Source organism: Pseudomonas sp. MF08817, from assembly GCF_059862705.1.
On the sequence record NZ_JCBCUY010000020.1, the window covers coordinates 57,672 to 112,373 of the forward strand.

General features: G+C 63.4%; 43 protein-coding genes and 1 riboswitch (1 of these 44 cut by a window edge). Of the genes, 15 read left to right on the top strand and 28 right to left on the bottom strand.

The features are described 5' to 3' along the window. The 6 genes from AC19YR_RS14135 to AC19YR_RS14160 form a co-directional block, all read right to left on the bottom strand. A protein-coding gene (locus AC19YR_RS14135; protein WP_500598914.1) for an esterase-like activity of phytase family protein crosses the window boundary here: on the bottom strand, positions 1–144 show its start. Its footprint begins 840 nt before the window's first position; only the first 144 of its 984 coding nucleotides appear in the window; it begins with the start codon at positions 142–144; its stop codon lies off the left edge, out of view. Then, positions 144–2,048, bottom strand: a complete 1,905-nt coding sequence (parE, locus tag AC19YR_RS14140) for a DNA topoisomerase IV subunit B (protein ID WP_095109333.1) — start codon at positions 2,046–2,048, stop codon at positions 144–146. The genes AC19YR_RS14135 and parE overlap by 1 nt, the downstream gene beginning before the upstream one ends. A gap of 42 nt (positions 2,049–2,090) precedes the next feature. Next, entirely contained in the window at positions 2,091–2,699 is a 609-nt protein-coding gene (locus AC19YR_RS14145; RefSeq protein WP_500598917.1) for a YqiA/YcfP family alpha/beta fold hydrolase, read from the bottom strand. Positions 2,700–2,788: 89 nt separating this feature from the next. Further along, entirely contained in the window at positions 2,789–3,595 is an 807-nt protein-coding gene (gene cpdA, locus AC19YR_RS14150; protein WP_095109331.1) for a 3',5'-cyclic-AMP phosphodiesterase, read from the bottom strand. Positions 3,596–3,685: 90 nt separating this feature from the next. Then, positions 3,686–4,138: a DUF1249 domain-containing protein gene (locus tag AC19YR_RS14155; protein ID WP_095109330.1), complete on the bottom strand. Its 453-nt coding sequence runs from the start codon at positions 4,136–4,138 to the stop codon at positions 3,686–3,688. Beyond that, the gene (locus AC19YR_RS14160; RefSeq protein WP_095109329.1) at positions 4,129–4,746 is read right to left on the bottom strand and encodes an NUDIX domain-containing protein; all 618 of its coding nucleotides are present in this window, start codon (positions 4,744–4,746) and stop codon (positions 4,129–4,131) included. Before AC19YR_RS14160 ends, AC19YR_RS14155 begins: the two co-directional genes overlap by 10 nt. A gap of 226 nt (positions 4,747–4,972) precedes the next feature. Between AC19YR_RS14160 and AC19YR_RS14165 the strand changes: the two genes are divergently transcribed. Continuing rightward, complete coding sequence (locus AC19YR_RS14165; protein WP_500598919.1) at positions 4,973–5,716, top strand: RsiV family protein; 744 nt, start codon at positions 4,973–4,975, stop codon at positions 5,714–5,716. A gap of 168 nt (positions 5,717–5,884) precedes the next feature. On the opposite strand, the gene thiC is transcribed toward AC19YR_RS14165, so the two are convergent. Continuing rightward, a complete protein-coding gene (thiC, locus tag AC19YR_RS14170) occupies positions 5,885–7,774 on the bottom strand; it encodes a phosphomethylpyrimidine synthase ThiC (protein WP_095109327.1) in 1,890 nt (629 codons plus the stop codon). A gap of 152 nt (positions 7,775–7,926) precedes the next feature. Next, positions 7,927–8,032: riboswitch (TPP riboswitch) on the bottom strand. 195 nt (positions 8,033–8,227) lie between these two features. Here thiC and AC19YR_RS14175 point away from each other — a divergent pair. Further along, on the top strand, positions 8,228–9,658 hold the full coding sequence (locus tag AC19YR_RS14175; RefSeq protein ID WP_500598921.1) for a TolC family outer membrane protein: 1,431 nt from the start codon (positions 8,228–8,230) through the stop codon (positions 9,656–9,658). Between the two features lie 127 nt (positions 9,659–9,785). Here AC19YR_RS14175 and waaA read toward each other — a convergent pair whose 3' ends face one another. Next, complete coding sequence (waaA, locus tag AC19YR_RS14180) at positions 9,786–11,063, bottom strand: lipid IV(A) 3-deoxy-D-manno-octulosonic acid transferase (RefSeq protein ID WP_500598922.1); 1,278 nt, start codon at positions 11,061–11,063, stop codon at positions 9,786–9,788. A gap of 11 nt (positions 11,064–11,074) precedes the next feature. Further along, the gene (locus AC19YR_RS14185) at positions 11,075–11,974 is read right to left on the bottom strand and encodes a LysR family transcriptional regulator (protein WP_500598923.1); all 900 of its coding nucleotides are present in this window, start codon (positions 11,972–11,974) and stop codon (positions 11,075–11,077) included. Positions 11,975–12,073: 99 nt separating this feature from the next. Here AC19YR_RS14185 and AC19YR_RS14190 point away from each other — a divergent pair, with 99 nt between their 5' ends. The 4 genes from AC19YR_RS14190 to AC19YR_RS14205 all read left to right on the top strand — a co-directional run bounded on the left by AC19YR_RS14190 (position 12,074) and on the right by AC19YR_RS14205 (position 15,492). Then, positions 12,074–12,406, top strand: coding sequence for a DMT family transporter (locus AC19YR_RS14190; protein WP_500598924.1), 333 nt, complete (start codon positions 12,074–12,076; stop codon positions 12,404–12,406). 109 nt (positions 12,407–12,515) lie between these two features. Beyond that, positions 12,516–13,691 (top strand): NAD(P)/FAD-dependent oxidoreductase, encoded by a 1,176-nt coding sequence (locus AC19YR_RS14195; protein ID WP_095109322.1) that lies wholly within the window; start codon positions 12,516–12,518, stop codon positions 13,689–13,691. After that, positions 13,688–14,500, top strand: a complete 813-nt coding sequence (locus AC19YR_RS14200; RefSeq protein ID WP_500598925.1) for an aldo/keto reductase — start codon at positions 13,688–13,690, stop codon at positions 14,498–14,500. Before AC19YR_RS14195 ends, AC19YR_RS14200 begins: the two co-directional genes overlap by 4 nt. A gap of 29 nt (positions 14,501–14,529) precedes the next feature. Then, positions 14,530–15,492 carry a metal ABC transporter ATPase gene (locus tag AC19YR_RS14205; protein ID WP_500598926.1) on the top strand — a complete coding sequence of 321 codons (963 nt, stop codon included), beginning with the start codon at positions 14,530–14,532 and terminating at the stop codon, positions 15,490–15,492. A gap of 117 nt (positions 15,493–15,609) precedes the next feature. On the opposite strand, the gene hldE is transcribed toward AC19YR_RS14205, so the two are convergent. From hldE to AC19YR_RS14235, 6 genes are all read right to left on the bottom strand, one after another. Beyond that, complete coding sequence (gene hldE / locus AC19YR_RS14210) at positions 15,610–17,031, bottom strand: bifunctional D-glycero-beta-D-manno-heptose-7-phosphate kinase/D-glycero-beta-D-manno-heptose 1-phosphate adenylyltransferase HldE (RefSeq protein ID WP_500598928.1); 1,422 nt, start codon at positions 17,029–17,031, stop codon at positions 15,610–15,612. 74 nt (positions 17,032–17,105) lie between these two features. Next, entirely contained in the window at positions 17,106–18,527 is a 1,422-nt protein-coding gene (locus AC19YR_RS14215) for a PIG-L deacetylase family protein (protein WP_500598929.1), read from the bottom strand. A 16-nt stretch (positions 18,528–18,543) separates the two neighbouring features. Beyond that, on the bottom strand, positions 18,544–19,440 hold the full coding sequence (locus AC19YR_RS14220; RefSeq protein ID WP_500598948.1) for a GNAT family N-acetyltransferase: 897 nt from the start codon (positions 19,438–19,440) through the stop codon (positions 18,544–18,546). Further along, entirely contained in the window at positions 19,440–21,230 is a 1,791-nt protein-coding gene (msbA, locus tag AC19YR_RS14225) for a lipid A export permease/ATP-binding protein MsbA (RefSeq protein WP_500598931.1), read from the bottom strand. Before msbA ends, AC19YR_RS14220 begins: the two co-directional genes overlap by 1 nt. A gap of 71 nt (positions 21,231–21,301) precedes the next feature. After that, a complete protein-coding gene (locus AC19YR_RS14230; protein WP_095109316.1) occupies positions 21,302–22,483 on the bottom strand; it encodes an O-antigen ligase family protein in 1,182 nt (393 codons plus the stop codon). Positions 22,484–22,488: 5 nt separating this feature from the next. Next, entirely contained in the window at positions 22,489–23,601 is a 1,113-nt protein-coding gene (locus AC19YR_RS14235) for a capsular polysaccharide export protein, LipB/KpsS family (protein ID WP_095109315.1), read from the bottom strand. Positions 23,602–23,895: 294 nt separating this feature from the next. Here AC19YR_RS14235 and AC19YR_RS14240 point away from each other — a divergent pair, with 294 nt between their 5' ends. After that, the gene (locus AC19YR_RS14240) at positions 23,896–24,528 is read left to right on the top strand and encodes a BUD32 family EKC/KEOPS complex subunit (RefSeq protein WP_095109314.1); all 633 of its coding nucleotides are present in this window, start codon (positions 23,896–23,898) and stop codon (positions 24,526–24,528) included. Between the two features lie 4 nt (positions 24,529–24,532). Here the strand turns inward: AC19YR_RS14240 and AC19YR_RS14245 are convergent, their stop codons facing one another. From AC19YR_RS14245 to AC19YR_RS14255, 3 genes are read right to left on the bottom strand one after another with little or no spacing between them, the layout of a single operon-like run. Then, positions 24,533–25,789, bottom strand: a complete 1,257-nt coding sequence (locus AC19YR_RS14245) for a capsule biosynthesis protein (protein WP_095109313.1) — start codon at positions 25,787–25,789, stop codon at positions 24,533–24,535. An 8-nt stretch (positions 25,790–25,797) separates the two neighbouring features. After that, positions 25,798–26,703, bottom strand: a complete 906-nt coding sequence (locus tag AC19YR_RS14250; RefSeq protein ID WP_095109312.1) for a glycosyltransferase family 2 protein — start codon at positions 26,701–26,703, stop codon at positions 25,798–25,800. Then, positions 26,696–28,450: a carbamoyltransferase family protein gene (locus AC19YR_RS14255; RefSeq protein ID WP_095109311.1), complete on the bottom strand. Its 1,755-nt coding sequence runs from the start codon at positions 28,448–28,450 to the stop codon at positions 26,696–26,698. The genes AC19YR_RS14250 and AC19YR_RS14255 overlap by 8 nt, the downstream gene beginning before the upstream one ends. A 398-nt stretch (positions 28,451–28,848) precedes the next feature. Between AC19YR_RS14255 and AC19YR_RS14260 the strand changes: the two genes are divergently transcribed. Next, positions 28,849–30,975 (top strand): TonB-dependent receptor family protein, encoded by a 2,127-nt coding sequence (locus tag AC19YR_RS14260; RefSeq protein ID WP_500598934.1) that lies wholly within the window; start codon positions 28,849–28,851, stop codon positions 30,973–30,975. A gap of 36 nt (positions 30,976–31,011) precedes the next feature. On the opposite strand, the gene AC19YR_RS14265 is transcribed toward AC19YR_RS14260, so the two are convergent. From AC19YR_RS14265 to glnE, 8 genes are all read right to left on the bottom strand, one after another. Continuing rightward, positions 31,012–32,445 (bottom strand): lipopolysaccharide kinase InaA family protein, encoded by a 1,434-nt coding sequence (locus AC19YR_RS14265; RefSeq protein ID WP_500598935.1) that lies wholly within the window; start codon positions 32,443–32,445, stop codon positions 31,012–31,014. Next, positions 32,445–33,200, bottom strand: a complete 756-nt coding sequence (locus tag AC19YR_RS14270) for a lipopolysaccharide kinase InaA family protein (RefSeq protein ID WP_500598936.1) — start codon at positions 33,198–33,200, stop codon at positions 32,445–32,447. The genes AC19YR_RS14265 and AC19YR_RS14270 overlap by 1 nt, the downstream gene beginning before the upstream one ends. Next, entirely contained in the window at positions 33,197–33,931 is a 735-nt protein-coding gene (locus tag AC19YR_RS14275; protein ID WP_500598937.1) for a lipopolysaccharide kinase InaA family protein, read from the bottom strand. Before AC19YR_RS14275 ends, AC19YR_RS14270 begins: the two co-directional genes overlap by 4 nt. Next, positions 33,931–34,737, bottom strand: a complete 807-nt coding sequence (gene rfaP, locus AC19YR_RS14280; RefSeq protein ID WP_095109306.1) for a lipopolysaccharide core heptose(I) kinase RfaP — start codon at positions 34,735–34,737, stop codon at positions 33,931–33,933. Before rfaP ends, AC19YR_RS14275 begins: the two co-directional genes overlap by 1 nt. Further along, the gene (locus tag AC19YR_RS14285) at positions 34,734–35,858 is read right to left on the bottom strand and encodes a glycosyltransferase family 4 protein (RefSeq protein ID WP_500598938.1); all 1,125 of its coding nucleotides are present in this window, start codon (positions 35,856–35,858) and stop codon (positions 34,734–34,736) included. Before AC19YR_RS14285 ends, rfaP begins: the two co-directional genes overlap by 4 nt. Beyond that, positions 35,858–36,919 (bottom strand): lipopolysaccharide heptosyltransferase I, encoded by a 1,062-nt coding sequence (waaC, locus tag AC19YR_RS14290; RefSeq protein ID WP_095109304.1) that lies wholly within the window; start codon positions 36,917–36,919, stop codon positions 35,858–35,860. The genes AC19YR_RS14285 and waaC overlap by 1 nt, the downstream gene beginning before the upstream one ends. A gap of 1 nt (position 36,920) precedes the next feature. Next, on the bottom strand, positions 36,921–37,955 hold the full coding sequence (gene waaF / locus AC19YR_RS14295; protein WP_095109303.1) for a lipopolysaccharide heptosyltransferase II: 1,035 nt from the start codon (positions 37,953–37,955) through the stop codon (positions 36,921–36,923). Positions 37,956–38,066: 111 nt separating this feature from the next. Further along, on the bottom strand, positions 38,067–41,006 hold the full coding sequence (glnE, locus tag AC19YR_RS14300; RefSeq protein ID WP_500598940.1) for a bifunctional [glutamate--ammonia ligase]-adenylyl-L-tyrosine phosphorylase/[glutamate--ammonia-ligase] adenylyltransferase: 2,940 nt from the start codon (positions 41,004–41,006) through the stop codon (positions 38,067–38,069). 385 nt (positions 41,007–41,391) lie between these two features. Here glnE and aceE point away from each other — a divergent pair, with 385 nt between their 5' ends. The 5 genes from aceE to msrA all read left to right on the top strand — a co-directional run bounded on the left by aceE (position 41,392) and on the right by msrA (position 51,026). Next, on the top strand, positions 41,392–44,037 hold the full coding sequence (gene aceE / locus AC19YR_RS14305) for a pyruvate dehydrogenase (acetyl-transferring), homodimeric type (protein ID WP_095109301.1): 2,646 nt from the start codon (positions 41,392–41,394) through the stop codon (positions 44,035–44,037). An 11-nt stretch (positions 44,038–44,048) separates the two neighbouring features. Further along, positions 44,049–45,677, top strand: coding sequence for a dihydrolipoyllysine-residue acetyltransferase (aceF, locus tag AC19YR_RS14310; protein WP_500598941.1), 1,629 nt, complete (start codon positions 44,049–44,051; stop codon positions 45,675–45,677). A 332-nt stretch (positions 45,678–46,009) separates the two neighbouring features. Next, positions 46,010–47,398: an alkaline phosphatase D family protein gene (locus AC19YR_RS14315; protein WP_500598942.1), complete on the top strand. Its 1,389-nt coding sequence runs from the start codon at positions 46,010–46,012 to the stop codon at positions 47,396–47,398. Between the two features lie 216 nt (positions 47,399–47,614). Further along, positions 47,615–50,308 (top strand): putative bifunctional diguanylate cyclase/phosphodiesterase, encoded by a 2,694-nt coding sequence (locus AC19YR_RS14320; RefSeq protein WP_095109298.1) that lies wholly within the window; start codon positions 47,615–47,617, stop codon positions 50,306–50,308. Positions 50,309–50,378: 70 nt separating this feature from the next. After that, positions 50,379–51,026: a peptide-methionine (S)-S-oxide reductase MsrA gene (gene msrA / locus AC19YR_RS14325; RefSeq protein ID WP_500598943.1), complete on the top strand. Its 648-nt coding sequence runs from the start codon at positions 50,379–50,381 to the stop codon at positions 51,024–51,026. A gap of 79 nt (positions 51,027–51,105) precedes the next feature. Here the strand turns inward: msrA and AC19YR_RS14330 are convergent, their stop codons facing one another. Beyond that, on the bottom strand, positions 51,106–51,942 hold the full coding sequence (locus AC19YR_RS14330) for a 23S rRNA (adenine(2030)-N(6))-methyltransferase RlmJ (protein ID WP_095109296.1): 837 nt from the start codon (positions 51,940–51,942) through the stop codon (positions 51,106–51,108). Between the two features lie 258 nt (positions 51,943–52,200). Here AC19YR_RS14330 and AC19YR_RS14335 point away from each other — a divergent pair, with 258 nt between their 5' ends. Continuing rightward, a complete protein-coding gene (locus AC19YR_RS14335) occupies positions 52,201–53,469 on the top strand; it encodes an O-acetylhomoserine aminocarboxypropyltransferase/cysteine synthase family protein (protein WP_095109295.1) in 1,269 nt (422 codons plus the stop codon). A 247-nt stretch (positions 53,470–53,716) separates the two neighbouring features. Further along, the gene (locus tag AC19YR_RS14340; RefSeq protein ID WP_095109294.1) at positions 53,717–54,217 is read left to right on the top strand and encodes a DUF2165 family protein; all 501 of its coding nucleotides are present in this window, start codon (positions 53,717–53,719) and stop codon (positions 54,215–54,217) included. A gap of 79 nt (positions 54,218–54,296) precedes the next feature. Here the strand turns inward: AC19YR_RS14340 and AC19YR_RS14345 are convergent, their stop codons facing one another. After that, the gene (locus AC19YR_RS14345) at positions 54,297–54,566 is read right to left on the bottom strand and encodes a PAAR domain-containing protein (protein ID WP_095109293.1); all 270 of its coding nucleotides are present in this window, start codon (positions 54,564–54,566) and stop codon (positions 54,297–54,299) included. Positions 54,567–54,702: the final 136 nt, after the last annotated feature.

Below are 54,702 nucleotides of genomic sequence, written 5' to 3' on the forward strand. Positions count from 1 at the left end.
GCCGCTGCACAGCGCCAGCCCCGAGAGGTTGCCGCTGGGCATGCCGTCCACCGGGTGCTCGGCCAACAGCTTGAGCTCAGGCACGGGCGCGGCGGCGACCGCAGTCGTCAGCACCAGTAACGCCAGGGCCAACGCGCTGCGCATCAGCCCAGCACCTCGGCCAGGTTGCCCTTGGACTCCAGCCACGCCTTGCGGTCGCCGGCGCGTTTCTTGGCCAGCAGCATGTCCATCATTTCCGAAGTCGCGGCAAAATCGTCCAGGGTCAACTGCACCAGGCGCCGGGTGTTGGGGTCCATGGTGGTTTCGCGCAGTTGTGGCGGGTTCATCTCACCCAGGCCTTTGAATCGGGTGACCTGGGGCTTGCCGCGTTTCTTCTCGGCCACCAGGCGATCGAGGATGCCGTCGCGCTCGGCCTCGTCCAAGGCGTAGAAAATCTCCTTGCCCAGGTCGATGCGGTACAGCGGCGGCATGGCGACGTAGACGTGGCCGGCATCTACCAACGGGCGGAAATGCTGGACGAACAGGGCGCAGAGCAAGGTTGCGATGTGCAGGCCGTCGGAGTCGGCGTCGGCGAGGATGCAGATTTTGCCGTAGCGCAACTGGCTCATGTCCTCGGCGCCCGGGTCGACGCCAATGGCGACGGCGATGTTGTGCACCTCCTGGCTGGCCAGCACTTCGCTGCCGTCCACTTCCCAGGTGTTGAGGATCTTGCCGCGCAACGGCAGGATCGCCTGGAATTCCTTGTCCCGCGCCTGCTTGGCCGAGCCGCCGGCGGAGTCGCCTTCAACCAGAAACAACTCCGAGCGCATCGGGTCCTGCCCGGCGCAGTCGGCCAGTTTGCCCGGCAGCGCCGGGCCCTGGGTGATGCGTTTGCGCTCGACCTTCTTGCTCGCCTTGAGGCGGCGCCCGGCGTTGTTGATCGCCAGTTCCGCCAGTTGCAGGCCCAGCTCCGGGTGCTCGTTGAGCCACAGGCTGAAGGCGTCCTTGACCACGCCCGAGACGAACGCCGCGGCCTCGCGGGACGAAAGGCGCTCTTTGGTCTGGCCGGAGAATTGCGGTTCCTGCATTTTCATCGAGAGCACGAAGGCGATGCGCTCCCAGACGTCCTCGGGCGCCAGTTTCACGCCGCGGGGCAGCAGGCTGCGGAATTCGCAGAACTCACGCATCGCGTCGAGCAGGCCCTGGCGCAAACCGTTGACGTGGGTGCCGCCCTGGGCCGTGGGGATCAGGTTGACGTAGCTTTCCTGGACGCTGTCGCCGCCCTCGGGCAGCCACAGCAAGGCCCAATCGACCGCTTCCTTGTTACCGGCCAGGCTGCCGCAGAACGGTTCGTCGGGCAGGCGTTCGAATTCGCTGACCGCGTCCACCAGGTAGGAACGCAGGCCGTCTTCGTAATGCCACTCGACCTTCTCGCCGGTGCCTTTGTCTTCAAAACTGACCAGCAGCCCCGGGCACAGCACGGCCTTGGCCTTGAGCACGTGCTTGAGGCGGCTGATGGAGAATTTCGGCGAGTCGAAGTACTTGGGGTCGGGGGCGAAAAACACGCTGGTGCCAGTGTTGCGCTTGCCCACGGTGCCGATCACTTGCAGCTCGGTGGCTTTGTAGCCATCGGCGAAAGTCATTTGGTACTCGTTGCCGTCGCGCTTGACCCGCACCCGCACCTCGGTGGACAAGGCGTTGACCACGGAAATGCCCACGCCGTGCAAGCCACCGGAGAACTGGTAGTTCTTGTTGGAGAACTTGCCGCCGGCGTGGAGCTTGGTGAGGATCAGCTCCACCCCCGAGACGCCCTCTTCGGGGTGGATATCCACCGGCATGCCGCGCCCGTCATCGCTGACTTCCAGGGAATGGTCGGCGTGCAGGATCACCTGCACCGACTTGGCGTGCCCGGCCAAGGCCTCATCGACGCTGTTGTCGATGACTTCCTGGGCCAGGTGGTTGGGCCGACTGGTGTCGGTGTACATGCCGGGGCGTTTGCGCACCGGGTCGAGGCCCGAGAGGACTTCGATGGCGTCGGCGTTATAAGAGCTAGCGCTGGGAGTGGCCATGGGGTCTCGTCGTCAGTGTTCGATTAAATAAAGTCCGGGTTGTCACAGTGCCGCAAAGTCGATGCCCTGGTACTGATCCGGGCCAATGCCGGCAAAGCTCAACAGCGCCGGCAGTTGCTGGGCAAAGCCCTGGTAGCTGTGGTCGCCGCCAGCCTGGATGCGCAGGGCGCAGGCTCGGTAATACTGCTGCGCGAGGCGATAGTCCAGCGTTTCATCGCCGGTTTGCAGCCATACCTGGAACCGCTGCGGGTCCCCAGGAGCGGGCACTTCCAGCTCCGCCAGGGCGGTCACGTGGTCGTGGGTCAATTCCCAGGTTTGGTCGGTGTACAGGTTTTTTTGCGGGCCCAAGTAGCCGTCGAACATCCGATGGGGGCTGACCGCCGGGTTGACCAGCAGGGCCTTGAGGCCGTGGCGCTCGGCAAGGTGAGTGGCATAGTAGCCGCCGAGTGAGCTGCCGACCAGCAGCGGGCGGCCCAGTTCGCCGATCGCTTGCTCCAGTTGGGCCATGGCCTGGCGGGGGTGGTGATGCAGCGCCGGCACCCGCAGTTGCTCACCCAGGCCGAGGCTGTTCATCACCGCGATCAACTGGCTGGCCTTTTTCGAGGCCGGCGAGCTGTTGAAACCGTGGATATACAGGATCGAACCAGACATTTGCGCTCCCCAGGTATCAGGCAAAGGGCGCAGTTTACAGGGAACCCCGGGTTATGGGAGATGGGCAACGCGCTTGCTTAATTCAGCCATTAATAGCCCGTACCGCCGTAATCCACCTGAAAATCAAACCCGGTCACCCGCTCCACCCCGGTTTCCAACCGCCCATCCGGGTGCAGGCGCAGCCAGCGATAGCCGGGGGCCAGCACATCGACCTGGAAATCATCGGCGCCAGGGGTGAACTGGATGCAGGTGGAGGGCGACGCCAACAGGCGCACATCGCCGCGCTGGCGGTCGAATTCTTGGTGCACATGACCCCACAGCACCGCGCGCGCCTGGGGGAAGCGCTCCAGCACCTCGAACAGCGCCTCGGGGTTGCGCAGGCCGATGGGGTCCAGCCAACCACAGCCCATGGGCACCGGGTGGTGGTGAAAACACACCAGGTGATGGCGCTCCGGGGCCTCGCTCAAGGCGCGGGCGAGCAGTTGCAGTTGTTCGCCCTGCAAGTAACCCGGCACCGAGCCCGGCACGGCGGAATCGAGCAGGGTCACACGCCAATTGCCGATGTCCACGACTGGCTCCAGCAGCGCGCTGCCCTGCGTCGCTTGGGCCATCACGCGCGGCTCGTCGTGGTTGCCCGGGAGCCAACGCGCCGGTGCGCCGATCTGCCCGCTCATGCGGCGAAACTGCTGGTACGACTCCAGCGTGCCGTCCTGGGACAAGTCGCCCGTGGCCAGCAGCAGGTCGATGTGCGCTTGTTGCGCCTGCACCAGTTCGATGACTTTTTGCAGGCTTTGGCGGGTTTGCATGCCCAGCAGCGTGCCGTCGGCATCGGCGAACAGATGGCTGTCGGAGAGCTGCACCAGCAGCACAGGGTCGGCGGTCGTCAGGCTCGGCACGCGGCTCTCCCGCAAAAGGTGATGAATGGCGCGATTATGCTGGGGCCGGCAGGAAAGAGGAAAGCGGTGAAGCGGACGCAGTTCACAACCTCAGCGAACCACTTCGTATTCGTGGCCACAGGCCAGGCAGTGGCTCAGCCACTCGCCAAGAAACACGTTCAACTGCGCCTTCTCATCCGGCTGGTGCATAAACGGATTGGGGTAAGGGTAGATGCCGCGAAAGCGCCGCGCATGTTCGGCGCTGATGACTTCGGCCATGCGCGCATCGTGATAGACCTGCACTTCCAACTGCGGCACCGGCAGCCACGGCAGGCTGTGCTCCTGGCGCACGAACAGGGTCGTGGTGTAGGGGCAGGCCAGTTTCACCTCCAGGGCCAGCACGCCGAGCATCTGGTCACCCTGGGTCACGGCGATGCGCCGCGCCATGGGTTGCTCACGCATGTCCGGCAGCAGGCGCATCAAGCGCGCGTAGTTGGCCTCGCAGGCAGCCTGCAAGGCCACCAGGTCCACCCGATAGCGATCGCGCACTTTGTTTACGACCATAGCCCCCTCACTTCCACGCGGTTCAACGCCAGCCATTGCAGGGCAATGATGCTGGCGGCATTGCAGATCCGCCCGTCGCGCACGGCCTGCAAGGCATCTTCGAAGGCCCACACGCTGACGCGGATATCTTCGGCCTCTTCCTCCAGGCCATGCAGGCCACCGGCGCCGCTGCTGTCGCAACGCCCCAGGAACAGATGCACGAATTCATTGCTGCCGCCGGGCGAGGGAAAGTATTGGGTCATGGGCCACAGCGCCGAAAACACCAGGCCGGCTTCTTCCTGGGCTTCGCGGTGGGCCACTTCTGCGGGTTGCTCGTCCTTGTCGATCAGGCCCGCCACCAGCTCCACCAACCACGGGTTGGTGACCTTGCCCATGGCGCCAACGCGAAACTGCTCGATCAACACCACCTCATCGCGCTGCGGGTCGTAGGGCAGCACGCACACGGCGTCATGGCGCACGAACAGTTCACGGCTGATTTCCCGGCTCATGCCGCCAGCGAACAGTTCATGGCGCAGGAACACCTTGTCGAGCTGATAAAAGCCCTTGAAGCACGCTTGGCGACGAACGATCTGCACCGCAGTGGGCACGGCGTGGGTGAAATCAGTCATGGCGGTCCTCGTTTACTGCGTATTCGATACGAGGCGTTCAACCTCGACTTCGCGCCATCCTAACGCGCCCGCGTGCCATCATGCAGCCCCTTTGCAGACGCCGAGATAGACGGCAAGGGGCGAAAGCCTCTCTAATTGACACTCTTGAGCTTAGTGGCGAACTGACTGCCGCGCAGGCAGTCGAAGCCGGTAACTTTTGCCTTTCCCTGGTTTATGAAGGACGCCCATGTCGCTTGTGAAAATCGCCTCCGTGGCCTGTATCGCCCTGACCCTAGGGGCCTGCCAGAGCCTGTTCCAGCCCAACTACCGCGTTCCGCTGGAAGCCAAGCGCGACGCCTCGGAGCAGATCAAGCCCGGTTGCACGGCCAGCGATTGCCCGCTGGTGAACATCGACACCCTGACCTTCCCTGCCGAGCCGCAACTCGATGCCATCATCGAAAAACGCCTGCTGGACATGACCCGCACCGCGCCCGGCCAACCCGTGGCACCCAGCCTCAACGCCTACCGCGAGCAGTTTCTGCGCGACGCGCAAAGCCGCAGCAGCTATTTGCAGGCCAAGGTACGGGAACAACATGACGGGCTGGTGATTATCGAGCTGTCCAGCTACCTCGACACCGGCGGCGCCCACGGCGAACCGGGGCGTGGCTTCATCAACTACTCGCGCCCGCAGCACAAGGTCCTGAACCTGGCCGACATGCTGTTGCCCGGCCAGGAAGACGCCTTCTGGAAAGCCGCGCAAGTGGCCCACAACAGTTGGCTGATTAGCACCAAGCTGGATCAGGAACCCGAGTTCGTGAAGAACTGGCCCTTCCAGAAACCCCCCAATGTGGCCCTGACCTATGGCGGGGTGATCCTCAAGTACGCCACCACCACCATCGCGCCCTACGCCTTGGGCCACATCGAGCTGAAAATTCCTTACCCGCGCCTCAACGGTGTACTGCGGCCCGAGCTGTTTCCCGGGCGCAGCTAAAGAGGAGAGCGCCTTGTAGCGGCGAGCCTCAAGCCTCGAGCGGCAAGACAACGCGGGGTTGCCTTCGCTTCTAACTTGACGCTCAAAAAAGCTTCAAGCGGCAAGCTAAAAGCTTCAAGAAAAAGCAGATTTGCTCTCGCCCTTAACTTGCCGCTTGTAGCTTGCCCCTCAAACTTTCTTGTAAAGCTGGCTCCCCTCCTGCTTGAACCGTTCAGCCTGTTCCGCCAGGCCTTGGGCGATGTCCGCGTCCACCGCTTCGATGCGTTGGTTGGCGGCGTATTCGCGTACTTCCTGGGTGATCTTCATCGAGCAGAATTTCGGCCCGCACATCGAGCAGAAGTGCGCCACCTTGGCCGAGTCCTTGGGCAGGGTTTCGTCGTGGTAGGAGCGTGCGGTGTCCGGGTCCAGGCCCAGGTTGAACTGGTCTTCCCAGCGGAACTCGAAACGCGCCTTGCTCAAGGCGTTGTCGCGGATCTGCGCGCCGGGGTGGCCCTTGGCGAGGTCCGCCGCGTGGGCGGCAATTTTGTAGGTGATGATCCCTGTCTTGACGTCATCCTTGTTCGGCAGGCCCAGGTGTTCCTTGGGCGTGACGTAGCAGAGCATGGCGCAACCGAACCAGCCAATCATCGCCGCGCCAATGCCGGAGGTGATGTGGTCGTAGCCCGGCGCGATGTCGGTGGTCAGCGGGCCGAGGGTGTAGAACGGCGCTTCGTCGCAGCATTCGAGCTGCTTGTCCATGTTCTCTTTAATCAACTGCATCGGCACGTGGCCGGGGCCTTCGATCATGCACTGCACGTCGTGCTTCCAGGCGATCTTGGTCAACTCGCCCAGGGTTTCCAGCTCACCGAACTGCGCCGCGTCGTTGGCGTCGGCAATCGAGCCGGGGCGCAGGCCATCGCCCAGCGAGAAGCTGACGTCGTAGGCCTTCATGATTTCGCAGATGTCTTCGAAATGGGTGTAGAGGAAGTTTTCCTTGTGGTGCGCCAGGCACCACTTGGCCATGATCGAGCCGCCGCGCGAAACGATCCCGGTAACACGCTTGGCGGTCAGCGGCACGTAGCGCAAGAGCACGCCGGCGTGGATGGTGAAGTAATCCACGCCCTGCTCGGCCTGCTCGATCAGGGTGTCGCGGAACAGCTCCCAGGTCAGGTCTTCGGCGGCGCCGCCGACTTTTTCCAGGGCCTGGTAGATCGGCACCGTACCAATGGGCACCGGCGAGTTGCGGATGATCCACTCGCGGGTTTCGTGGATGTGCTTGCCGGTGGACAGGTCCATGACCGTGTCCGAGCCCCAGCGGATGCCCCAGGTCAGTTTCGCCACTTCTTCTTCGATGGACGAACCCAGGGCGCTGTTGCCGATGTTGCCGTTGATCTTCACCAGGAAGTTGCGGCCGATAATCATCGGCTCCAACTCGGTGTGGTTGATGTTCGCCGGGATGATGGCGCGGCCACGGGCGATTTCGTCACGCACAAACTCGGGGGTGATGATCTTCGGCACACTGGCGCCGAAGCTGTGGCCGGCGTGCTGCTGGTCCAGCAGGCCGGCGGCGCGGGCCACTTCCAGCTTCATGTTTTCGCGGATGGCGACGTATTCCATCTCGGCGGTGATGATGCCTTGGCGAGCGTAGTGCATCTGGCTGACGTTGGCCCCAGGCTTGGCGCGGCGCGGGTTGTTGACGTGGGCGAAGCGCAGCTTGGTCAGCTCGGCGTCGGCCAGGCGTTCCTGGCCGAAGTTGGAACTCAAGCCCGGCAGGCGCTCGGTGTCGCCACGGGCCTCGATCCAGGGCGAGCGCACGTCCGCCAGGCCTTTGCGCACGTCGATCAGCACGTTGGGGTCGGTGTACGGGCCGGAGGTGTCGTAGACCACCACCGGCGCGTTGATTTCGCCGCCAAAATCGGTGGGCGTCACGTCCAGGCTGATTTCGCGCATGGGCACGAGGATGTCGGGGCGCGAACCCTGGACATAGATTTTTTGCGAGCGGGTAAAGGGCTGCACCGACTGTTGGTCGACCTTGGCCGATTCACTCAGGTGCGGGGCGTTTTTTGCTTTTGTGGTCATCACGGGCTCTCCAGACACATCCAGGCAGTGGATTTTTGTCGGAGTGAACCTGTAAACGGACGGACGCACCGAGGCTGGTGCTGTGCTTGGCGTACGAGAGGTGTTCGATTGTCGAACGCAAATCCCGGACGAAGCACAAGAGGACTCGCCGGGTGACGAGAAATCTTGTTCCCTACGCAGGCGTTAACCCGATCAGGTTCAACGGGATCCGAAATGATTCGATCTCAGCCTCTTAGCAAGGCACCCCGACAAGAACGCGGCCAGTCTAGACACAACGGGTAGAGAACGCCAACTCCGGTGCAATCAGCGTGATGAATGGCGCAATTGCAGGATTGTTGCCAATTGCTACCGCTACTACACTCGCAAGGCTGTGCCGGGCCTTGACGCTCTGGATCGTGCGCCGTAGCCTTGGCGTTTAAATTATCGCCGTAATATTTACCTAGGGATTGCCTCATGCTGCGCAAACTTTCACTGGCCCTCGCCGTGTCTTGTGCGACCAATGGATTGGCCTGGGCAGCAGAAGCGCCCCTGACCACCAAGACCGATCTGGTCAGCGTCTACCAGGAAGCCGTGGACAACAACGCCGACCTGGCCGCCGCCCGCGCCGACTATCAGGCGCGCAAGGAAATCGTGCCCCAGGCCCGCGCCGGCCTGCTGCCCAACCTGTCGGCCGGTGCCGACCTGAACAACACCCGCACCCAACTCGACCAGCCGTCCATGACCTCCACCCGCAGCGGCACGGTGTACCAGGCCACCCTGGCGCAGCCGATCTTCCGCGCCGACCGCTGGTTCCAGTTGCAGGCTGCCGAAGCGGTCAACGAACAAGCGGCGCTGGAGCTCTCGGCCACCGAGCAGAACCTGATCCTGCGCAGTGCCGAAAGCTACTTCGCGGTACTGCGTGCCCAAGACAACCTGGCCTCGACCAAGGCCGAGGAAGCGGCGTTCAAGCGTCAGCTCGACCAGTCCAACGAGCGTTTCGACGTAGGCCTGTCGGACAAGACCGACGTGCTGCAATCCCAGGCCAGCTACGACACTGCCCGGGCCAACCGCATCCTCGCCCAGCGCCAGGTAGACGACGCCTTCGAAGCGCTGATTACCCTGACCAACCGTCAGTACAACTCGATCCAGGGCATTGTCCACACGTTGCCGGTGCTCGCGCCAACGCCCAATGACGCCAAGGCCTGGGTAGACACCGCTGCCAAGCAAAACCTCAACCTGCTGGCCAGCAACTACGCCGTCGATGCCGCCGAAGAAACCCTCAAGCAACGCAAGGCCGGCCACGCGCCGACCCTGGACGCGGTGGCGCAGTACAAAAAAGGTGACAACGACGCCTTCGGCTTCACCAACCCGGAGCCGGGCTTGCGCTACGGCAGCGATGTGTCGCAGCGCAGCATCGGCCTGCAACTGAACATCCCGCTCTACAGCGGTGGCCTGACCAGCTCCCAGGTGCGCGAATCGTACTCGCGCCTGAGCCAGACCGAGCAACGCCGCGAAGCCCTGCGCCGGCAAGTGGTGGAAAACACCCGCAACCTGCACCGCGCGGTGAACACCGATGTCGAACAGGTGCAGGCACGCCGCCAGTCGATCATCTCCAACCAGAGCGCGGTGGAAGCCACGGAAATCGGTTACCAGGTGGGTACGCGCAACATCGTCGATGTGCTCGACGCCCAGCGCCAGCTCTACACCTCGGTGCGCAACTACAACAACACCCGCTACGACTACATCCTCGACAACCTGCGCCTCAAGCAAGCCGCCGGCACCCTGAGCCCGGGCGACCTGCAAGACCTGTCGCGCTACCTCAAGGCCGACTACAACCCCGACCGCGACTTCCTTCCGCCAGACCTGGCCAAAGCCGCGCAGGAACAGCTCAAGGCCAGGCCTTGAAGTGAGCTAAAACCAAAACCTGAGAGAGCGAGCCCGCTCGCGATGGCGGTGTATCAGCCTGCATCTCGGCTGACTGAGACGTTGCCATCGCGAGCAGGCTCGCTCCCACTGAGGTTTTCAGGGGCTATCAGAGTTTTATCAACCGCCCCAAGCCATCGAGCAAGCGCTTGAGCGCGCCCTGGTTGGCGCGCATCACCTGCAACCCCGCCTCGGCCATTTTCTGCGCATCGCGGGGCAGCTCGAACAGCCGTTGCACCGCCACTGCCAAACCCTGGGCGTCGTCCACTTCCTGCAAGGCGCCGGCGCTGCGCAGCATTGCGGCGATTTCCAGGAAGTTGAACAGGTGCGGCCCGCTCAGCACCGGTTTGGCCAGGGCCGCCGGTTCCAGCAGGTTATGCCCGCCGTTGGGCACCAGGCTGCCGCCGACAAAGGCGCTGTCGGCCAAGGCATACAAAAACAGCAACTCGCCCATGGTGTCGCCCAGCAGCACCGAGGTGTCCGGCGCCACGGCGGCGCCGCTGGACCGGCGCAGCGTGGCCAGCCCTTGCTCCTGGCACAACGCGAACACGCGGTCGAAGCGCTCCGGGTGGCGCGGCACCAGAATCAGCAAGGCATTGGGGTAACTGGCGAGCAGTTGCCGGTGGGCCGCCAAGACGATTTCATCCTCACCCTCGTGGGTGCTGGCAGCAATCCACACCGGGCGCTCCACGGCTTGCCATTGCTCGCGCAAGGCCGCCGCACGTACTAGCAGTTGTGGGTCGATGCTCAGGTCAAACTTGATCGAGCCGGTGACCTGCACCGTCTCTGGGCGTGCGCCGAGGTCACGGAAGCGCTGCGCCTCGGTTTCGGTCTGCACCGCCAGCAAGCTCATTTCGGCCAGCATCGGCGCCGTCAACCGGGCGAAACGCCCATAGCCCTTAGCCGAACGCTCGGACAACCGGCCATTGGCCAGCGCCACCGAGATACCGCGCTTGGCGCACTGGTGGATATGGTTGGGCCACAACTCGGTTTCCATGATGACCGCCAACCTGGGCTGGGCCCGGTCCAAAAACCGTGCCGCCGCTGTGGGCAAGTCGTAGGGCAGGTAGCAGTGCTGAATGCGCGGCTCGTTGGCGAACAACGCCTGGATCCGCTCCGAGCCGGTGGGGGTCATGCAAGTCACGGTGATCGGCAGCTGTGGATAACGTTCCAGCAAGCCGCGGATCATCGGCGCCGCCGCGATGCTTTCGCCCACGGACACCGCGTGCACCCAGATGCCGCCCGGCTGCAATGCCGGCAAGCCGTAGGCAAACCGCTCGCCCACGCGCCGGGCGTAGGCCGGCGCCTTGCGCGCCCGCAGCCAGAGTCGCAACGCCACCAACGGCAGCCCCAGGTAAAACAGCGCGGTATACAGAGTTCTATTCATGGCGGCGGAGTCTATCGGTTTTTTTGATGGGTGGCCTGCAAGTGCGCGGCAAAACGCTCGGAGAGAAACCGCGCCGCCGGCCCCAACGGCTCGTCGCGGCGCCACACCACTTCGACCACCAGCGGCGGCGGCGTCCATTCGCCCACCAGTTCCACCATCAACCCTTGATACGCCGGGTACTGCACCACATGCCGGGGCAGCCAGGCCCAGCCCAAGCCGCGCACCACCCATTCGGCCATCACGTAGAAGCTGTCGGCGCGCCACACCTGCGGGCTCGCCGCCTCGCTGCCGGGATAAAAGCTGGACTGGGTCGACATCAGTAATTGCCGGAACTGCGCCAAGCGCTGGCTATCCACCTGGCCCTGGGCCGACGCCAATGGGTGATCGACGCCGCACACCGTGACCATTTCCACGCTGCCCAGGGCCCGGCGCTCCAGGGCTTCGGGGATCTGGTCGTGGTAGAACAGCAGCCCCAGGTCGGCCTTGCGCTCCACCAGTTTGCGCGCCACATCACCCTGGGCCGCGCTGGCCAGTTGCACCTCCAGGCTGGGAAATTGCCCGGCCAGGGCTTCGAGGGCGTCGAGCACCTCCTGGGACAGCATGGCCTCATCCTGGGCCAGGCGCAGGCGCGCCTCTTCGCCACGCATCAGGGCCATCGCCCGGCCGTTAAGGCGCTCGCATTGGCGCAGCACCTCGCGGGCTTCTTCCAGCAACGCCGCGCCGGCTTCGGTCAGGCGTGGCTGGCGGCCGCTGCTACGCTCGAACAGGCTCACCCCCAGGTCCGCTTCCAGCAATGCCACCGCGCTGCTGATGGCCGATTGCGCCTTGCGCTGGTCCCGCGCCACGGCAGAAAACGAGCGTTGTTCGGCAACGCTGACGAACAGGCGCATTTGCTCCAGGCTCCACTGCATAACCTATCTCCTATTCAGATAGGTAATGACTTTACCCCATTCCCGCAAGCTCTAGAATGCCGACCTCAGAACGCACCACATCACCCCGAGGACTGCTCCATGAACGCCTATTCCTACCTGGCCATCGCCATTTGCGCCGAAGTGATCGCCACCGTCTCGATGAAAGCGGTGAAGGGCTTGAGCACGCCGCTGCCGCTGTTGCTGGTGATCTGCGGCTACGGCATTGCGTTCTGGATGCTCACCCTGGTGGTGCGCACCGTACCAGTGGGCGTGGCCTACGCGGTGTGGGCGGGCATGGGCATCGTCATGGTCAGCGTGGCGGCGCTGTTTATCTACGGGCAGAAACTCGACATCCCGGCCATGCTCGGCATGGCGCTGATCGTCCTGGGCGTGGTGGTCATCCAGCTCTTCTCCAAAACCGCTGGCCACTGACGACCCTGGCTACATGCCGGCCAATCACGCTTTTACTTGCCCCTCGCCGCTTGCAACTTAAAGCGGCCCTGTATACTGCGCCCCTTGTCTTGAACGCAGAGGTCGCCCCATGCCATCCCCTATTTCCACCGATGTGCTGATCGTCGGCGCAGGCGTTGCCGGGCTCTGGCTCAATGCGCGGCTGCGGCGCCAGGGCTTTTCGACTGTGGTAGTGGAAAACGCCAGCCTGGGCGGCGGGCAAAGCGTGAAATCCCAAGGCATCATCCACGGCGGCGCCAAGTACGCCCTGCATGGCGCACTGACCGGCGCCTCCGAAGCCATCGCCGACATGCCGCGGCGCTGGCGCGAAGCCCTGGCCGGTAGCGGCGAACTGGACCTCACCGGCGTGCGCCTGCTGTCCGACGCCCATTACCTGTGGTCCCCCGGCACCCTGGCCGGCAACCTCACCAGTTTCTTCGCCAGCAAAGCCGTGCGCGGCCGCGTCGACCAGGTCAAGGGCGAGCAACTGCCGCCGGCCCTGCAAGACAAACGCTTCAAGGGCAAGGTCTACCGCCTCGCCGAACTGGTGGTGGACGTGCCGAGCCTGATCCAGCGTCTGGCCGAACTGGGCGGCGACAGTTTGCTCGCCGGCCAAGTGATCGAGCCGTGGCTGGAGCACAACGTGCTGGTGGGCCTGCGGGTCGATGGCCGCGAGATCCGCGCCCAGCGCATCGTCCTCAGTGCCGGCGCCGGCACCGCCGAACTGCTCACGGCCCTGGGCCAGAGCAAACCACTGATGCAGCGCCGGCCGCTGCACATGGTGCTGGTCAAGGGCCCGACCCTCAAACCCCTGTACGCCCACTGCCTGGGCGGCGGGCCGAAGCCGCGCATCACCGTGACCACCCACCCGGCGGCCGACGGCCAGTGGGTCTGGTACGTGGGCGGTGACCTCGCCGAAGCCGAAGGCGTGGCCCGCGAGCCCGCCGCGCAAATCGCCGCGGCACAAAAGGAACTGGGCCAGTTACTGCCCTGGGTCGACCTCAGTGACGCCCGTTGGGCGACCTTGCGGGTGGATCGCGCCGAGCCCCAGCAATCGGGCCTGAGCCGCCCCGACAACGCCTTCCTCGCCGAAGAGGGGCGCCTACTCGTCGGCTGGCCGACCAAACTGGCCTTGGCGCCGGATTTCGCCGATCGGGTCATCAACGCCTTGCAACGCGACGGCATCGTGGCGAATCCGCCCACGCCGTTGCCTGAACTGCCACGCCCGCCCCTGGGCGTGCCTGCCTGGGAGCAACTGCTGCCATGAGCCTACCGACCCTGCACCCCTTCCACCGCCCCCTGGGCAGCACCGGCCTGATGGTTTCGCCCCTGGGCCTGGGCACCGTCAAACTGGGCCGCGACCAAGGGGTCAAGTACCCCAATGGCTTCACCATTCCCGATGACGACGACGCGCGCCGGCTGCTCAAAATGGCCCGCGAACTGGGCATCAACCTGATCGACACCGCGCCGGCCTACGGGCGTAGCGAGGAACGCCTCGGCCCGCTGCTGCGCGGCCAGCGTGACCAGTGGGTGATCGTCAGCAAGGTGGGCGAAGAGTTCGATAACGGCCAGTCGCGCCACGACTTCAGCGCCGAACACACCCGCCGCTCGGTGGAGCGCAGCCTGCAACGCCTGGAAACCGAGGTGATCGACCTGGTGCTGGTGCACTCGGACGGCAACGACCTGGCGATCCTCACTGATAGCGAGGTGTACCAGACCCTTGCAGCCCTCAAGGCCGAGGGCAAGATCCGCGGCTTCGGCTTCTCCGGCAAAACCGTGGAGGGCGGCCTCAAAGCCCTGGAGCAAGGGGATTGCGCCATGGTCACCTACAACCTCAACGAGCAGGCCGAGCGCGCGGTGATCGATTACGCCGCGGCCCACGGCAAGGCCATCCTGGTGAAAAAAGCCCTGGCCAGCGGCCACGTCTGCCTTGAGCCCGGCGTGGACCCGGTGCGCGCCAGTTTTGAGCTACTGTTTGGCCATCCCGGTGTGGCCAGTGCTATCGTCGGGACCATCAACCCGCTGCACCTCGCCCACAATGTGGCGACCGTCGCCAAGGTATTAGGTAGTCGCTAACGCCGTGCCCAACGCAAGAAGGAGCCGACATGTCGCGCACGCTCATCAGAAAAAACCCCAGTAACTTCAAGACCCTGCCGCTGTTCGTAGAGGCCACGCCCGAAGGCCTGAGCTACCAGAGCATCGGCATGCCGCTCAATTTCGCCCAGACCCTGCAACGCCGCCGCCCGGTGGCGGTGGCTGATACCGAACGCTTTGCCGTGGAGCTGGCCAACCTGGGGGTTTCGGTGCGCCTGACCCTGCACTGGCAAAACCGCGATTACTGGGTGCTGGTGCGCCAGCGTCGCCAGGACCGTGGCGATGTGGTGCTCAAGCTGATTTCCGGCTACGTCCCGGCCCACGAATTGAACCTGCCGCTGCACACCGCCATCCAGGAAATCGCCGAGGAATGCCTGCTGGAAACCCCCGAAGGCTGGCTCGGCGGGCGCTTCAATGACACCTGGCTGCCGGCGCCCTACGCCGCCGCGCTGCATTACCGCGAAGCCCTGCCCTTTCGTCTCTCGCCGCTGTCCGGCTCGGCGCGCCCGGTGCGCAATGCCAGCCTGCCGCTGATCGAACGGCCGCGGGCCTACGTGCACCTGCCCACGGCGTCGTTACAGTTGATCTACGACCTGCGCCTGGAAGTGCCGCGCGAAGCCAAGTCCTTGAGCTTGTTCCATGTCGAGGAGCGGCTGGAGGGCGATCAACTGGTGGCACGCCTGGATCGCAAGCGCCCGGACCTGTACCTGATGCCCCTGACGGACGGCCAGCCTTGCGCCGAGTTGTACACCTTGAAGAAGGATCAACTGCACCCGGCCAGCACCCGCGGCCTGTACCTGGCCGAAAGCTTCGCCCGCCAGGAAGGCTGGGTGGTGCGCGATGAGCGGATCAAGTGGAAGGAGTGGCTCAAGCAGCAAGGCTTGAGCGCACCGACCAACGCCTCGGGCCTGAGCCGCCTGACGGGCAAGGCGCGGCAGTTGCTGAAGAAAATCGTGCCCGGTGGCGGGCACTGACACTGTTGTCTTAGGTAGCAAGCGGGCTTGCGTAGCGACCCTAAATCTGTGGCCGCTACAACACCGAATCAGGAGCGCTGCGCACTCCAGCGCGGGCACGCTCGCTTGCTACAACCATCAGCGGCTGCGGATTTTGTCGACGATGGCGGTGGTGGAACTGTTTTCCACCAGGCCCAACACCTTCACTTTGCCGCCATAGGCGCTGACGATGTCGGCGCCGACCACTTGGTCGATCCCGTAATCGCCGCCCTTGACCAGCACGTCCGGCTTGACCTGGGCCAGCAGGTTTTCCGGAGTGCCTTCAGGGAAACTGATAACCCAATCCACTGCACCGAGCCCGGCGAGCACAGCCATGCGCCGATCGACGCTGTTGATCGGCCGGCCCGGGCCTTTGAGGCGGGTGACCGACGCGTCGTCATTGACGGCGACGATCAGTCGGTCGCCCTGGGCACGGGCCTGCTCCAAGTAGGTCACGTGGCCGGCGTGGAGGATGTCGAAGCAGCCGTTGGTGAACACGATCGACTCGTTGTGGGCGCGGGCGTCGTCGATGGCCAACAGCAATTGGTCAAGGCTCAACACCCCACGCTCGGAGCCTTCTTCGCGCTGGATGGCGCGACGCAGTTCCGGGGCGCTGATGGCCGCCGTGCCGAGCTTGCCGACCACGATGCCCGCCGCCAGGTTGGCCAGGGCCACGGCGTGGGGCAAGTCTTCACCGGCAGCAATAGCGGCGGCCAGGGTGGAAATCACCGTGTCGCCGGCACCGGTCACGTCGAACACTTCACGGGCGCGGGCCGGCAGGTGCAGCGGCGGATGTTCGGGGCGCAGCAAGGTCATGCCGTGCTCGCCACGGGTCACCAGCAACGCGCCCAGTTCCAGCTCACGCATCAACGTAGCGCCTTTGCTCACCAACTCATGCTCATCGGCGCAACCACCCACGATGGTCTCGAACTCGCTGAGGTTGGGGGTAATCAGGCTGGCGCCACGGTAAATCGAGAAATCCTTGCCCTTGGGGTCGGCCAGCACCGGAATCCCCCTGGCACGAGCAGCCTGGATCAATGCCTGATGGTTTTTCAGGGCGCCTTTGCCGTAATCCGACAGCACCAGCACCTTGATGCCTTCGAGCAACGCGTCGACTTCGCCGGCCAGGGCCAGGGCGTCGGTGGCGAAAGGTTCTTCAAAATCAATGCGCAGCAGTTGCTGGTGACGGCTCATGACCCGCAGCTTGACGATGGTCGGCTGGTGGGCGATGCGCTGGAACAAGGCGCGCACACCCGCGCCTTCAAGGCTGTTGGCCAGGCTATCGGCGGCTTCGTCGTCACCGGTGACACCCACCAGCGAGGCCGGGGCGCCGAGGGCAGCGATGTTCAATGCAACGTTGGCGGCACCGCCGGGGCGGTCCTCGATTTGCTCAACCTTGACGACGGGTACGGGCGCCTCAGGGGAGATCCGTGAGGTGCCGCCATGCCAGTAACGGTCAAGCATGACATCGCCGACCACCAGGACAGGGGCCTGTTCAAAACGTGGCATGGATAACTTCATGGAGACTCCAGGGGCGATAAAAGCGTCGCGGATAATAACATAGCGAAAGTGTGCGGCCGCACCTGAGCCAAGGCTCAGCGGCGGTCATCCGGTGGCAGGGGGCCGAGTGGGCGCACCCAGAAAAGTTCGTGGCGGCGCACCGCTTTGCGGAAGAACTCGTCCTCGCCGGTACGCGGCCAGCGGCGCCCGGCCAGCAGGCGCTGGATCACGCGGCGCACGCGGCGCTTGAACGGTGGCCGGCCCTGCAGGTCGTGCTGCATGCCCAGGGCCATGGCCTTGTCCATCTGCTGCGCGGCGCTCAGGGTCGGGCTCCACAGGCCATCGGCCGGCAGCGCTTCGATGGTCGGCGGCAGGGCGATGCCGTAGCCCGCCGGGCCCATGGGCCAGCGGTCGTTGTCGTGCAGGTGATTGGCGTAAAGCAACAGAGTGCGTGGGCGCCAGGTGCTCTGCTCGATGGCTTGCATCAAGGCGCGAGTGCTGGCCACGTGATCGCTGTGGGGGTCGAGCTCAGGGTGGGGCGTGAGTACCGCCTCGGGGCGATGCTGTTCCAGCAATTGGGCCAGGTCGGCCACCAGGTTGCGCCAGGTAGGCTGGCCATCGACATCGCCGGGCAGGCGCATGGCGTTGTGCTGGCGCACGGTGCGGATATCGCTTTGCCCCGACTCACGAGAACCGAACGCCTGCTCGGGCTGTTGCGCCATGGCCGGCAATTGCAGGCAGTAATAGCCCAGTTGCACGCAGTTGTGTTGCGCCACACCGCCCCACAACGGCACCGCGAGGCTGTCCCAACTGCGCAGGCGCCCCTTGAGCCGCGCCGCCTCGGCGGCGTCCAGGCCCATGTCGCGAAAGCGTTCGGCTTCGATCTCGCCCTGGGTCAGGGTGACGATGGCCACCTCGGCGGCCCGGCTGTAAAGGCCGAATGCCGCCAGTTCGGCATCGTCCGCATGGGGGGCGATGACCAGCAGGCGTTGCTGGGCGAAATCCGGGTTGCTCAAGGCATGGAGGGTGGCCTGCGGGGCCAGGCGACAAAAGCGCCCGCGCAGGCGCAAGGTACCGGCCGCCAAGGCCTGCTCCTGCCCAGAGAGGTTGAGGAAGCGCACCCCCGCCACGCCACGCTCCAGGTCCTGGCGGTCGTCGCCGATCCACACCTGCGGGTCGAGCAGGCGCCCCAGCCAGTGGCTCTTGACCCACACCTGCAGGACCAGGGTTTGCGCCGTGGCGAAGTTGCCCTCCACGCGCAGGACGCCGTTGGCCAGGGCCACGGGAAACTGCGGCGTGCCGGGCGGGAAGTCGTAGCGGTAATCATCACCCGGGGCGTAGAACAGGTGGTCGGCGAACCAGGCTTCATGGGCGATCCAGCCCAGCAGCAGGAACAGCGGCAACGGCCACCAGGCTACCAGCAGCCCGAATGCCAGCGTCGCCAGCAACGCGCCCAGCAGCAGCAGGCGTTTGCGTTGGCGATGGCGCTTGAGCAACTGTTGCTTGCGTCCACTCATGGCTGCATAACCTCGCTCACACCTGGTAGACCGGCACCCGGTGGCACCAGCGGTCCTTGTATTCCCGGTCGGCGCGGCCGAACGAGTAGCGCAGCGGCTTGCCCAACGCCCGCGCCTCTTCCCAGGCAGCCTGGGTGTTGACGAAGCTGAGCACGCTGCCAGGGCTGAACTCGCGGTTCTGCGGGTCGACCCCACCGTTGATGTACTCCAGGCTGACCCACTTGGGCGCCTCGACGCGGTAGAGGATTTGCACCGCCACCGGTTCATCGTTGAGGTAGATGAGCGAGCCGGTCATGAACTCGCGCATCAGGCTGAAGACTTCAGTGAGCCGGGCTTTACCCGGCGCCTCGAAACCCCACCGACGTTGAAACAGATCGGCGTAGATCGCCGCCTGTTCGCTGGCGTTCAATTCAAGCATGGGGCGGATGCTGCCACCGGCATCTTCCAACAGTCGCTGTTCGCGGCGCTGGTTGTAGCGGAATTTCTTGCTGTAATCCTCGGGCTGGCGAGCCAGCGCCAGGCCTTCGGCTTGCTCGCGTAGGCCGGTGAGGTTGGCGGCGTTGAGTTCGGAAACGTAGCGCATGCGGTGACGTACGCGAGCGCGGGCGTCATCGGCGGCCGGAAGGATGATCTCGGCGTTGCCCAGGTCGAACAAGCCGCGCTTGCCCTGGTGCTTGAGCACGTCCTTGGACAACGCGACATGGCGGCCCCAGGTCGGCATCGCGGCGCACAACTCGCCCTCGACGAACCACCCCAGGTAGCGCACGGCAATGCCCGCCAGCCCGGACAGCCGCTCAACCACTTGCGGGTGAGTCGCCACGCTGCCACCAAACGCCTGCCAGGCCTGGGCATAGGCCGAGGCATCGATGGGCGTCCAACCGTTTTCCCGCCAACCACGCCAGTAACTCAGGATCAAGCCAGGGACTCCGTCATCGCTTCGTCGGTGCCTTCGACGAAGTCTTTTTCGTGCAGGCGAGCATAGAAGCCGTTGAGCGCCAGCAACTCGGCATGGGTGCCGCGCTCGACGATGCGGCCCTGGTCCATCAACAGAATCAGGTCGGCTTTTTCGATGGTCGAGAGGCGGTGGGCAATGACCAGGGTGGTGCGGTTTTTCATCACCTGATCGAGGGCGGCCTGGATATGGCGCTCGGACTCGGTGTCGAGGGCCGAGGTGGCCTCGTCGAGAATCAGCAACGGCGCATTCTTGAGCAGAGCCCGGGCAATCGCCAGGCGCTGGCGCTGGCCGCCGGACAGCAGCACGCCGTTCTCGCCTACCAGGGTGTCGTAGCCCTGGGGCATCTGCTCGATGAACTCAGCGGCGTAGGCATCTTCGGCCGCCTTGCGCACATCGTCCATCGGCGCGCCGGCGAGGTCGCCATAGGCGATGTTGTTGGCCACGCTGTCATTGAACAGGGTCACCTGCTGCGTCACCAGGGCGATATGGCGGCGCAGGTTGGTCAGTTTGTATTCCTCGACATCCACCCCGTCGAGCAGGATGTGGCCCTTGTCGTGGTGGTAGAAGCGCGGGATCAGGTTGGCCAGCGTGGACTTGCCGCTGCCCGAGCGGCCGACCAGGGCCACCATCTGGCCTTCTTCGGCGGTGAAGGAGATGTCGTTGAGCACGACCTTGTCGGTGCCCGGGTATTGGAAGCTCAGGTTGCGCACCTCGAGGCGGCCGCTGACCCGTTGCATTTCCTTGGTGCCGGTATCGACTTCCGGCGTTTCATCGAGCTGCTCGAAGATGCTCTCGGCACCCGCCAGGCCCTTCTGGATCGTGGCGCTGACTTCGGACAACTGGCGGATCGGTTTGGGCAGCAGGCCGGCGGCAGTGATGTAGGCAATCAGTTCGCCCGCCGAAGCGTCGCCGCGCATGTACAGCACCAGGTACATCAACACGGCCATGCCGATGTAGATCACCAGTTGCAGTACGGGGGTGTAGATCGACTGGGTGCGGGTCATGCCCAGGCTGCGGTTCATGTTGTCGGCGCTGGCCTTGTGGAAGCGCTCGATTTCATAGGTTTCGCCACCAAAGCTGCGCACCACGCGGTAGCCCTGGATAGTTTCTGAGGCAACGTGGGTGACATCCCCCATGGCCACCTGGATTTTCTTGCTTTGCTTGCGGAATTTCTTGCTCGCGCTGCTTACCAGCACGGCGATGATCGGCAGGATCGCGAGCAGGACGAGGGTCATTTTCCAGTTGCTGTACAGCAGGTAGCCGAACAGGAACACCACCGTCAGGCCTTCGCGGATCACCACTTTGATGGCGTCGGTCGCGGCGCCGGTGACCATGGTCACGTTGTAGGTGATGCGCGAAATCAGGTGCCCGGAGTTGTGGTTGTCGAAATAGCGGTTGGGCAGGGTCAGCAGGTTGTCGAACAGCGCGCAGCGCAAGTCGTGGACCACGCCACGGGCAACCTTGGCCAGGTAGTAGTTGCCCAGGAACGAGCCGACGCCTTGGTATATCGCAATCAGCACGATCAACAGCGGCACCCCCAGCACCAGTGAGACACCGAGAAACTTGGTGTCGTTGGGTTTTTGCAGGGCATCGAGGAAGTGCTTGAGCATGTCCGCCAGCATCGGCTGGCTGGAGGCGAAGAGCACGAAACCAACAATACTGATGGCAAAAGCGCCCCAGTACGGGAGCACGTATTTCAGCAACCGCAGGTAGATCTTCATACTCGATTGCTGGTCGGAATTGGCCATTCGGCACGCCTCGTACATTTGAAAAGACAGACAAGCTGCGGATTGTAACAGCGAACCCCTACCAACATTGACTAAGGCGGGGAAGCCACTGCATTAGCGTCGGTTTCACAACGCACCCGCGCCGCCAGCACCATGCTCAAGCCAATCGGCAACCAGGTAATCAACCAGTCTGCGTTGGGCTTGAGCCAAAGCCCGATGCCATCGGTCATCAGCGACGCCCCGGCAAACACCCACAGCGCCAGCAATGCCCGGCCCAGCGGCTGTGCCCGACAAGTCCAGCCGCGCCAACCCGCCGCCAACCACAGCCAGCCGAACAGCAGCAGGCCGATCACGCCTTCGCGCACGCCGGTGTCCAGGAACAGGTTGTGGGGGTGCTTGAACGCTCGGTCCAGTTGTTCGACAGGGATCCAATACTCATGAAACCCCAGCCCCATCGCCCAGTGGTCGAGCAGCAACTGCATGCCCCCGCCCCACAACTGCGGGCGGTACGACAACCCGCGCTGCAACAGGATGTGCGGCTGGAGCAAGGCAATGACCGCCAACCCCAGTACCGCCAGAGCCACCAGCCCTGTGCCCAGGCGCGAGGGCCGCGCCACGCTCATCACCAGCAAACAGGTCGCCAGGGCGATCCACACCCCACGGGTCTGGCTAAAGCCCAGGAACGCCACATAGCCGAACGCCGGAATCAACAATAGCAGCATGACCCAAGGCGAACAGCGCCGGGCCTGGACGACGCACAGCCCGAGAATCGCCAAGGCGCCCACGGCGTGGGCCGCCATGATCGCGGTATCCCATAGACCGACAGCCACCAGCCGTCCCTTGATCGGTTGTTCCGCCAACAGATAGAAGGACGTCAGCGAAACCAACGCGAACACACCACCCAGGATAGAGGAATAGAACAACACCGCTTCTACGCGCCACTTCGGACTCTGCGCGGCCAGCACGATGCCCAGCAACGTCAGGGCCACATACAACGTCACCTTGGCCTTGCCGATCACATCCTCGCCCCCCTTGAACGCCAGCACCACGAGGGTCCAAACCATGAACGCAGCAAAGAGCCACCATTCCGGCTGCTTGAGCATCCGCCGTACATCGCGATGCAACAGCGCCAATACAGCCGGCAGCCATAGTAAAAGGGTCAGCAGTTGGTGATAGAGCTTGTTGCTCGGCAAGACCCATGCCCCGCACAGCATCACGATCAAGCCCAGGGATGCCCACACCGCCAGCACATCCTTTGCAAACAGTTTTTTCATGCTTTTCAGCAACCTGTCTTACCCAGCATCCGATTGGCCACTTGCCGCAAATGAGCTGCATCCGCCTCTTTCCAGGCGCCCTTGATGCAGTAGTGTTCAGTCAAGTAGTGCAAGAAATTGCGCCGCAGCGACTCATCCAATGGCCACTGTGGATAGGCCCGCACCAACGCCAGCAGTTGATCGACGCTGTCAGCGTGCATCACCAAGCCTTCGATAGTGAAGAACGCCTGACCCAGCGTCAGCACCGGCTTACCCAATAGCAGGCTTTCCAGGCCAACGGTCGAGTTCAGGGTAATGACGAACTGGCTGGCCTCGATCAACTGCTGGGTGGGGTTGCCATTGGCGAACAACAGCCGCTCATGGGTACGCGCATGCAGGTCGGGGTAAACCTCGCGGCTGGAAGGATGCTCCTTGAACACCACGGTTGCACCCGTCTGCTCGACCAGGCGTTCGCCCAGGGCGAACAGCTCGCGCATATTGCGCACCCAGGGCGAAAACAAACGCACCTGGCTGTCGCGGTCGTCCTGAAACGGAATAAAGATGAACTGTTGCGGCAACTCGATCGGCGCCGGGCCCTCGGTACGGGGCTTGCGTGGAATCAGCACGGCTGGGGCGCTGTCCTGCGCCACGGGATAGGGGTAGTTGCGGTAAAACTCGGCCTCCCGTGGCACGGAGTTGAGGTAATTGACTCCGTGCTCATCCAGGGTCGTGGTGCTGGGCAGCAGGCCATTCTCGAAAAAGAAGGTTTTGCAGCCTTCGGGAGCCAGCGCCGCGAGCAGCCGACAATAGCGGTGGGAACCGTTCCAGAACACCAGCGCCTGGGGGCGTTCGCGGTCCAGCAGGGCCTGGGCACGCAAGGCCACCCACAGTAGTTCCAGGCGCAACAGGGCCCGGTACAGGCGCCCCGCGGTCTTGTCTTTGACCCGCCGTTCTTCGCACTTTTCCTCGACCAGGCTCGCCCAGTCGATGCGCGGCAGCACGCTGAAGAGCCGCGACAACCGAGGCCAGGGCATCTGGGCAGGCATGACGATTTTGCCTTCCAGCTCGGTCTCGTTAAGCAAACGATTGAAATACAGACCCTGGTGTTTGGCCAAGGAAATGAACAGCATTGTCGTCATAGGGTGTCCAAAAAAGACCGCATCTATCTCGCCAATACGACACAAGCGCGTACAACAGGTTCGTCGACAACAATTCCCTGTTGCTCGCTGATTTGTGCAGAAAGGGTAGAAGCTAGAAATGCTCAGCGGGAGAAAACCAGCGGTGCCTGGAGCGCACAAGAACCGTGGGATCCACGCAATACGAGCCAATTTGCCTGAAAAAGGGCGGCGATTGTAGCACAGCGGTTTTGGCCGCATGCCCACTGCGCTACCATAGCCGGCTGCCCATTCTGTCAGGCCAAGCCCGGAGCCTTGATGCAAACGCTCGACCACAGTCTCTACCTCAACCTGCGCGAGGGCGCCGACGTTCTCGAAGCCGATGGTAAAGGGGATAAAGTCCTGCGCCTGGCCGATGGTTCGATGCTCAAGCTATTCCGCCGTAAACGCCTGCTCACCTCGGCCCTATGGGCGCCTTACGCACAGCGTTTCGCCGACAATTGCCAGGCGTTGCGCGAGCGCGCCATCGAGTGCCCCCGCGTGCGCCAGGTCTACCGCATTCCCAGCGTCGAGCGAGACGCCGTGCACTACGACCCGCTCCCTGGCCAGACCCTACGCCAGTTGCTCGCCGCCCCGGGCCACGAAGGCCTGCGCGGGCAATTGGGCACCTTCATCGCGCGCCTGCATGAAGCGGGCGTCTACTTTCGCTCCGCGCACCTGGGCAACGTGGTCCTGACCCCGCAAAACACCCTGGGCTTGATCGACATCGCCGACCTGCGCACCTACCGCAAGCCGCTGCGCAAAAGCCTGCGCCTGCGCAACTTCAAGCACATGCTGCGCTACCGCCAGGACCGTGCGTGGCTGCTCCAAGACAACCAGTTTCTGGAGCATTACCTGGCTCATCAGCGTGTGTGCAACGAAAGGGAATTGAGCCTGGCGCTCAACGCCTGAGGCGTCAGCCTACGGCGGCCAGGGTAATCGTCTCGAAGACCCTGGCCGGGTCTTCGCCGCGCGCCAGGAGGTCCACCAGTTGCACGGTTTTAGCCAGCCCCTGCGAACCGTACACCAAGTGGAAATCGGCAAAGGCCCGGGCCTGGGCGACATGCCCCGGATAATCGAGCTCCAGCGCCTGCAAGCGGCGGGAAAACACCTCGCCATCGCGCACCTGAGCGCCGAAAAACTGCTCGTGGGAAAAGATATCCGCGTCATCCCCGGCATTCACATAGATCACCGGCCGCCCAGCCAAGCCCGCCTCCAACCCGGCGTTGGACATGATATTGACCACCACACTGGACTGCGCCAACGCATCGGCCAAGGTACAGGCCGGCGCCAACAACTCGACATTGCCCAGGCTCGCCGCCGCCTCACTCCAGAACTGCGCCTTGCTGCGCGGGTGGCGCTTGAACAGCACGCGATAATGCCCGTGTGCCGCGGCCCAGTCGCGCAGTAAGGCGTAGGTGCGTTGGTAACCGGGCTCTTTCTCCCGGTCCGGACCGACACCGAGGATCAGCAGCGTCTTGAGCGCGGGATCAGCCACTGGCAAATCGTAGGTTTCATCAGCCAGGTAGGAACCCACCAACACCACGGTGGACTCACCAAAGCGCAAGCCGCGTGCCTGCAACGCCATCAGCGAACTGCGGCCAAACACACCGTAATAGTCGAAATCGTTCATCGCCAGGCGCCGCGAAGGCTCTAGGGTCGCCGAGTGCGCCAATTGCAGCAGCGTGGCCCCACGCGCCGCCAGCGCCAAACGCAGGAAAGGCGCGTGCAGGCTGCCGTTGCGCTCGTTGACAAGGACTTTGGGCTGATACTGGCTGACCAGCCATTGGGCGTGGGCCGCGTAGGCCAGATAGCGCAACGGCACCGGTTCGGGCGGTGCCAACAGCATGCGCTTGGCGCAGGACTCCGGCGCCGAGCGCAGCGCCGCCTCGGCCAATTGCAGGCCCCGATGGCGCACCGCGTCGATCAGAATGTTCTTGCGCTGCAACGCCATGGACTTGGGCGCCGAGTGCAGCAACAGCACCTCGCAAGGCGTCGGTTCCAGCACGCGGCTCAAGCACAGCCTGGCACGGACGCCAACTGCCACATCCACCAGAAAGTCGCGCAGCAAACGCAGGGCACTGGCGCAGCGACCATGGCGCTCGCGCAGCAGTTTCCAGCGATAACGATCCAGCTCACGGGCCTTTTGTGCCCAACTTCCCTGTATAGGCATCAACACACTCACGCGAAAAGCAATCGGATGGCCTTGCGGGTATAGGACCAGCGCATCAGCGAACGCCAGTCCGTGCGCACGGCCAGGGCATAGAACTTCCTGGCATTGGCGTAATCACCCGCGCTGTAGCAATCGCGGAACAACGACAGGCAGCGCTGGGCCAGGAACGCCTGGCGCAAGTCCTGCAAATCAGCGGGCATGCGCGCCGGGGAAAACACTTCCTCCACCATGCCCACACCGGCCGCCAGGCTCTGCTTGAGGTCGTGGCGCATGCTGCCCGGGTGCTTGTAGATCAGTGCCAATGGCTGGTCGAGCACACTGCACGGGAACCGCGCCAGCACCTGGGCGAACACCGGCAGGTCTTCGGCGTTACGCAAATGCTCGGGATAATTACCAGGCGCGAACACCTCGCGGTGCATGGCGCAGGCGCCATTGGACAGCGACACGGTCTTGTCCAGCAAGTACCCACGCACCCGTTCGCGCGCCGTGACGGGCAAAGGCTTAACGTGATGCAGCGTACGGGAGCCGTCCTCGAACACCGACCAATGGCCGCCGATAATCAACCGCGTCTGGGGAGCGGCCGCAATATGCTGCGTCACTGCCTTCAGCGCCCCCGGCGCCATCTCGTCATCGGCGTCAAGAAAGATCAGGTACTGTCCCTTCCCCTTCAGGATGCCCAGGTTACGCACAGAAGCCAGGCCGCCATTGACCTTGCGTATCACGCGAAAAAGCCCCGGGTGCTCATCCTGCAAGTGCTCCAGCACCTGAGGAGTTTCGTCCGTGGAGCCATCATCGATGACCAAAAGCTCTGCGTTCGCCTGCCCTAGCTGCGCCAACACCGAGTTCACCGCACGAGGCAAGGTCTTGGCGTAGTTGTAGGCCGGGATAACAACGCTAATCAGTAACTCAGTCAACGGTGTAGTCGTCCGCGCCATCCTTGACCACCAAAATGTCTTCCATGATGAGGTACTGCAGATCCGAGCCGAAGAACATATTCAGCGCATCGGTGGGCGAGCAGATCATCGGCTCGCCACGGCGGTTGAGCGAGGTGTTCAACGACACGCCATTGCCGGTCAGCACCTCCAGCGCTTTCATCATGTCGTAGTAACGCGGGTTGTAATCGCGCTTGAGCACCTGGGCGCGGGATGTACCGTCTTCGTGGACCACCTCCGGCACGCGGGTTTTCCACTCCTCGGCCACTTCGAAAGTGAAGGTCATGAACGGCGCCGGGTGATCGACCTTAATCATCTGCGGCGCGACGGTGTCGAGCATGGACGGGCAGAAAGGCCTCCAGCGCTCGCGGAACTTGATCTGGTGGTTGATTCGGTCCGCCACGCCGGTGGCGCTTGGGCAACCGATGATCGAGCGCCCACCGAGGGCACGTGGGCCGAACTCCATGCGGCCCTGGAACCAGGCCACCGGATTGCCATCCACCATGATCTTGGCGATTTTTTCCGGCATGTTGTCGAGCTTGCGCCACGTTGGCGCACTCGGGTGACGGGCGCAGGCCGCGATCACGTCTTCGTTGCTGTAGGAAGGGCCGAGGTAGACGTGCTCCATCTTCTCCACCGGCACGCCACGGGCATGGGACACATAGGCTGCGGCACCTACCGCAGTGCCGGCGTCACCGGATGCAGGCTGCACGAACAGTTCCTTGATGTCATCGCGCGCGATGATTTTCTGGTTCAGCTTGACGTTCAACGCACAGCCGCCGGCGAAAGCGAGCTTGCCGGTTTCCTTGAGCACGTCACCCAGGTAGTAGTCGATCATCTGCAACGCCAGTTTCTCGAACAGCGCTTGCATGCTCGCGGCGTAGTGGATGTACGGCTCGTCGGCGATATCGCCTTCGCGCTTGGGGCCCAGCCACTCGATCAGCTTGGGCGAGAAGTAAAAGCCCTTGCCGTTCTCTTTGTAGCGACGCAGGCCAATGACGTTGGCGTAGTCGGTGTTAATCACCAACTCGCCATTCTCGAACGAGGCCAAACGCGAGAAATCGTACTTGCTGGCATCGCCGTAGGGCGCCATGCCCATGACCTTGAACTCGCCGTCGAGCATCTCGAAACCGAGGAACTCGGTGATCGCGCCGTAGAGGCCGCCCAGGGAATCCGGGTCGAAGAATTCCTTGATCTTGTGGATCTTGCCGTTTTCGCCGTAGCCGAAGAACGTGGTGGCGTACTCGCCCTTGCCGTCGATCCCCAGGATCGCGGTTTTCTCTTTGAAACCGGAGCAGTGGTAGGCGCTGGAGGCGTGGGCCAGGTGATGCTCGACCGGCTCGATCTTGATCTTCTTCGGGTCGAAGCCCAGTTGCTCCAGGCACCAGACGATTTTGTTGCGATAACGCTTGTAGCGCCGGTTGCCCATCAGGATCGCGTCAAGGGCGCGGTCCGGGGCGTACCAATAGCGCTTGGCATAGTGCCAGCGGGCCTTGCCGAACAGGCTGATGGGTGCGAACGGAATCGCCACCACATCGACGTCGCCGGGCTTGATGCCGGCCTGTTCCAGGCAGAATTTCGCCGATTCGTAGGGCATGCGGTTCTTTGCATGTTTGTCGCGTACGAAGCGCTCCTCTTCGGCCGCGGCGATCAGCTTGCCGTCGATATACAGGGCTGCGGAAGGATCATGGCTAAGGGCGCCGGACAGGCCAAGAATCGTCAATGCCACAGGGGTCTAGCCTCTAGTAAGTCTGCATGCGGGCGGCGGGCGCCCGAGATGAATGTGCCCTCGCACAGCGGCGACAGGCAGTAAAAGGGCGGGATTATAGCCTAATAAGGCCAGGGTCTGTAGACACGCCTTTGACGCAGGCCAAGCCCTGTGGCAGCCAGCCCAGGCGCGCAACATCGAGCCTACCGGTTCGCTACTCGCCAGCTACCCTGCTCACAGGGGCGCGACGCGCCGGGACTTTTTCCCGCGCCACCGCCACCAAAGGACAGTATGGCGAGGCCGTCAATAACGATAGGGTGCTAAATAAATCCGCCCGCCACGCTCATCAATCGTTACACTCGCGCCCCTTTTTTTGCCGCCACCCTGCGTGCGGCCCACTACGGACCTTTACCACCCCAATGAAAACAGTTGCCCGCGCCCCTTTCGTCCTCCTCACGCTGTGGGGCTTTATCGGCACCAGCCATGCCCAAAGCCCCGCCCTGGAGCTCGACCCCAGCGTGGTCAGCGGCTCGCGCAGTATCAGCTCCAGCTTTGACCTGCCCTACTCCGTGGACGCCATCAGCCGCGAGCAGATCAGCGACGGCCAACTGGGCATCAACGCCTCCGAAGCACTGTCACGCGTGCCGGGGTTGGTGGTGCAGAACCGCCAGAACTATGCACAGGACTTGCAGATTTCCTCCCGCGGCTTTGGCGCCCGCTCGGCCTTCGGCGTGCGCGGCATCAAGCTGATCGCCGACGGCATCCCCGCCAGCACCCCGGACGGCCAGGGCCAGGCTGCCACGTTCAACCTCGACACCGCCGAGCGCATCGAAGTGCTGCGCGGCCCGGCCGCCAGCCTGTACGGCAGCAACGCCGGCGGAGTGATCCAGATGTTCTCCCGCGAGGGCGAAGGCCCGCCGCGCATCGGCGCCGAAACCCTGTTCGGCAGCGATGGCCTGAACCGCAACCACCTCAGCGCCGAAGGCGCGGTGGAGGGCGCAGGCTTTGTCCTCGATGCCTCCAGCCTGGACACCGACGGCTACCGCGACCACAGCAGCGCACGCCGCGACCAGACCTTCGCCAAGCTCAACTTCAAGCCCGACGATGACAGCAAGATGGCGCTGATCTACAGCAGCCTGGAACAGAACGGCACCCAGGACCCGCTGGGCCAGACCTGGGCGGGGTACAAGGCCGACCCGCGCTCGGTGACGCCGAACGCCCTGAACTACAACACCCGCAAAAGCATCGACCACCAGCAACTGGGCATGAACTACGAACGCTATATCGGCGACGCGACCTTGCAGGTCAACGCCTACACCGGGCAGCGCAGCGTGATTCAGTACCTGTCGATTCCCAAGACGATTAAAAACGACAAGGGCGAGACCATCCCCAATCCCGCCAACGAACGCGGCGGTGGCGGCGTGGTGCAGTTCGACCGCACCTTCTACGGCGCCGGCGTGCGCTGGCTGCAACCGGTTGATGGCGTGGCCGGCGAGCTGACGCTGATCGGCGGCCTGGACTTCGACCAGAGCCAGGACGACCGCCACGGCTACCAGAATTACAAAGGCAGCCAGTTGGGGGTCAAGGGCGAGGAGCGTCGCGACGAAGTGGACACCGCCCGCAGCCTCGACCCCTATATCCAGGCCAACTGGGCCTTGGGCCGCTGGACCCTGCAAGCCGGCCTGCGCCACAGCACCATGGAAATGGACGTTGACGACAAGTTCCTCAGCAACGGCGACGCCAGCGGCAACAAGCGCTACCAGAAAACCACACCGTCCATGAGCGCCCTGTACGCCTTCACCGAGAACCTGCACGGCTACGTCAGCGCCGGCAAAGGCTTCGAGACCCCGACCCAGGCCGAACTGGCCTACGCCCCCGGCGGCGACGAAGGCTTCAACTTCGGCCTCAAGCCCTCGCAAAGTACCCAGTACGAAATCGGCCTCAAAGCCAAGGTCGGCCAGGACACGCGAATCAACGCCGCGGTGTTCCAGATCACCACCGAGGATGAGTTGGTGGTGGCTGGCTCCGACGCTGGCCGCACCAGCTATCAAAACGCCGGCCGCACCCTGCGCCGCGGCTTCGAGCTGGGCCTGGAAAGCCAACTCAGCGAGCACTGGAGCACCAGCCTGGCCTACACCCGCTTGCAGGCCACCTATGACAGCGACTTTGTCAGCGGCAACGCCAAAACCCCGGTCGACAAAGGCAACTACCTGCCCGGCGTGCCCCAAACCACCCTCTTCGCCGAGCTGAACTGGAAACCCCGGGACTGGGTCAGCACCGCCGTCGAAGGCCTGTACCGCAGCAAGGTCTACGTCGAAGACACCAACCAGCAGCGCGCGGCCCCGGCCTACAGCGTGTTCAACTGGCGCGCCCGCTTCGAGCAGAAGGCCCAGCACTGGACCTTCCACCAGACCCTACGCCTGGACAACCTGCTGGACCGCCAGTACGTGGGCTCGGTGATCGTCGGCGACGGCAACCACCGCTACTACGAAGCCGCGCCGGGGCGCTCGTGGTATGCGGGGGCGGGGGCTGAGTACAACTTTTGACGTGACGCGGGAACAGGCTTGTGCCGGAACCAGGGCTTATCGAGGTAAGCGCTGGTCGATCACCCGGTACAGGCCGCTGTCCGGCGCCCAGTTACGCATGAACCGCGCGCGGTCGCGGGCGTAGGCCGGGGCGAAGCTGCTGGCGGATGAGTGCTGGCACATCGAATCCAAGTCGATCAGCGCCCAGCGGTCCTCGTGCCAGAACAGGTTGTGGCCCTTGAAATCGCCGTGGCTGATGCGCTCGCGGATCAATTCGGCGAACAGTTGATCCAAGGCCTGCAACTCGCGCTCGGGCGCGGCACCGCTGGCCACGTAGGGGGCAAAGCGCTCGAGAATGTCCGGGCCCGGCAGGTACTCGGTCACCAGGTAAGCGCTACGGCGTAGCCACAGAAAGCGTTTTTCCAGCAAGGCCAGTGGCTTGGGCGTGGCGATCCCCAGGAACACCAGGCGATTGCCTTCACGCCAGGAGTGCCAGGCGCGGCTCGGGCGCCAGAAGCGCTTGAGCCAGTGGGCAAAGCCCTTGATGTTGTAGCGCTTGATAAGCAGGGTGCGCCCCGCCACGTCCACCCGGCCCACGCTGGCCGCGCCGCCGGTTTTATACAGGTGGCCCTGGTCGAGCAAGGCGTCGGCCTGCTCCAGCACCGGCAACATGGCCGCTTCTTCTTCGCGGCGGATGGCGCGCAACATAAACGCACCACGCTGCACGGCGAACAGGGTACATTCGCGGCCAACCTTTTTCAGCCAATCGCGCAGGCGCCAGGCCCGCACGCGATCGACCTGCTTTTGCAGGGCTTCGAGGGGCAAGGCGTGCTCGCCGTTGCTGAGCAGGTAATGCACCAGCAGCTCTTCGGTGAAGGGCTCCAGGGCCTTGGGCAACTGGGCGAAAAACACCCCGAGGTTTTCCAGCACCTTGTCCCGCGACAGGGGTTTACCGGCCTGTTCGGCGCAGATCCCCGCACCGTCGATCAAATACAGCTCACCGCCGTGGCGCAGCAGGTTATCCAGGTGCAGGTCTTCCTGCCACAGGCCTTTGGCGTGCAACTGGCCGATGGCGGCCAGGGCTTCGCCCAGCACCGCGACTTGCTCGTCGGCCAGCACCGGCAGGGCTTGCACCGCATGCCAGGCCTCGCCCAGGCTCTGCGCGCCTTCCAGGTACTCGAACAACAGCCAGCCGCCCGCGCCTTCCTGCAAGCCATCGGCCAACAGCAGCGGCGTTGTCAGGCCCTGTTCGGCGAGCAAACGCACGCCGGCCAGTTCACGCTGAAAATGCCGCGCAGCCTTGCTGCCCACCAGCAACTTGGCCAGCACCGCCCGCCCGCGCCAGACCCCGGCCCCCACATAACGCTGGCCCGGCAATACCCGCAACAGACTGAGCAACTGCAAATCAGCAGGCCCCGCGGCGTCGGCCAGGGTCAGGCTGATGGGTAGCGCGGGCGTGCGACCGGCATTTTTGAGTTCGGACAAACCCATCAACGGGCCTCCTTATGGCTACTGCGTGCGCCCAGGCGTACGAGCCAGGCGTCCACCAGGGTGCTATCGGTGGGCTGGTCCAGGTAGGCCGCCAGCAATATGCGTACATCCGCCGCATTCCATACTCGCGCCGTGCGGCGCAGCAAGGGTTCCAGGTCCTTGACCCGGTCGCGCACGCCAAACAGCAGGGGCCGGGTTTTCTCCAGGTCGATCAACTGGGCCTGGTAACCGTCGCCACTGGCCTGCAAAAAGATGTGCTTGGGGTAGAAGCAGCCGTGGATCTGGCGCAAGCCGTGCAGTTGGCGGGCCAGCACGCCACAGGCCTGCAAAATTGCCCGGTGCTGTACAGCGCTCAGCTCGGCCCAGCGCTGCAACAGCGAATCGAGGTCGTCCCAGCCGTCCAGGGCCCGGGTCAGCAGCAGCGCACGGGTTTCGCCGGGCACTTTGCGCTCGCCGAAAAACGCCGCCTCCAACGCGGGGATGCCCAGGCGCTGGTAACGGCTGATATTGCGAAACTCCCGGGCGAAGCTCGGCTCGCCAAACGGGCGATGCAAGGTGCGGGTCAGGTAGTTGCTCTGGCGCTTGAGGTAGAAGCCCCGCCCTTCCAGGTCCAGGCGATACACGCTGCTCCAGCCGCCACGGCTACTGTTGGGCTCGTCCACCGCCTCAAGCTCTTTGGCCCAGAGCGCGTCGAAAGTGCCCAGGCCATGACGTTCCAGCAAGGCGCGATCCTGCGCCGACATAAAGTCCATCATTCGCGCCCCTCGAAAAATCTCACCACGTGCCGCACCCGCTGCTTATCCGCCGCATTGAGGCGCGGGCGTTGGGTGTATTGCAGGTAAAAGCGCAGGCGCTGGGTGGCCGAAAGATGATATTTGGCCACTTTGTCCAGGCATGCCAAGTCCTTGGTAATACGGTATTTGAGCCAGAAGCCGCGCCAGAAATCACCGTTGGGGCAGTCGATCAGATAGAGGCGATCCTCTTTATCGATCAACAGGTTGCGCCACTTCAGGTCGTTGTGAGTAAAGCAATGCTCGTGCATCGCCCGAGTGTAGAGCGCCAGTTGCCGGCTCAGGCCATCGACCCAGGCCCGGTCCTTGAGGCGCGGGTCCTGGCGCTTGGCCAGGGCCGACAGGTCTTCGGTGTGCGGCAGCTCGCGGGTAATCATCGCCCCGCGGTCATAGGCCAGGCCTTTGCGTTCCAGGCCCCAGGCAATGACGTCGGCGGTGGGGATGCCCCACTTGGCGAAGCGCTTGAGGTTCTGCCATTCGGCCTTGACCCGCGGCTTGCCCAGGTAACGGCGCAGGCCCTTGCCGGCGCCCCTGTAGCGCTTGACGTAGTAGTGAATGCCGCCACGTTCGACGCGGATCACTTCCGACAAGGGGTCGTGGGTCAGGCGTTCGCCCTTGAGGGCAAATACGGCGTCCAGGCTGCCGAAGTCCTGGTCCAGGTGACGGTAGGCCGGCTCCAGGTTCCAACCCGCCATCAGAGCGCATCTCCGTAACGCTGCTTGCGCTCGTAGAGTTTCTTGGCCCGGCCCTCCAGGCGCGACAGCAAGGGCGCTTCGTCGCGCAGGATCTGGCGCAACGGCAGCAGGAAATAGCCCTTGAGAAAGCGCAGCTTGTCACGCGGGGTCAGGCCGATGTCCAGCGCCGAGAAGTACAGCGCGGCCAGGTCCTTGTTGCGCCAGCGCTTGGTAATGGCCGGGCGGGTCTGGGCGCGGTGCAGGTCGATGACCGACAGTTTGAGGTCGTCGGCGCGCACCGGTTTGTCGGTGTGCAGCAGGAAGTGGCAGATGTAGCAGTCGCGGTGGTTGACCCCGGCGCGGTGCATCATGCCGGTCATGCGCGCCACTTCGTCGATCAGCGCACGCTTGAGGCGCGGCGCCGGCGGGTGGGCGCGCCAGTCGAGGCTGAAGTCTTCGAGGCTGATGGTCGGCGCCAGTTCTTCGGTCACGATGAACGAATGCTGGTCCGCCGGGTTGCTGCCCCGCTCGCCATAGGCCACGGCGGTCATGGTCGGTACGCCGGCCTGATGCAAGCGTTCCAGCGCCCGCCATTCCTGGCCGGCACCGAGTACCGGCAGCTTGGCGGTGAGCAGGTTTTTGAAGATTTCGCCCCAACCGATGCCGCGGTGGATTTTCACGAAATAGCCGCGCCCTTCGACCTCGGTGCGCAGGGTGCGGCGGGCCTCCAGTTCGCGGTAAACCTGGCCGCTCAAGGCTTCGACTTCGGTGAACGCATCGCGCCCGGCCCAAAGGCGCTTGAACGGTTCGGCGAGAATCAGTTTCATTGCGCTTGCTCCGCCAAAATCACATCTGCCGCGTGCTGCGGCATGCTGTAGAGGTCGGCCGTGTCGGCGAAGGCCAGGCCGTTGAGGCTCCAGGCCTTACGGGCCGCATCGTCGGCCAACATGGTGGCCAGGTACTGCGCCAATTGGGCTTGGTCGAAGGGTTCGTCCAGCACCAAGCCCGCGTCCGCCTCGCGGATGTAGTGGGCATAACCGCACACCGCGCTGACCAACACCGGCAACCCCGCCACCACGGCTTCGAGCAGCACGGTGCCGGTGTTTTCGTTGTACGCCGGGTGGATCAACAGGTCGGCGCCCAGCAAGAAGCGCGGGATGTCGCTGCGCCCCTTGAGGAACTGCACCTGGTCGCCCAAGCCCAATGTGGCACTTTGCAATTGGAATACCTTGGGGTCGTCCTGGCCGATTACAAACAGCCGCGTGCGTTTTTTCAGTTCCGCCGGCAGCGCCGCCAGGGCCTTGAGGCTGCGGTCCACGCCCTTGGTCTTGAACCCGGAGCCGATCTGCACCAGCAGCAGGTCGCTGTCGCCCAAGTTGAACTCACGGCGGAACTGCGCACGGATTTCGTCGGCATTGGCCGGTGCGCGGCGGTCCTGGGCGATGCCCGGGGGCAGCAGGTGGAAGCGCTCCAGCGGCGTGTCGTAGTGCTTGATGAACAACGGCTGTTGCACCTCGGAGATCATCAGCACCTGGGTTTTCGCATCTTTGCCGAACACCGCCCGCTCGTACTCGGCAAAGTGCCGGTAGCGGCCCCAGCGGCGGTACAGCGGGTTGCGCAGGGTTTGCGCCTTGTCTTCAAAACAGCCGTCGGCGGCGTAGTAGACGTCCAGGCCGGGCATTTTGTTGAAGCCGATCAAGCGGTCCACCGGGCGGCGGGCCAGGTCGGCCTGCATCCATTCGGTGAGTTTTTCGTTGCGCCTGTGATTGAAGAACGCCTTGACCGGCGCCACCAGCACCTCGAAACCGGGCGGGATATCGCCTTCCCAGATCAGAGTGTAGACGCGGATCTGGTGCCCGCGCTGCTGGCACTCCAGGGCGATGCGCATGAAGTCGCGCTGCAAACCGCCAAACGGGAAGTATTTATAAAGGACGAAAGCCAGTTGCATCAGCGCAATTCCTCAGCCAGTAACAACGTGCTTAAACGGCTAGCAACACGCTCGGGATTGACGCGAGTGAAGCACAGCGGCCACTCGCGCTTGAGATCGAACCGCTGCTGGTCCCGCGCAGTCGGTTGATAAGTGCATTTTTTTTGCAGGCACGGCGCGCAGGGAAAATCGCTGGCCAGGTGCACCTGGCTCTTGCCGTAGGCGCCAGTCAGGCCGACGTTGGTGGGGCCGAACAGGGAGATGGTCGGCACGTCCAGCGCCGCGGCCAAGTGGCCTAACCCGGTATCCACCGCCACGCACGCCTGGGCGGCGGCCAACACTTTGGCCACACCGGCCAGGTTCAATTTGGGCAGCACCTGGGCATGGGGAAAACCGCTGGCGATGCGCTCGGCCCGGGCCTTTTCCGCCGGGTTACCCCACGGCAGCTTCACTTCCAAGCCATGGTGGCCCACGCGTTCGGCCAACTCGCGCCAATAGGCTTCGGGCCAGTGCTTGGTGTCCCAGGTGGTGCCGTGCAAGAACAGCACGAACGGCTGGCGACGCGGCAGCTCCACCAGTTTCTCGATGCTCAAACCGTAGTCGCCCAAGCCCTTGGGCAAGTCGTAGCCCAGGGCCACGGCGAACAACTGGCGCAGGCGTTCAACCGCATGCTGCCCACGGGCCACCGCCAAGCGCCGGGAATAGAAGCGCGCCGCCAACGGCTCGCGGGCCGACTGGCGATCGAAACCGGCCACCGGGGCGCGAACATAGCGGGTCAGCCAGGCACTTTTGAGCAGGCCCTGGGCGTCGATCACTAGGTCGTATTTGTTGGCGCGCACGCTTTGCTTGAAGCGCCGCCATTCGCCACTTTTGAAGGTTTGCCAGAGGTTCTGCCGCCAGCGGCGGATCGCCACGGGCAACACCTTGCCCACGGCCGGGTGCCAAGTGGGGATCTCGGCGAAGCCTTCTTCCACCACCCAATCGAAGGTGATGCCGGGGATGGCACGGGCGGCGTCCGTCAGGGCGGGCAAGGTGTGGATGACGTCGCCCAGGGACGAGGTCTTGATGAGCAATACCCGCAACTTAACGGACCTCGACCGGGGCGCTGTGCAAGCGCTGCAAGGCGTCCACCACCGGTTGCGGCATCAATTGGCGCAGGCAGTTGTAATGGCCGAAACGGCAGGTGCGGTCAAAACAGGGGCTGCAATCGAGGCCCAGGCGTACGATTTCCACCTGGTCGGCCAGCGGCGGGGTGAACCCCGGCGAGGTCGAACCGTACACCGCCACCAATGGGCGGTTCAGCGCGGCCGCCACGTGCATCAGCCCGGAATCGTTGGACACCACCGCGTCCGCGCAGGACAGCAGGTCGATGGCTTCGGCCAGCGAGGTGCCGCCACTGAGGTTCATCGCCTCCTCGCGCAGCCCCGGGATCAGGCGGTTGCGGATGTCTTCGCCGACGCTGTGGTCGTTTTTCGAGCCAAATAGCCAGACCTGCCAGCCTTCGCGGATTTTCAGCTCCGCGACCTTGGCGTAGTGCTCCGACGGCCAGCGCTTGGACTCGCCGAACTCAGCGCCCGGGCACAGGGCCAGCACCGGGCGATCCAGGCTCAGGCCGAACTTGGCCAGGGCTGCATCGCGGGTCAGCGGGTCGATTTGCAGGGCCGGGCGCGGGTAAGGCGTAGGCAACTCGGCGCCCGGCGCGTAGGCCAGGGCCATGAAGCGCTCGATCATCAGCGGGTAGCGTTCTTTGTCGAGGCGGCGCACGTCGTTGAGTAGGCCGTAGCGGAACTCGCCACGCCAACCGGTGCGCTGGGGGATGCCGGCGAAGAACGGCACCAACGCCGATTTCAGCGAATTGGGCAGCAGGATCGCCTGGTCGTATTGGCCCGCCAGGGTTTTGCCGATGCGCCGACGCGTCGCCAGCTCCAGGGCGCCGTGGCCGAGGGGGAAACTCAGGGCCTGGCGAACTTCGGGCATGCGTTCCAGGATCGGCCGGCTCCACTCGGGGGCCAGCACGTCGATTTCGCACTGCGGGTGACGTTGCTTGAGGCACTGGAACAGTGTCTGCGCCATCACCATGTCACCGACCCAACTGGGTCCAACGATCAGGATATTCATGTAGTTCCCACAAACGATACGGGGAGGCTTACGCCTCCCCGCCTCGATAGTCATTGTGAAGCGGCGCCCCCAGTGGGGCGCCGCTCGCACATTAGATGTGCGTCGCCCGCATCAGCTTAGCCCCAGCTCGCGCCAAATCCGCAGGACTTGCTGGCGTTCGTCCACGAACTGGTCCCCTGCCACCACGCCAGCCTCGTTCTGCAAGGCCTGGCGGTGCGCGGCGGCGCGGTAGGCCTTGTACACCTCGCGCAGCAGGCTGGCATCGGCCACGGGCATCAGCCCTACCTGCTCCAGCCCTTCCAGAATGCGGATATTGTCGGTGTAGCGCAGCAACGACGGATGTTGCGCAGACCACGCCAAAGCGGCGTATTGCACCATAAATTCAATATCGACGATACCTCCGGCATCCTGCTTGAGGTCGAACGGTGCGCTGGCCTGGAAGGCATTGGCGCCCGTGCCGGCCGCCGTGGCCTTGGTGCCGAGGTTGTCGCGCATCTTGGCGCGCATCTCGCTGACTTCCTGGCGCAGCTTGGGCAGATCCTGCTCGCGCCCCAGTACCCGGGCGCGCACCTGCTCGAAGGCGCGGCCCACCTCCTCACTGCCCACCAACACCCGCGCCCGTACCAGGGCTTGGTGCTCCCAGGTCCAGGCCTCGTTCAACTGATAGCGCTCGAAGGCGCCGAGGGAGCTGACTAGCAGCCCGGATGCGCCCGATGGTCGCAGGCGCATGTCCACTTCGTAGAGCTGGCCGGAGTTGGTCTGGGTGGTCAGTAGGTGAATGATGCGCTGGCCCAGACGGGTGAAAAACTGCGCGCCGTCGATGGGTTTGGCGCCATCGGTCTCGGCCTGCGGGTCGCCGTCGTGGATGAACACCAGGTCCAGGTCCGAGCCGTGGCCCAGCTCCAGGCCACCCACCTTGCCGTAGCCGACGATGATGAAGCCCGGATCGCACAGGGTGCCGTCGGTGCGTTGCGGCACGCCGTACTTGGCCACGGTCTGACGCCAGGCCAGGGCCAGCACTTGTTCGAGAATCGCCTCGGCGAGCCAGGTCAGGTAGTCGCTGACTTTCATCAACGGCAGGCTGCCGGCGATTTCCGAGGCCGCGACGCGCAAACGGTGGGCCAGTTTGAAATGGCGCAGGGCCTCCATCTGCTGCTCCAAGTCATCCTCGGGAATGCGCGTCAGGCGCTCGCGCAATTCGGCGGCCAACTCCGGCGCCAGGGGCGGCTTGAACAGGCGCCCCTCGTTGAGCAACTCGTCGAGCAGCAGCGGAAAACGGGTGATCTGCTCGGCGATCCAGGGGCTGGCGGCACATAGCGTCAGCAGGCGGCGCAAGGCCCCGGGGTTTTCCGTGAGCAGCACCAGGTAGGCCGAACGCCGCGCCACCGCTTCCACCAGCGGCAGTACCCGTTCGAGCACCAGGTCCGGGTCGGCGTGCTCTACAGCCTGGGCCAGCAAACGGGGAATGAACGCATCCAGGCGCTCGCGACCCAAGCGCTGCATGGCCCGCAACTGCGGGCTGCCACGCAGGCCGGCCAAGGCTTTGAGGGCCTTGGGGCCATCGACAAAACCGCCCTCGTGCAATTGCCGGCACGCGGCCTCTTCGTCCTGGGCGTCCTCCCACAGCGGCAGCCATTCGCCGCCGACCACCACTTCGCTTTCCTCGCCTTCGTCTTCATCCGGGTCGGCGATAACCTGGCGGAAATGCCAATCCACCCGGCTGCGCCAGTACATCAGTTGTTCGTGGAACGCCGCCCAATCGGCAAAGCCGAGCATGAAGGCGATGCGCGCCTGATCCTGCTCGCCATCGGGAAGCATTTGGGTCTGGCGGTCGGCAATCGCCTGGATCGCGTGCTCGGTGTAACGCAGGAACTCATAACCTTCGCGCAACTCGCCGACCACTGCCGGCGGCAGGTAGCCCTGCCCTTCGAGAGTGCCAAGCACCTTTAATAGAGGCCGCTGTTGCAGGCTCAGGTCGCGGCCGCCGTGGATCAGTTGAAAGGCCTGGGCGATGAACTCCACCTCGCGGATGCCGCCGGAGCCAAGCTTGATGTTGTCGGCCATGCCCTTGCGCCGCACTTCCTGCTGGATCAACTGCTTCATGGTGCGCAGCGCTTCGATCGCGGAGAAGTCCAGGTAACGCCGGTAAACGAAGGGCCGCAGCAGGTCGAGCAGATGCCCGCCGGCCACTTGGTCGCCCGCCACCACCCGCGCCTTAATCATCGCGTAGCGTTCCCAGTCACGGCCCTGGTCCTGGTAGTACTGCTCCAGCGCATTGAAGCTCAGCACCAGGGCACCGGACGAGCCATAGGGCCGCAGGCGCATATCGACGCGAAAAACGAAGCCATCGACGGTCATCGGGTCGAGGGCTTTTATCAGGCGCTGGCCCAGGCGGATGAAGAACTCCTGGTTGTCCAGCGCACGCTTGACCCCCACCGTCTCGCCGCCCTCGGGGTAGGCGAAGATCAGGTCGATGTCCGAAGACAGGTTGAGTTCCACCGCACCCAACTTGCCCATGCCCAGGATTACCATCGGCTGCGGCTCGCCGCTGCGCGCGCCGGTGGGCGTGCCGAACTGTTGGCAATGGCGCAGGTACAACCATTGATAGGCTTGGTCGATGCAGGCGTCGGCCATGTCCGAAAGGTCGCGGCAGGTCTGCACCAGGTCAGCCTGGCGGGTCAGGTCGCGCCAGATGATCCGCACCTGGTGGCGCGTGCGCTGGCGGCGCAGGATGCGAGCCAGCTCATCATCGGTGTCGGCGGCCGCCACGGCGCTGGCGATCTGCGCGCACAACTCGCCCGGCCCATAGGCGCGGTCCAACTCGCCGGACTGCACCAGCGCCAGCAACATCAAAGGGTCACGCACACTCTGTTCAATCACGAAGTCGCTGGCTGCCGTGACGCGGGCAAACGCCGCCCAACGCTCGGCGGGCCAGGCGGCCAGGCCATGGTCATCGTCAAGGGCTGCCACGGCGGCGCGAAACGCCTGCTCGGCGCGGCTGACCAATGGCAGGAGAATGGCCGGCAGTTCGGTCAACGGGGGCAGGCTCATGGTCTATCCTTGGTCGGCATTAGAAAGAGGGCAATGTAGTGAACGCCCGAAAAGCGCTACCTGACTGACTGTCCAACAAAAGTTAGAAATAGCTGAAAACTGTATTTTTTTGGTAGCGAACATCAACCCGTCACCTTTCATTGCTCGACAAAGACCTGCAATAACGTTTTTTCTCATCAACCAATAGGAGCAGACGGGTCACTCTTCTGTAGTTTTACTACTCGTCTATACATCCGAAGGGCTGAAATGGCCGACGATTTGTAGTAAAACTACACGACGCCGGAACAACCTGCCGGCCATCCAAGAATTTTATGTCGTCTGCCCACAAGGCCAGTCGCAAACTCAGGCAACCGATTCTGGTAGCCTTTCCGCCCTGGAGCAAGCCATGCAAGACCTCGATCCCGTCGAAACCCAGGAATGGCTGGACGCCCTGGAATCGGTTCTCGACAAAGAAGGCGAAGACCGTGCTCACTATCTGATGACCCGTATGGGCGAACTCGCGACCCGCAGCGGCTCGCAACTGCCCTACGCCATCACCACGCCGTACCGCAACACCATCCCCGTTACCCACGAAGCACGCATGCCTGGCGACCTGTTCATGGAACGCCGCATTCGCTCGCTGGTACGCTGGAACGCGATGGCCATGGTGATGCGCACGAACTTGAAAGATTCTGACCTGGGCGGTCACATCTCCAGCTTCGCCTCCAGCGCAACCCTGTATGACATCGGCTTCAACTACTTCTTCCAGGCCCCCACCGACGAACACGGCGGCGACCTGATCTACTTCCAGGGCCACACCTCGCCAGGCGTCTACGCCCGTGCGTTCATGGAAGGCCGCATTACCGAAGAGCAAATGAACAACTTCCGCCAGGAAGTGGACGGTGGCGGCCTCTCGTCGTACCCGCACCCTTGGCTGATGCCTGATTTCTGGCAGTTCCCCACCGTGTCCATGGGCCTGGGCCCGATCCAGGCGATCTACCAGGCACGCTTCATGAAGTACCTGGAAGCACGCGGCTTCATCCCCGCCGGCAAGCAGAAAGTCTGGTGCTTCCTGGGTGACGGCGAGTGCGACGAGCCCGAATCCCTGGGCGCCATCTCCCTGGCCGGCCGCGAGAAGCTCGACAACCTGATCTTCGTCATCAACTGCAACCTGCAGCGCCTCGACGGCCCGGTTCGCGGCAACGGCAAGATCATCCAGGAACTCGAAGGCGTGTTCCGTGGCGCCCAGTGGAACGTGACCAAAGTCATCTGGGGCCGTTTCTGGGACCCACTGCTGGCCAAGGACGTGGACGGTATCCTGCAACGTCGCATGGACGAAGTCATCGACGGCGAATACCAGAACTACAAGGCCAAGGACGGCGCGTTCGTCCGTGAGCACTTCTTCAACACCCCTGAACTCAAGGCGATGGTTGCCGACTTGTCCGACGACGAGATCTGGAAGCTCAACCGTGGCGGCCACGACCCGTACAAGGTCTACGCGGCGTACCACCAAGCGGTCAACCACAAAGAACAGCCGACCGTGATCCTGGCCAAGACCATCAAGGGTTATGGCACTGGCGCCGGCGAAGCGAAGAACACCGCGCACAACACCAAGAAAGTCGATGTCGACAGCCTGAAGTTGTTCCGCGACCGCTTCGACATCCCGGTCAAGGACGATGAGCTGGAAAACCTGCCGTTCTTCAAACCCGAAGAAGGCAGCGCCGAAGCCCGTTACCTGAGCGAACGCCGCACCGCACTGGGTGGTTTCGTGCCACAGCGCCGCGCCAAGAGCATCAGCATCCCGACGCCGCCCCTGGACACCCTCAAGGCGATCCTGGACGGCTCGGGCGACCGTGAAATCTCCACCACCATGGCCTTCGTGCGCATCCTGGCGCAACTGGTCAAGGACAAGGAAATCGGCCCGCGTATCGTGCCGATCATCCCGGACGAAGCCCGCACCTTCGGCATGGAAGGCATGTTCCGCCAACTGGGCATCTACTCCTCCGTCGGCCAGCTCTACGAGCCCGTCGATAAAGACCAGGTGATGTTCTACCGCGAAGACAAGAAGGGCCAGATCCTCGAAGAAGGCATCAACGAAGCGGGCGCCATGAGTTCCTTCATCGCTGCCGGTACGTCGTACTCCAGCCACAACCAGCCGATGCTGCCGTTCTACATCTTCTACTCGATGTTCGGCTTCCAGCGCATTGGCGACCTGGCCTGGGCCGCTGGCGACAGCCGCACCCGTGGTTTCCTGATCGGTGGCACCGCCGGGCGCACCACGCTCAACGGCGAAGGCCTGCAACACGAAGACGGTCACAGCCACATCCTGGCGGGCACCATCCCGAACTGCCGTACCTTTGATCCGACCTACGGCTATGAGCTGGCGGTCATCATCCAGGACGGCATGAAGAAAATGACCGAAGAGCAACAGGACGTTTTCTACTACATCACCGTGATGAACGAGTCCTACCAGCAGCCAGCCATGCCGGCCGGTGTCGAGGAAGGCATCGTCAAGGGCATGTACCTGCTTGAAGAAGACACCCGCGAAGCGGCCCACCACGTGCAACTGATGGGCTCCGGCACCATCCTGCGTGAAGTGCGCGAAGCGGCGAAGATCCTGCGCGAAGAGTTCAACATCGGCGCCGACGTATGGAGCGTGACCAGCTTCAACGAACTGCGTCGCGACGGCCTCGCCGTGGAGCGCAGCAACCGCCTACACCCAGGCCAGAAGCCTGCGCTGAGCTACGTCGAAGAGTGCCTGAGCGGCCGTAAGGGTCCGGTCATCGCCTCCACCGACTACATGAAGTTGTTCGCCGAACAGATTCGCCAGTGGGTCCCGTCCAAGGAATTCAAAGTCCTGGGCACCGATGGTTTCGGCCGCAGTGACAGCCGCAAGAAGCTGCGTCACTTCTTCGAGGTTGACCGTCACTTCGTGGTGTTGGCAGCCCTGGAAGCCTTGGCTGACCGTGGTGACATCGAACCCAAGGTGGTGGCCGAGGCCATCGTCAAGTTCGGTATCAACCCGGAAAAACGCAACCCACTGGACTGCTGAGGAGAATTTTTGTGAGCGAACTCATTCGCGTACCTGACATCGGCAGCGGTGAAGGTGAAGTCATTGAACTGTTTGTCAAAGTCGGCGACACCATCGAAGCCGACCAGAGCATCCTGACCCTGGAGTCGGACAAGGCGAGCATGGAAATCCCTGCTCCCAAGGCCGGCGTGGTCAAGAGCCTGAAAGTGAAACTGGGCGACCGCCTCAAAGAAGGCGACGAACTGCTGGAGCTGGAAGTCGAGGGCGCCGCTGCTGCGGCACCTGAGGCCACCACGCCTGCCGCAGCCCCCGCACCCGCGGAAAAACCGGCTGCTGCCCAGGCCCCTGCGGCACCGGCCGCTGCACCGGCGGCCGCGACTGTCCAGGACATCCACGTCCCGGACATCGGTTCCTCGGGCAAGGCCAAGATCATCGAGCTACTGGTCAAGGTCGGCGACAGCGTCGAGGCCGACCAGTCGCTGATTACCCTTGAGTCGGACAAGGCCAGCATGGAAATCCCGTCGCCGGCTGCCGGCATCGTGGAAAGCATCGGCGTCAAGCTCGAAGACGAAGTCGGTACTGGCGACTTCATCCTCAAGCTCAAGGTCCAGGGCGCTGCTGCCCCGGCCGCCCCAGCGCCTGCCGCTGCGGCACCTGCGCCCAAGGCTGAAGCGCCTGCCGCCGCACCTGCGCCGGCCGCCAAGGCCGACGCCGCGCCAGCCCCGGTGGCTGCGCCAGCGCCAAGCGGTGCCAAGGCTCACGCCGGCCCTGCGGTGCGCCAACTGGCCCGTGAGTTCGGCGTTGAACTGAGCGCCGTCAGCCCTACCGGCCCCCACGGCCGCGTGCTCAAAGAAGACGTGCAGGTCTACGTCAAAGCCATGATGCAGAAGGCCAAGGAAGCACCGGCCGGTGCGACCGGCGGCTCGGGCATCCCACCGATCCCGGTAGTGGATTTCAGCCGCTTCGGCGAAACCGAAGAAGTGCCGATGACTCGCCTGATGCAGATCGGCGCGTCGAGCCTGCACCGCAGCTGGCTGAACATCCCCCACGTGACCCAGTTCGACCAGGCTGACATCACCGAGTTGGAAGCCTTCCGTGTCGCACAGAAAGCCGTGGCCGAAAAGGCCGGCGTCAAGCTCACCGTGCTGCCACTGCTGCTCAAGTCCTGCGCGCACCTGCTCAAGGAAATGCCGGACTTCAACAGTTCCCTGGCCCCGAGTGGCAAGGCGATCATCCGCAAGAAGTACGTGCACATCGGCTTCGCCGTCGACACCCCCGAAGGCCTGCTGGTGCCGGTCATCAAAAACGTCGACCAGAAGAGCTTGCTACAACTGGCCGCCGAGGCCGCTGCGCTGGCCGCCAAGGCGCGCGACAAGAAGCTCACCGCCGACGACATGCAAGGCGCCTGCTTCACCATTTCCAGCCTCGGGCACATTGGCGGCACCGGTTTCACGCCGATCGTCAACGCCCCGGAAGTGGCGATCCTCGGTGTCTCCAAGGCCACCATCCAGCCCGTCTGGGATGGCAAAGCCTTCCAGCCGAAACTGATGCTGCCGTTGTCGCTGTCCTACGATCACCGTGTCATCAACGGCGCAGCCGCCGCACGCTTCACCAAGCGTCTGAGCGACCTGCTGGCCGATATCCGCACCATCCTGCTGTAACACCCGCCGGCCCTGCCTTGCGCAGGGCCGTTGGGCTCCACGTTTTCCGAGCGCCACGCTCGTACCTCAACCCCGCCCCTGTGGCGGGGCTTTTTTTTGCCCGCCAATATCCTCGTCACTCTTAGAGGCCTGACAGCAAGCCTGAACTTTCCCACACCACAGTTACCTTCAGCCCACCCAGGCAAAGCAAAGTGTGCAACCTATAAAGTCCAATAGAACACAGCAATTGGCGTTCTTTCTAAAACAGCAACCCTGCGCAACTTACTAGCCTTTATTCACGCACTCCCACTCGGAGAAAAAACCCACCCCCCATATATCGAAAGGATTCGAATATGATTAGCGCCACTGTCGGGCCTATTGTCGGCCATACAACGCTGCACAGCACACGCATATTTCTACGGGGCGAACACGTTCCCTCAGAGTCATCTTATTGCGCCCTGCGTTATCGCCTGCGCGGCACAGATTCTTGGTCGGACCCACATTTTGCGGAGCTTTTCGAACAGCAAGACATGACCGCCGTCATTGCCTTGGATGACCTGCGTGAGGATGCCCGCTATGAATTCCAGGCAGGCTGGTTCAGCGCCCCCCATGACAAAGACGTCACGGGTTTCCCCAACGATCTATCACTGGACTGGCCTGAAGCGCTCTATTCGTTCAAGACCGCTACCCGCCAAAAAGACACCGAACTGACCTACGTCATCGGCTCCTGTCGCTACCTGCGGGTTACCCTGGGCATACCCTCTGCGCCGGCACTCGGAGATCGTATTTTCAAATCCATTCACGAACTGTCCGAGCATTCCAGCACGCCACTGGACGGCTTACTGATGATCGGTGACCAAGTCTATTTGGACGACCTCAACTTTGCCGCCCCCGACCGAAGTTACAACCAAATACTGCATAAGTATCGCCTCGCATTTTCCCAACCCCATATCAAGAACCTCATGGCCAACGTTCCTACTTACATGATTCTTGATGACCACGAAATTGAAGATAACTGGCCCGCGAAAAAAAGCCGTGCCGATAACTCACTCTACGACAATGCCATTCGCGCCTATGAGATTTACCAACACAGCCACGGCCCCCAACCAGAGCAAGTTGGTTCTAGCCACGCCCCTGCAAGTCACTACGGTTATCAATTCACCAATGGCGACTGTGAATGGTTCGTGCTCGATACCCGCACCCGCAGATCACTAAGCGCCAATAACCGGCGCATACTTGACGAAGAACAGGAGGCCGCCTTACTTAAATGGCTCATCACTAGCCAAGCCCGAGTTAAGTTCATCGTCACCACCGTGATGTTCTTTCCCGACGCCAAGAACGATGGCGATGACACTTGGAAATTCTTCCCCGACCAGCGCCAACGGATTCTCGACACCATCCAGGCACACCGCATCCAAAACGTCATTTTCATCGCCGGCGATGTCCATGGCTCCATGACCTGCGCACTGACCCACACCCAGGATGCAGACTTTCTGGTGCACACCATCGTGTCTTCGCCGTTTTGCAACTCCAAACTCCTGCCCTACGCCAAAACCAGCGACTTCATCCTTGACCGCCCACTGGAGAGCGTGTCGGCGGACCACTACACGCCCACCCTGACCAGCGCGGTTATCAGCCAGGACAACTTTGCGCACATCAGCATCCAGCAAACACAGGTGCTGGTGAACTTCCAAGGCATCAGCGGAGAACTTCTCGAATCGGTGGCAATCCCCCTGCGCTGAACCCTTGATTACCGGTCGGCGGTCCCCCGCGGCCGTTGACCTGAGTCAGGCTTTGGCAATGTTCTGGAGAAAACCGCTCGCCTGCCGATAGCCTGTTATAGCACTTAGCCTTCATCCTCTCTTGTCAGCCTGCTGTGCATCATGCAACCTTGCCGCAGGCAACAGTAAAGAGGGCGTGAGCCCGGCGCGATCAGCATTTTCGAAGCGAGTTTCCCCATGAAAAGCCAACCTGATGTCGCCACTCGCCTGGCGGCCGAGGTAGTGACGCAGTTGCCCGTGCCCTCGCGGCTCGGCATGCTGCGTTTCGAGCGGCTGAATGAGGCTAGCTGGGCGCTGCTGTTTCTGGACCCCAATTGCGAACGCCAGTTCGGCCTGCCTGCCGTCGAACTCTGCGCCTTGGTGGGCTCGCCCTACGCCAGCCTGATGGAACCGCAAGCGCGCTATCAGTTGCACGACACCATCCAGCAGCAACTGGCCCAGAGCCCTCACTATCTGGTGCGTTACACCCTGCACACCGCCCTGGGCGAGTTGAGCCTGCTGGAGTTGGGCGAAGCCTATAAGCAGCACAATCGCCACTTGCTGCGCGGCTACCTGATGGTGGTGGACGGTCTGTTCGACGGCATCGCCACCACCCCGTGCCTGGACCTGGAAACCCAGAACAGCCGCCTGCAGATTGCCCTGGAACTCAACCAGCGCGCCCAGCAGGAGCAACTCCAACACCTGGAGCGCGTGCGCGCCCAGCAAGAGCTGATCCTGCTGCTGGCTCGCCAGCGCTACAGCACCGGCAATTCGCTGCAAGAAGCGGCCGAACTGATTACCCGCAGCGCCTGCGACATCTACCAGATCGACAGCGCCAGTATCTGGAACCTCGAGGGCCAGCAACTGGTGCCAATCTCGGCCTACAACCGCAGTTCCCAGGAGTACCGCGTGCCGGCGCCGCTCGACGCCAGCGGTTTTCCCAGCTACCTCGAAGCCCTGCACACCAGCCGCGCCATTGACGCCAACAACGCCATGCGCGACCCACGCACCCGGGAGATGGCCGAAAGCCTGCGCCCGCGGGATGTGAACGCCCTGCTCGACGCCAGCATCCGCGTCGATGGCCAGGTCGTCGGCGTGCTGTGCCTGGAACAGACCGGCGTAACCCGCGCCTGGCAGTCCGACGAAATCGCTTTTGCCGGCGAATTGGCCGACCAGTTCGCCCAGGTCATCAACAACCACAACCGCCGCACCGCCACCAGCGCCCTGCACCTGTTCCAGCGCGCCGTCGAGCAGAGCGCCAACGCCTTTTTGCTGGTCAGCAGCGAGGGCGTGGTGGAGTACGTCAACCCCAGTTTCACCGCGATCACCCAGTACAGCACCGAAGAAGTCCACGGCCACAAGCTCTCGGAGCTGCCGGCGCTGGAGAACCTCAGCGAATTGCTGTTCGACGCCCAGTCCAACCTGGTCAAGAGCAACAGTTGGCAGGGCGAATTCAAGAGCCGACGCAAAAACCTGGAGCCCTACTGGGGCCAGTTGTCCATCTCCAAGGTGTATGGCGACAACCGCGAGCTGACCCACTACATCGGCATTTACGAAGACATCACCCAAACCAAGCTCGCCCAGCAGCGCATCGAACGCCTGGCCTACACCGACAACCTGACCAACCTGGGTAACCGCCCCGCCTTCATCCGCAACCTAGACGAGCGCTTCGCCCGCGACAGCGATACGCCCATCAGCCTGCTGCTGGTAGACATCGACAACTTCAAACGGATCAACGACAGCCTCGGCCACCAGACCGGCGACAAGTTGCTGATAAGCCTGGCCCGGCGCCTGCGCAATAGCCTGAGCCCCACTGGCAGCCTGGCGCGGTTTGCCAGTAACGAGTTCGCGGTGCTGCTGGACAACACCGACCTCGAAGGCGGCCAGCAAGTGGCCAGCCAGTTGCTGATGACCCTCGACAAACCGATGTTCGTCGACAACCAACTCATCAGCGTCACCGGCTCTGTGGGCCTGGCCTGCGCGCCCCTGCACGGCCGCGACCCGCAAACCCTGATGCGCAACGCCGGCCTGGCGCTGCACAAGGCCAAGGCCAACGGCAAGCATCAGGTGCAGGTGTTCACCGAGGCGCTGAACGCCGAAGCCAGCTACAAGCTGTTCGTGGAAAACAACCTGCGCCGCGCCCTGACCCAGAACGAACTGGACGTGTTCTACCAGCCCAAGCTGTGCCTGCGCAGCGGCCGCCTGCTGGGCATGGAAGCACTGCTGCGCTGGAACCACCCGGAAAAGGGCATGATCCGCCCCGACCAATTCATCAGCGTCGCCGAAGAAACCGGGCTCATCATCCCGATCGGCAAATGGATCGCCCGCCAGGCCTGCCGCATGAGCAAACAACTGACAGCCAGTGGCCTGGGCAACCTGCAAGTGGCGATCAACCTGTCACCCAAGCAGTTTTCCGACCCGGACCTGGTGGCCTCCATCGCCAGCATCCTCAAGGAAGAGCAACTGCCGCCCTCGCTGCTGGAGCTGGAATTGACCGAGGGCTTGCTGCTCGAAGCCACGGAAGACACCCACCAGCAACTGGACCAGCTCAAAAAACTGGGCCTGACCCTGGCCATGGACGACTTCGGCACCGGCTATTCGTCGCTGAGTTACCTGAAGAAATTCCCGATCGACATCATCAAGATCGATCGCAGCTTCATCAACGAAATCCCGGACAACCAGGACGACATGGAAATCACCTCCGCGGTGATCGCCATGGCCCACAACCTCAAGCTCAAGGTCGTCGCCGAAGGCATCGAAACCGCCGAGCAACTGGCCTTCCTGCGCCGCCACCGCTGCGACGTCGGCCAGGGCTACCTGTTCGACCGGCCCATCCCCGGCGCAGAGCTGGTGGAGAAGCTCAAGCGCTACCCCCGCGGCCCAATCGCCTGACAGCGCGGTAACACTCGGGCACACTGGCGGTCTGTCTATTTACAACTCAACCTGACTGAGGGGACTGAACATGGTCTTGCGCTCGGAAATCCTGGTGAACAAAAACGTGCTTCCAACCAAAGAACAAGCCCTGCCCGGGCGCGAAACACCGATGGCCCTGCCTGAAACCCACTTCGTCAACGGCAACCCGCTGCTGGGTCCGTTTATGGACGATGTGGGGTTTGCGATCTTTGGCCTCGGCTGTTTCTGGGGCGCAGAACGCAAACTCTGGCAACGCGACGGCGTGGTCAGCACCGTGGTCGGCTATGCCGGCGGCTTCACGCCGAACCCGACCTACGAAGAAGTCTGCTCGGGCATGACCGGCCACAGCGAAGTGGTGCTGGTGGTCTACGACCAGGCCAAACTCAAGTACGAAGACCTGTTGAAAATGTTCTGGGAACTGCACAACCCAACCCAGGGCATGCGCCAGGGCAATGACATCGGCAGCCAATACCGCTCGGTGATCTACGCCACCACGCCAGAACAACTGGACGCGGCAAAAGCCAGCGCACAGGCCTATCAGCAAGCGCTGACCAAGGCCGGCCTGGGCGATATCACTACGCAAATTGACGAAGCGCCGACCGTGTACTTCGCCGAGGCCTACCACCAGCAGTACCTGGCGAAAAACCCCCAGGGCTATTGCGGGATCGGCGGCACGGGCGTGACCTGCCCGATCTGAAGATCGCAGCGGCAAGCTAAAAGCTGCAAGCGCGGGTTCCTCCCCCTACTTGCCGCTTGAAACTTGCCGCTCACCACTCTTATTCCTCAATAAGCCAATCCATCTGCCACCCGCCCTGGGTCTGGCCCAGTTTCTTGGATAGCCACGGCAGCAACTCGCGCAGTTCCTCTTCCAGGCCCCACGGCGGGTTGGCGATGGCCAGCCCCGAGCCATTGAGGCTGCTGGGCGTGTCCAGCGGATGCACCAGCAACTCCACCCGCAGCAACTTCGGCGCACCGGTGCCGGCCAGGTCCTGGTAGAAGCGACGCAGGGCACGCTGGTCCTTGACCGGGTACCAGATCGCCGCGACGGTCTGGCGCATGCGCCCCACTGCTTCCTTGAGGGACGCGGCGCAGCGCTGCATTTCGTCGAGTTGCTCGAACGGCGGGTCGATCAGCATCACCGCCCGCTTCTCCGGCACCGGCAGCATGGCCCGTGGCACGTGCCAGCCCTCGCCCAGGTGTACCTTCACCCGGCGGTCACCCTTCATGTTGTCCTTGAGCAACACACCGTCCTCGGGGTGTTTCTCGTTGAGCAACACGCGGTCCTGAGGGCGGGTCAGGCGCCGCGCCAGCTCTGGGGAGCCGGGGTAGTAGCGCAATTGGCCATCGGGGTTCATCTCGTGCAGCACGCGCATATAGTCGGCGGCCAGCGGCGGCAGGTCCGCCTCGCCCCACAGCCGCGCGATGCCTTCCAGGTACTCGCCGGTACGGCTGGCCTGGTCGCCCTGCAGGTCGTACAGGCCGATCCCGGCGTGGGTGTCGAGGTAGGCGAACGGCTGCTCCTTGCGCGACATCAGGGCGATGAGGCGGGTCAAGGTCAGGTGTTTGAAGACGTCGGCGTGGTTGCCGGCGTGGAAGGCGTGACGATAGTTCATGGTTGCTCCTGCGCAGGGGGCGGAGTTTACCTTTTACCGGCACAAACGTGCAGGGCTGCGCGTCAGGTGACGCTTATGCCGTAAACACGGGGGCATTTCTGAAAATAATCTAAGTAAAGTCCATAGATTCTGTAGGACTAAGCTTGCCCACCAGCCAGCCAACGGGGTATTACCTGCACGGCACGCTGAAACTATCGCCAACAACCCCGCTCCCCACGCCCGGAGCCCCCACCCAATCCAAGGAGGTCATACCCACTCATGAAAGACGCCACCATCGCCCTGCACCACGGCTTCAAATCCGACCCCACCACCAAAGCCGTGGCCGTGCCCATTTACCAGAACGTCGCTTTCGAGTTCGATAACGCCCAGCACGGCGCCGACCTGTTCAACCTCGACGTACCGGGCAACATCTACACGCGGATCATGAACCCGACCAACGACGTGCTGGAGCAACGCCTCGCCGCCCTCGAAGGCGGCATCGCGGGCCTGGCCGTCTCGGCCGGCAGCGCCGCGATCCACTACGCGATCCAGACCCTGACCCGTGCCGGCGACAACATCGTCACCACGCCGCAACTCTATGGCGGCACCTACACCCTGTTCGCCCACTTGCTGCCCAGCTTCGGCGTCGATGTGCGCTTCGCCCGCGACGACAGCGCCGAGGCCATCGCCGAACTGATCGATGACAACACCAAACTGGTGTACTGCGAGAGCATCGGCAACCCAGCGGGCAACATCATCGATCTCCAGGCCCTGGCCGACGTTGCCCACGCCCGTGGCGTGCCGCTGATGGTGGACAACACCGTGGCCACGCCCATCCTGTGCAAACCGATCCAGTTCGGTGCCGACATCGTCGTGCACTCGGTGACCAAATACGTGGGCGGCCACGGCAACTCCCTGGGCGGCGTGATCGTTGATGGCGGCACCTTCCCCTGGGCCGACTACCCGGAAAAATTCCCCGGCCTCAACACCCCTGAACCGGCCTACCACGGCGTGGTGTACACCGAAAAGTTCGGCCCGGCGGCCTTTATCGCCCGCGCCCGCACCGTGCCCCTGCGCAATACCGGCGCGGCCCTGGCGCCAATGAACGCATTCCTGCTGCTGCAAGGCCTGGAAACCCTGGCCCTGCGCATGGAACGCCACACCGAAAACGCCCTCAAAGTGGCGCAGTTCCTCAAGGACCACGAGCAAGTGGCGTGGGTCAGCTACGCCGGCCTGAGCGACCATCCGCACCATGAACTGGCGCTCAAATACATGCAGGGCAAACCCTCGGCGATCCTTTCGTTCGGCCTCAAGGGCGGCTACGAGGCCGGCGTGCGCTTCTACGACGCCCTGCAAATCTTCAAACGCCTGGTCAACATCGGCGACGCCAAATCCTTGGCCTGCCACCCGGCTTCCACCACCCACCGGCAAATGAACGAAGCCGAGCAGGCCAAGGCCGGGGTCAAACCGGAAATGATCCGCCTCTCGGTCGGCATCGAGGCCATCGAAGACCTCCTCGAAGACCTGCAACAAGCCCTGCGCGCCTGACGCTCCCCGTCGCGCTGTAGCAAGCGGGCAAGCCCGCTTGCTACAACAACGGCTACAACGGATTCAGGCCGTGCCTTGACTCAACCGGAGCAATCCCACACACACCTGGGACTTACCCGGCGACACATGACAACCACCCTTACACTTTCGTAATTCCCCGCCTACAAATGGCGGCTTTCTTGCCCAACCGCCAAAATCCCGGCCTGCTAGCGTCGTCCATTACCTGCCAATGGATGGACCCCACGCCATGACCACACGCTACGCAAAAATCGCCATGACCCTTGCCCTCGCGGCCTTCGCCTTTCTCGCGATGCTTAACAACCTCACCGACTACGGCTCCAACTTCGCCTTCGTGCGCCATGTGCTGAGCATGGACACCCTGTTCGCCGACAACAGCGAACTGCACCGCGCCATCCACACCCCTTGGCTCTGGCACGCGGCTTATGCCCTGATAATCGCCACCGAAGCCCTCACCGCCGCCCTGCTGGGCTGGGGCGCGCTGATGTTATGGCGCGCACGGCACAGCCACGGCAGCGGCTTCAACCGCGCCAAAAAATACGCGTTGGCCGGCCTCACGGTGGGCTTCATGCTGTGGTTCTTCGGCTTCATGGTGATCGGCGCCGAGTGGTTCATGATGTGGCAATCCCCCACCTGGAACGGCCAAAACGCCGCGTTCCGCTTCTACATGGCGATCCTGGGAGTACTGATCTTTCTTAATCAGCCGGACGGGGATGTGGGCCAGGGGTGAGGCCTGCACCCAACAATAAAGGCCTATATCCATCGGGATGCGGGCCTTGTGCACAGATCGATTGAACACCGTAGCGCAGTCATTCAACCCGCACGCTGGCCCCATGGCTTGCAAGCCCAAGGCAGCCGCATGCCAGCCGATGCCCATCCATCACCACACTCAGACCGTTCATGCGCCGATGGGGGTGGCCCTGTGTAAACGCGTAGATGCCTAAATGCAGCGGGCAGGTGGCTTTGTCGCCAAGCACAGCGACGGTTTTGCCGTTGATCTGATGAGTGCCGGCAAGCTGGCACTCGATAACCTTGCCGCCACTGCTGGTGGCGTCGCCTAAACAAACGGGGTGCTTCATTGCGTCACTCCCGGTGCGCCGAAAAGGAAGGGGTCGGCCCAGCGGGTTTTCGCGTTGTGGGCTTTGGTGGCTGCGTCGGGCGGGCGGACCATTTGCACGGTGGTGCTGCCGTCGCTGCCGTTGTAGACCACCGCGC

Bases quoted from the DNA above. Each gene is read 5' to 3' on its own strand.
- parE (WP_095109333.1), bottom strand. From the start codon at position 2,048: ATGGCCACTCCCAGCGCTAGCTCTTATAACGCCGACGCCATCGAAGTC.
- AC19YR_RS14145 (WP_500598917.1), bottom strand. From the start codon at position 2,699: ATGTCTGGTTCGATCCTGTATATCCACGGTTTCAACAGCTCGCCGGCC.
- AC19YR_RS14155 (WP_095109330.1), bottom strand. From the start codon at position 4,138: ATGGTCGTAAACAAAGTGCGCGATCGCTATCGGGTGGACCTGGTGGCC.
- AC19YR_RS14160 (WP_095109329.1), bottom strand. From the start codon at position 4,746: ATGACTGATTTCACCCACGCCGTGCCCACTGCGGTGCAGATCGTTCGT.
- AC19YR_RS14165 (WP_500598919.1), top strand. From the start codon at position 4,973: ATGTCGCTTGTGAAAATCGCCTCCGTGGCCTGTATCGCCCTGACCCTA.
- thiC (WP_095109327.1), bottom strand. From the start codon at position 7,774: ATGACCACAAAAGCAAAAAACGCCCCGCACCTGAGTGAATCGGCCAAG.
- AC19YR_RS14175 (WP_500598921.1), top strand. From the start codon at position 8,228: ATGCTGCGCAAACTTTCACTGGCCCTCGCCGTGTCTTGTGCGACCAAT.
- waaA (WP_500598922.1), bottom strand. From the start codon at position 11,063: ATGAATAGAACTCTGTATACCGCGCTGTTTTACCTGGGGCTGCCGTTG.
- AC19YR_RS14185 (WP_500598923.1), bottom strand. From the start codon at position 11,974: ATGCAGTGGAGCCTGGAGCAAATGCGCCTGTTCGTCAGCGTTGCCGAA.
- AC19YR_RS14190 (WP_500598924.1), top strand. From the start codon at position 12,074: ATGAACGCCTATTCCTACCTGGCCATCGCCATTTGCGCCGAAGTGATC.
- AC19YR_RS14195 (WP_095109322.1), top strand. From the start codon at position 12,516: ATGCCATCCCCTATTTCCACCGATGTGCTGATCGTCGGCGCAGGCGTT.
- AC19YR_RS14200 (WP_500598925.1), top strand. From the start codon at position 13,688: ATGAGCCTACCGACCCTGCACCCCTTCCACCGCCCCCTGGGCAGCACC.
- AC19YR_RS14205 (WP_500598926.1), top strand. From the start codon at position 14,530: ATGTCGCGCACGCTCATCAGAAAAAACCCCAGTAACTTCAAGACCCTG.
- hldE (WP_500598928.1), bottom strand. From the start codon at position 17,031: ATGAAGTTATCCATGCCACGTTTTGAACAGGCCCCTGTCCTGGTGGTC.
- AC19YR_RS14215 (WP_500598929.1), bottom strand. From the start codon at position 18,527: ATGAGTGGACGCAAGCAACAGTTGCTCAAGCGCCATCGCCAACGCAAA.
- msbA (WP_500598931.1), bottom strand. From the start codon at position 21,230: ATGGCCAATTCCGACCAGCAATCGAGTATGAAGATCTACCTGCGGTTG.
- AC19YR_RS14230 (WP_095109316.1), bottom strand. From the start codon at position 22,483: ATGAAAAAACTGTTTGCAAAGGATGTGCTGGCGGTGTGGGCATCCCTG.
- AC19YR_RS14235 (WP_095109315.1), bottom strand. From the start codon at position 23,601: ATGACGACAATGCTGTTCATTTCCTTGGCCAAACACCAGGGTCTGTAT.
- AC19YR_RS14240 (WP_095109314.1), top strand. From the start codon at position 23,896: ATGCAAACGCTCGACCACAGTCTCTACCTCAACCTGCGCGAGGGCGCC.
- AC19YR_RS14245 (WP_095109313.1), bottom strand. From the start codon at position 25,789: ATGCCTATACAGGGAAGTTGGGCACAAAAGGCCCGTGAGCTGGATCGT.
- AC19YR_RS14260 (WP_500598934.1), top strand. From the start codon at position 28,849: ATGAAAACAGTTGCCCGCGCCCCTTTCGTCCTCCTCACGCTGTGGGGC.
- AC19YR_RS14265 (WP_500598935.1), bottom strand. From the start codon at position 32,445: ATGGGTTTGTCCGAACTCAAAAATGCCGGTCGCACGCCCGCGCTACCC.
- AC19YR_RS14270 (WP_500598936.1), bottom strand. From the start codon at position 33,200: ATGATGGACTTTATGTCGGCGCAGGATCGCGCCTTGCTGGAACGTCAT.
- AC19YR_RS14275 (WP_500598937.1), bottom strand. From the start codon at position 33,931: ATGGCGGGTTGGAACCTGGAGCCGGCCTACCGTCACCTGGACCAGGAC.
- rfaP (WP_095109306.1), bottom strand. From the start codon at position 34,737: ATGAAACTGATTCTCGCCGAACCGTTCAAGCGCCTTTGGGCCGGGCGC.
- AC19YR_RS14285 (WP_500598938.1), bottom strand. From the start codon at position 35,858: ATGCAACTGGCTTTCGTCCTTTATAAATACTTCCCGTTTGGCGGTTTG.
- waaF (WP_095109303.1), bottom strand. From the start codon at position 37,955: ATGAATATCCTGATCGTTGGACCCAGTTGGGTCGGTGACATGGTGATG.
- glnE (WP_500598940.1), bottom strand. From the start codon at position 41,006: ATGAGCCTGCCCCCGTTGACCGAACTGCCGGCCATTCTCCTGCCATTG.
- aceE (WP_095109301.1), top strand. From the start codon at position 41,392: ATGCAAGACCTCGATCCCGTCGAAACCCAGGAATGGCTGGACGCCCTG.
- AC19YR_RS14315 (WP_500598942.1), top strand. From the start codon at position 46,010: ATGATTAGCGCCACTGTCGGGCCTATTGTCGGCCATACAACGCTGCAC.
- AC19YR_RS14320 (WP_095109298.1), top strand. From the start codon at position 47,615: ATGAAAAGCCAACCTGATGTCGCCACTCGCCTGGCGGCCGAGGTAGTG.
- msrA (WP_500598943.1), top strand. From the start codon at position 50,379: ATGGTCTTGCGCTCGGAAATCCTGGTGAACAAAAACGTGCTTCCAACC.
- AC19YR_RS14330 (WP_095109296.1), bottom strand. From the start codon at position 51,942: ATGAACTATCGTCACGCCTTCCACGCCGGCAACCACGCCGACGTCTTC.
- AC19YR_RS14335 (WP_095109295.1), top strand. From the start codon at position 52,201: ATGAAAGACGCCACCATCGCCCTGCACCACGGCTTCAAATCCGACCCC.
- AC19YR_RS14340 (WP_095109294.1), top strand. From the start codon at position 53,717: ATGACCACACGCTACGCAAAAATCGCCATGACCCTTGCCCTCGCGGCC.
- AC19YR_RS14345 (WP_095109293.1), bottom strand. From the start codon at position 54,566: ATGAAGCACCCCGTTTGTTTAGGCGACGCCACCAGCAGTGGCGGCAAG.